We start from the raw sequence: 56,473 nt of genomic DNA on the forward strand, positions 1-56,473 counted from the left end.
CACCAGCGCAGGCCTTTGATCTTCAGTGCCATGATGGTTGTCTCTCTCCGTGGTTTTTTTGTTGCGAGTGCATGGCTCGCATGGAGAGGCATCCTACGTGAGACGATGTACGATGACAATGCCTGTTTATGGCGTATACGGATAATCCCTAGTGTTTCGACGACGTCCGCATCGACGCGCCATACGCCTTACCAGTATTGAAGTTTGCACATATTGGGAAGGATTTCCCACATGTTGCCGAGTCGCAAAGATGTTTTGTTGTATGACGTCTTATATTTAGCGATTTACTGAATTTTCCGGCAGTGCGGGCATGGCACCCGACAGCACTCTCGCAAGACGAATAGGCAAGAAAAAACCGCCCGGACGTTGCCGTCCGGACGGTTTCTCCACAGCGACGCAGCTGCCTACGGCTGCGCCCCCTCCTCTCAAACCCAACTACACAACTACACACCCCGTATTTGTGGTTTTGGCAGGCATAACTCGCTTAGCGCGGCAGTTCCGAATGTCCCATCAGGAACTCGTCGACTGCGCGAGCACACTGACGGCCTTCGCGAATCGCCCAGACCACCAGCGACTGACCGCGACGCACGTCACCGGCGGCGAACACCTTCGGCAGATTCGTCGTGTAAGCACGCTCGCCTTCGGTCGAGGCACGCACGTTGCTGCGCGCATCCTTGTCCACGCCGAACGCGTCGAGCACGGTCTGCACCGGCGAGACGAAGCCCATCGCCAACAGCACCAGATCGGCCTTCAGCTCGAACTCCGAACCGGCGATTTCCTGCATCTTGCCGTCCTTCCATTCGAGACGCACGGCGATCAGCTTTTCGACCTTGCCGTTCTTGCCTTCGAAGCGCTTCGTCGCCACCGACCAGTCACGCTCGCAACCTTCGTCATGGCTCGACGACGTGCGCAGCTTGGTCGGCCAGTACGGCCACACCATCGGCTTGTTTTCTTGCTCGGGCGGTTGCGGCAGCAGCTCGAACTGCATCACGCTCTTCGCGCCATGACGGTTCGACGTGCCCACGCAATCCGAACCCGTGTCGCCGCCGCCAATCACGATCACGTTCTTGCCCGTAGCCAGCATCTGGTTCGCCAGCTTGTCGCCCGCGTTGACCTTGTTCTGCTGCGGCAGGAACTCCATCGCGTAATGCACGCCTTCGAGCTCGCGGCCCGGCACCGGCAAATCGCGCGGCTGTTCTGCACCACCGGCGATGACCACGGCGTCGAACTGCGCTTGCAGTTGATCCGGCGAAATCGTCTCTTTCGAGAAGTTGTTGATCGTCGCGTCCGGCGCGTCCTTGCCGATGTACACGCCCGTGCGGAAGGTCACGCCCTCGGCTTCCATCTGACGCATGCGGCGATCGATCAGCCACTTCTCCAGCTTGAAGTCGGGAATGCCATAACGCAGCAAACCACCGACGCGATCGTTCTTTTCGAACACGGTCACATCGTGACCGGCGCGCGCCAGTTGTTGCGCCACGGCCAAACCCGCCGGGCCCGAACCGACCACAGCGACCGTCTTACCGGTCTTGTGCTTCGCCGGTTGCGGCTCGACCCAGCCTTCGCTCCATGCCTTGTCGATAATCGCGTGCTCGATCGACTTGATGCCCACAGCGTCGCTGTTGATGTTCAGCGTGCAAGCCGCTTCACACGGCGCCGGACAAATACGACCCGTGAATTCCGGGAAGTTGTTCGTCGAGTGCAACACGGCAATCGCCGACTTCCAATCCTGGCGATACACCAGATCGTTGAAGTCAGGAATGATGTTGTTGACCGGGCAACCGTTGTTGCAGAACGGGATGCCGCAATCCATGCAGCGTGCGCCCTGAACTTTTGCCTGATCGTCGGAGAGCGCGAGCACGAACTCCTTGTAATGCTTAACCCGTGCCAGCGGTGCTTCGTACGACTCGCTCTGGCGCTCGAATTCGAGAAAACCTGTGACCTTGCCCATGTTTCTTCAGTCGGAAAGTTTTGTGGTTACCGTGCCTCACCCGCGCGCGGCCCGCCGACAGGGCCCTCACCCTGTGACGTGACCGCGCAAACGGTGTTAGGCCGCCAGTGCTTGTTTGTCGTTTGCCTTGGCCATCTCGCCAAGGGCACGCTTGTATTCGCTCGGGAACACCTTCACGAACTTGCGGCGGGCGCTGTCCCAGTCTTCGAGCAACGCCTTCGCACGCGTCGAACCGGTGTACTGGAAGTGACGCTCGATCAGTTCGCGCAGCAACGCTTCGTCGGTCTGGCCGCGATGCCAGAGACCCTGACTCACCGTACGCTCCTGCTCACCGTGCGGCAGCACCGGATCGAGCGCGACCATCGCCGTGTTGCACTTGGCCGCGAAGGTGTTGTCGGCGTCATAGATGTACGCCACGCCACCCGACATCCCTGCCGCGAAGTTGCGGCCGGTCTCGCCCAGCACGACCACCGTGCCACCCGTCATGTATTCGCAACCGTGATCGCCCGTGCCTTCGACAACCGCCGTCGCGCCCGAGTTACGCACACAGAAACGCTCGCCGGCCACGCCGTTGAAGAACGCTTCGCCTTCGATTGCGCCGATCATCACGGTGTTACCCACGATGATGTTGTCCTCGGCATTGCTGCGGAAGTCGTTGGTCGGACGCACGATGATGCGGCCACCCGACAGGCCCTTACCCACGTAGTCGTTACCGTCGCCCACGAGATCGAGCGTGATACCGCGCGCCAGGAAGGCACCGAAGCTTTGACCCGCCGTGCCCTTGAGTTGCACGTGGATGGTGTCGTCCGGCAAACCTTCGTGACCGTAACGCTTGGCGACTTCGCCCGAGAGCATCGCGCCGACCGTACGGTTACGGTTACGCACCGGCTGGATGAACGAGACGTGCTCGCCCTTGTCCAGCGCCGGCAGTGCCTTTTCGATCAGTGCGTGATCGAGGGCGTGCGCCAGGCCGTGATCTTGCGACTCGACATGCAGACGCGACACCGTGTCTTCGACTTCCGGCAGGTAGAAGATGCGCGAGAAATCGAGACCCTTCGCCTTCCAGTGCTCGACGCCAGCCTTGGTGTTGAGCAGATCGGCACGGCCAATCAGGTCGTCGAACTTCGAGATGCCCAGTTGCGCCATGATTTCGCGCACTTCTTCGGCCACGAAGAAGAAGTAATTGACGACGTGTTCCGGCTTGCCCTGGAATTTCTTGCGCAGCACCGGATCTTGCGTTGCCACACCGACCGGGCACGTGTTCAGGTGGCACTTGCGCATCATGATGCAGCCCTCGACGACGAGCGGTGCCGTCGCGAAGCCGAATTCGTCGGCGCCGAGCAGCGCACCGATCACCACGTCGCGACCGGTCTTCATCTGACCGTCGGCCTGCACGCGGATACGACCACGCAGACGGTTGAGCACCAGCGTTTGCTGCGTCTCAGCCAGACCCAGTTCCCACGGCGAGCCGGCGTACTTCACCGACGACAGCGGCGAAGCCCCCGTGCCGCCATCGTGACCGGCGATCACGACGTGATCGGCCTTGGCCTTGGCAACACCGGCAGCCACCGTGCCCACGCCCACTTCGGACACGAGCTTCACCGAGATCGACGACGAGGCGTTCACGTTCTTCAAATCGTGAATCAGTTGTGCCAGATCTTCAATCGAGTAGATGTCATGGTGCGGCGGCGGCGAGATCAGCCCCACGCCCGGCACCGAGTAACGCAGCTTGCCGATGTACTCGGTCACCTTGTGACCCGGCAATTGACCGCCTTCACCCGGCTTCGCGCCCTGCGCCATCTTGATCTGAATCTGATCGGCAGAGACGAGGTAGTCGGCCGTCACACCGAAGCGGCCCGAGGCCACTTGCTTGATGCGCGAGCGCAGCGAGTCGCCGTCTTGCAGTTCGATGTCGGCTTCGATGACGTCGTGACCGACGATCGAGGCGAGCGACTCGCCCTTCTTGATCGGAATGCCCTTGAGCTCGTTGCGATAACGGCGCGGATCTTCACCGCCCTCACCCGTGTTCGACTTGCCGCCGATACGGTTCATCGCGACGGCCAGCGTGGCGTGCGCTTCGGTCGAGATCGAGCCGAGCGACATGGCACCCGTGGCGAAACGCTTCACGATGTCCTTGGCCGATTCCACTTGATCGAGCGGAATGGCGCGCTGCGGATCGACGCGGAATTCGAACAGACCGCGCAGCGTCATGTGGCGCTTGCTTTGGTCGTTGATGAGGTTCGCGTATTCCTTGTACGTCTGGTACGAGTTCGAACGGGTCGAGTGTTGCAGCTTCGCGATCGCGTCCGGCGTCCACATGTGGTCTTCGCCACGAATGCGGAACGCGTACTCGCCACCGGCGTCGAGCATGTTCGAGAGCACCGGGTTGTCGCCGAACGCTTCACGATGCAGACGCACCGCTTCCTCGGCCACTTCGAAGATGCCGATACCGCCGACGTTCGACGCCGTGCCTTGGAAGTACTTCTTGACCAGTTCTTGCGACAGGCCGATGGCTTCGAAGATTTGTGCACCCGTGTACGACATGTACGTCGAGATGCCCATCTTCGACATGACCTTGTGCAGGCCCTTGCCCACGGCTTTGACGAAATGCTTGACGGCCTTCTCGGGCGTCAGGTCGCCGCCTTGCTTGCGGGCGATCTGCGCGAGCGTTTCCATCGCGAGGTACGGGTGAACGGCTTCGGCGCCGTAGCCGGCGAGCAGCGCGAAGTGATGCACTTCACGGGCCGAACCGGTTTCCACCACCAGACCCGTGCTCGTGCGCAGACCTTGTGCAACTAGGTGCTGATGCACAGCCGACGTCGCGAGCAGTGCCGGAATGGCAACTTGTTCGCGGTTCGTCAGACGGTCGGAGACGATCAGGATGTTGTAGCCCGACTTCACCGCATCGACGGCTTCGGCGCACAGCGAGGCGAGGCGAGCTTCGATGCCTTCCTTGCCCCAGGCGACCGGGTAGCAAATGTTCAACTCGTACGAGCGGAATTTGCCGCCGGTGTACTTGTCGATGTGGCGGATCTTCGAGATTTCCTTGAAGTCCAGCACCGGCTGCGACACTTCGAGACGCATCGGCGGGTTAATGTTGTTCGTGTCGAGCAGGTTCGGCTTCGGACCGATGAACGACACCAGCGACATCACCATGTTTTCGCGGATCGGGTCGATCGGCGGGTTCGTCACCTGAGCGAACAACTGACGGAAGTAGTGATAGAGCGTCTTGTTCTTGTTGCTCATGACCGCGAGCGGGCTGTCGTTGCCCATCGAGCCCACAGCTTCTTCACCGTTGATCGCCATCGGCGTCATCAACAGCTTCACTTCTTCCTGCGTGTAACCGAATGCCTGCTGCAAATCGATGAGCGGCGTGGCGGTGTCGTGATGCACACCGGCCTCTTCCACCTTCGGCTCGATCTCGTCGAGCTTGATGCGCACGGCATCGATCCAGCTCTTGTACGGCTTCGCGTTAGCGAGGTTGTCCTTGAGTTCCTTGTCGTCGATGATGCGGCCTTGTTCCATGTCGATCAGGAACATCTTGCCCGGTTGCAGGCGCCACTTCTTGACGATCTTCGACTCGGGAATCGGCAGCACGCCCGACTCGGAAGCCAGAATGACCATGTCGTCGTCGGTGATGACATAGCGCGCCGGACGCAGACCGTTACGGTCGAGCGTCGCGCCGATCTGACGGCCGTCGGTGAACGCGATGGCAGCGGGGCCGTCCCACGGCTCCATCATCGCGGCGTGGTATTCGTAGAAGGCGCGGCGGTTCTCGTCCATCAACGTGTGCTGTTCCCAGGCTTCCGGAATCATCATCATCATCGCGTGGGCGAGCGGGTAGCCGGCCATCGTGAGCATTTCGAGGCAGTTGTCGAACGATGCGGTGTCCGACTGGCCCGGATAGATCAGCGGCCACAGCTTTTGCAGATCGCTGCCGAGCACGGCCGACGAAATCGCGCCGGTGCGGGCGTTGATCCAGTTCACGTTGCCCTTCACGGTGTTGATTTCACCGTTGTGCGCCACCATGCGGTACGGGTGCGCCAGCTCCCAGGCCGGGAACGTGTTGGTCGAGAAACGCTGGTGGACGAGCGCGAGGGCGGACACGGTGCGCGGATCGGCCAGGTCGCGGTAGTAGCGGCCGACCTGATCGCACAGCAGCAGGCCCTTGTAGACGATGGTGCGCGCCGACATCGACGGCACAAAGTATTCCTTGCCGTGCTTGAGCTTGAGCGCCTGAATGCGGTGGCTCGCGGTCTTGCGGATGACATACAGCTTACGTTCGAGCGCGTCGGTCACCATGATGTCCTGACCGCGCCCGATGAAGATCTGACGGATCACCGGCTCGGTGGCCTTCACGTTCGGCGACATCGGCATATCGCGATCGATCGCGACATCGCGCCAGCCCAGCACGACCTGGCCTTCGGCCTTCACGGTGCGCTCGAGCTCTTGTTCGCATGCCAGACGCGAGGCGTGTTCCTTCGGCAGGAAGATCATGCCCACGCCGTACTCGCCAGCGGGCGGCAGCGTGACACCCTGACGGGCCATCTCTTCACGGTAAAACTGATCGGGAATCTGGAGCAGGATGCCGGCACCGTCGCCCATGAGCGGGTCGGCGCCCACGGCGCCCCGGTGATCGAGGTTCTCGAGGATCTTCAGACCCTGCTCGACGATGGCGTGGCTCTTCACGCCCTTGATGTGGGCCACGAAGCCGACGCCGCAAGCATCGTGCTCATTGGCCGGGTCGTACATGCCCTGTGCGGCCGGCGCCACGTACGCCTCACCCGGCAGCGCTGCTGCCGTCGCAATCGGTTGCTGTTTCTTTTCCACGAGTTACACCGTCTCTTGGCGAGGCCGCCGCGCGCATGCTCGTCACGGTCGGCCGGGTTAAGTGGGGGTTGGCCGGGCAGGCCAGGGCTGCGGTTTCGCACTCGTCGAAGGTCATTCTCGGGTGTCGCCACAGATACCGACTCAGTGCGCACGGTTTTGCGCATCGCACCAATCGGCCGAAGTTGGAATATACGCTATGAAATTCACAATGACAAAATATTTTAATAGGGTCAGATTCGCATTAAAAACCGCACCAAAAGTAGGCTCGCCTTAATCGGGGTCAGATTATTTTCGCGTGAATGCTGGTCCACATAATTTTGTTGAATTTCAAGCGGTTGAGGGCGATTGACGGACCCGGACGGGTCCGTCGAAGTGAAGACTCAGCGGGACTTCAGAGGGTGTCGGACACCGATTTACGCGGACGCCCTCGCGTGAGTGGACTCACTCGGCGATTCGCCGCAAGCGACATACGCGCCTGATATTCGGGACCGCCCAACAGCCAGCCCTTCTGCGTTGCTGTACGCAATGCGTCCACTTCATATGGCGGCAACGGAATCGAGAACCCCTCCGCGTAGGCGCGTTGCCGTTCGAACGGCGTATTCCCCAGCGCCCAGTACAACGCGTGGTCGGTGACCAGGCTGTCGACCGTCAGGCCCACGTGATGGTTGTAACTCGACCACACATAGTTACCTGGCGCGTCGGCCAGCCCGGCACGTACCGGGTTGAGTTCGACATAGCGGCTGGCGAGCAGCAGATAGTGCTCGGCTTCGATCACCGTGGCACGGTAGCGACCCTCCCAAAGGGTGCCAGTGCGCTGGTGCCGTCGATTGAAATACAGCACGTAGTAGCGCCCCACCGCCTGAAGCGTGGCGGGCAGGCTGCGCTCGTCGGCAGGCGTCGCGACCAGATGCAGGTGATTCGGCATCATGCACCACGCATGAATCGCCAATCCGTGCGCTCGCGCGGCGTCGCGCAGACGGTCATGAAATACGCGCCGGTCTTCGTCATCGACGAAGATGGCTTGCCGGTTGTTGCCGCGCAGAATCACATGCTGCGGCTGACGGGGAATAAAGAGTCTTGGTAATCGGGCCATGCGAATTCAAATGTAAAGCTTTAAAGCTCGATATCACGATTCGCGAGGAAGTTTCGACACCGAAAACCTCTTTAAATACTGATATCTAGCCAATTCCCTTTGATTCGTACAAAAACTCTAGATTCGACGATTGCGCCGAGAGACCGCTAGCGCATAATGCATCGAAAAATAAATAAATAATCTTGGGAGGATAGACAAATGACAACTCGGACCTACCGGTCCGCAGCGTGCTTATGCGCGCTCGGCATCGGCATATCTCTGGCGTCCACCAGCGCCACAGCACAACAAGCCGGCGACAACGTCGTCAACCTCGGGTGGTTTCACATCGCGCCGCAAGACTCAAGCAAGCCGATGACCACCAGCACTAATCAGGAGGGTCTCACACCGACCCTCGTACCGGCGAGTTTCACTTCGCCCGGCTCCGGCGCGAAGGTCAGCAATGCCGACACGCTCGGGCTGGTGTTCACCCACTTCGTCACCGACAACATTGCCGTCCAAACCGTTGCCGGCGTCCCTGCCAAATTCAAACTCACGGGCGAGGGCGTGATTGCACCCCCGGGTCTCGCTGGCGCGCTCACGAGTATCGACCTCGGCGCGGCGCAAAACAACCCGATTGTGCAAAGCGTTCGACAATGGAGTCCGGCGCTGGTGTTTCAGTATTACTTCGGTCAGGCTAATTCGACCTGGCGCCCTTTTCTCGGTGTCGGCGTGAGCTATACATTCTTTACGAATGTCAGCCTCAATCCGAATTTCGAATCGGCGCTGAATCAAAACTTCGGCAGCGTGCTCGCTTTTACTTCCGGACATAACGGTCCGACGAGTGTAGAAGCGAAGTCGTCGGCATCGTGGCAACCGGTACTCAACGCAGGCTTCTCCTACGCTTTCACCAAGCACTGGGTCGCCAGCGCATCGGTTTCCTACATTCCGCTCAAGACCACCGCCAACATCAAGATCAAAGCACAAGACGGTACGGTGCTTGCGTCGTCCGATGCGGAAATCAAACTGAATCCGATTGTGACCTTCGTCTCGCTCGGCTACAAGTTCTAAACCCAACCTACGGGACGCTAATTGCGTCCGTAATATCGGACTCCGCAGGTTTTTTCCTAAAGCGTGCCTGACGTATAAAGGCACGCTTTTCTTTCGTCCAGCGCTTTTTTCTAAGGGCATTCCATGAGTCGATGCGTGGAAACAACACCTTTAGAGCGACACCTCCAGTCTCCTGCTACCCGTGAATTTCCACGGTCGGCATAATGGCCCTGAATTTCATTTACCGAAATTCTCGACAATAAAGAATCTTGAGCAGGAGACGAATCAAATGAAGTTGAAGCATTTGACCATTGCTGCCGTGGCCATGCTGACGGCGTCGGGGGCCGCATTCGCACAGAAGGCGGGTGATAACGTTGTCAGCCTTGGCTGGTTCCATCTCTCGCCGCAAGTCTCAAGCGATCCGTTGAATGTGACGGGTTCGAGCGTGCCGGGATTGGCCGCTGGCCTTAACGCCGCGCTGGGCGGCAACACGGGCGCCCAAGTGTCCGACGCCGATACGCTCGGCCTCACGTTCGCGCATTTCTTCACGGATAACATCGCAGTCGAAGGTGTGTTCGGCGTTCCGCCGAAATTCCATCTCTACGGCACCGGCCGCCTGCAACTGCCCGGCAACGGCGCACTGGCCTCGGCCAAGCAGTGGAGCCCGGCGCTGTTGTTGAAGTACTACTTCGGCCAGGCCGACGACAAGTGGCGTCCGTTCGTGGGTATCGGTGCGAGCTACTTCTGGTACTCGAACATCGATCTGACGGATGGCTTCCAGCAGCTTGCCAGTAACTCGCTGGCACTGGGCCCGGGCGGCAACACGACGGCGAAGCTGACCAACTCGTGGGCGCCGGTGTTCAACGCGGGTATCAACTACAACATGGACCAGCACTGGACGCTGTCCTTCTCCGTGTCGTACATCCCGGTGAGCACGACGGCCAAGTTGACGACGACGCGCGGCCCGATCACGACGACCAGCGAGGCCAAGGTCAAGCTGAATCCGGTGGTCACGTTCCTGTCGCTGGCCTATCGCTTCTAAGTCACACCGACCTCGTAGCGAGGCGCCTCAGGGCGTCGCAACATGCTTAAGATGTTCTAGAAAACGCCGCTTCTTGCGGCGTTTTCGCATTTCAAAGTCATATATTGCTGCATCAATTCGTTGCTGGGAAATTCCTGCAACTTTCCCTTTTCCCCCGCTGTCTCTCATGGTGTACGCCCGCGAACGGCCACGCCATAATGGCCGCTCGCACAAGGTTTCCATCGGCGTGACGCTAGCGGTCCCGAGGGACGTGGCACACGCCGCATTTCAATACCACCATCAGGGAGTCAGAAATGGGAATTGCCTCGAAAGCGGAATCAGCACTGAACAATGGTCTGGACGACGCTCGCTACGCGGGACGCCGAACGGCCCGCGCAGCACGTCTGGCAAGTGGCGACGTTTCGGCACGCGTGCGCGACTTGCTCGACGATCTCGATCACGCCCTCTCCAACGCGAAATCAGCCTCCGATATTGAAGCGCTGCGCGCCGAAATCGGCGACAAGCTCCGTGAAGCACGTAGCGACTTCGGTGACGCTCGCGCCCATCTGCGCCGCCGCGCCAATGAAGTCTGGGAAGAAGCCGATGGCTACGTGCATGAACGGCCGTGGCAAACCCTAGGCACTGTCGCCGCTGTAGCGCTCGTGCTTGGCTTTATCGCCGGTCGTAGTTAAGGTCGGCAGCACGAGCACGAATAGCGGCATTTAGCTGGCATTTAGTTCGCGTTTCGCTGACATAAGGCTCGCCAATAGCAACAGCCGGTTAAGCGAACTGCCCCCGACTTCGGCGGGCAGTCCTGCTTAACCGGCTGTATTGTTTGTGCTGCGGTAATGGGCGATTACAGCGTCGGCTCGATGGTGAAGAGCCGACGGTATTCCTTGATGGCGTAGCGGTCCGTCATGCCCGCCACGTAGTGCGCAATCCAGCGAGGCTGGTCTGCCTCGTTTTCCGGGCGGTAGTTCGGCGGCAGCAGCCGAGGATCGGACAGAAACGCCGCGAACAATTCCTGCACGATGCGCTGCGCCTTGGCGGCCATTCGCATCACGAGATAGTGTCGATACAGGTTTTCGAACAGAAAACGTTTGAGCTGCCCCGCCTGCTCCCGCATCTCGTCGCTGAACGCGACTAACGGCCCGGCACCGCGGACATCCTCCATCGACGCGGGAGACGCGTCGGCCACCCGGCGGCGCGTGGTGGCGATCAGATCGACGATCAACGCATTGATGATTCGTCGCGTCGTCTCGTGGACAAGTCGGCGCCCCGTGATTTCGGGCCATTCGCGCAATGCCTCGGCGCAATAGCGCTTCCAGAGCGGCACGGCGTCGAGTTGCTCCAGCGATAGCAGTCCTGAGCGCACGCCGTCGTCGATATCGTGATTGTTGTAAGCGATTTCGTCGGCCAGATTCGCGATCTGCGCTTCGATACCCGGCTGCCGCCCCTTCAGAAACCGCTCGCCAAGTTCACTGAGGTCTCGCGCGTTGGCGCGAGAGCAATGCTTGAGGATGCCCTCACGCGTCTCGAAGCACAGGTTCAGGCCGTTAAATCCCCCGTAGTGCTCTTCAAGTTCGTCAACGACGATGAGGCTTTGCAGGTTGTGCTCGAAGCCGCCGTAGTCGCGCATGCAGGCGTTGAGCGCATCCTGCCCGGCGTGGCCGAACGGCGTATGCCCAAGGTCGTGCGCGAGCGAAATAGCCTCGACCAAGTCTTCGTTGACGCGGAGGTTACGGGCAATCGAGCGCCCGATCTGGGCAACTTCGAGGCTGTGCGTGAGGCGAGTGCGGAAGAGATCGCCTTCGTGATTCACGAAGACTTGCGTTTTGTACTCGAGCCGACGAAACGCCGTTGAGTGGATGATGCGGTCGCGATCGCGCTGAAATTCGCTGCGTGTCGTCGATGCCGTCTCGGCAATCCGACGCCCGCGTGAGTTCGACGAACGGGCCGCGTATGGGGCAAGCGACGCTTCGTAATCGATCATCGCCAGCCCCTCACTTAAACGTTGGCGCGCAACGTCGCGCGCAATTCGGCGTCGGGCACACGCGTCATGAACGCTTCGCCCAATCGGTTAAGTAGCACAAAGCGGATATCGCCGCCTTCTGCCTTCTTGTCGACACGCATCAAGTCGATATAGCGATCGTCCCCGAGATCCGGGCCCACGACGGGCAGCTTTGCCGCCGCCACGAGCGCCTTGATGCGGGGCACCAGCGCTTCATCGATGTAGCCCAGCCGTGCCGAGAGATCGGCCCCCATCACCATGCCGCAGCCCACCGCTTCACCGTGCAACCACTCGCCGTATCCCAACCCGGCTTCGATGGCATGCCCGAACGTATGTCCGAAGTTCAGCGTGGCGCGCAGCCCTTGCTCGCGCTCGTCGCTGGCCACGACTGCTGCCTTGATCTCGCACGAGCGTTGCACCGCATACGTCAGCGCCGCCGTGTCCCGCGCATTGAGCGCGTCGATATTGGCTTCGATCCAGTCGAAATAAGCTTCGTCCGCGATGGCGCCATGCTTGATGACTTCAGCCATGCCTGCCGCAAGCTCACGCTCGGGCAGCGTCGACAAGGTGTCAATATCGGCCAGCACGGCGCTCGGTTGCCAGAAGGCACCGATCATGTTCTTGCCCAACGGGTGATTAATGCCCGTTTTGCCACCGACAGACGAATCGACTTGCGCGAGCAGCGTCGTCGGCACCTGTACGAATGGCACGCCCCGCATGTAGCAGGCGGCGGCAAATCCCGTCATATCCCCCACCACACCACCGCCCAGCGCGATAAGCGTCGCCTTGCGGTCGGCCTGCGCACCCAGCAGGCCGTCGAAGATCAGGTTCAGCGTCTGCCAGTTCTTATGGGCCTCACCATCCGGCAGCACGACCGTAACGACCGTCTTGCCCAATCGCTGGAGCGTCGCGACGACCTTCTCCGCGTACAGCGGTGCCACAGTCGTGTTCGTCACGATAATCGCGTGCGTGCCGCGCACGTGCGGCGCGAACAACGCCTCCTGCGAGAGCAGATCGGTGCCGATGTGGATGGGGTAGGCGCGCTCGCCGAGTTCGAGTTTGAGGGTGATCATGCCGCGGGTTGGCTAGTTATCGTATTCGGCAACATCAGCGTGAAGCTGCGTCACGTGTCGGTGACGTAGCAACTTGCGCTGCATCGCTAGGTAAGGTTTCGTTGACTTGCAAAGCACCTGTCGGGTCGGGCTCAACATCCGGTGCTGCGTCCGACGCTGCATCCGGCGCCGAATCGGCGGCCACATCACCGGCAGCGCAGACGTCATCGTCATGCCCATGAACATCCCCGTCGCCGTCGTGCTCATCGGGCAGTCCGCTCGGCACAATACCCGCGACTTCCAGTTGCATGAGCACCATGTTGACCAGCGCATTGACGCTCGGCCGACCGGTCTCGATGACGAACGTTGCGCATTCGCGGTACAGCGCGTCGCGCTCCTGAAACAATTGCTCAAGGCGGGCGCGCGGGTCGGCGGTTTGCAGCAACGGGCGGTTCTTGTCACGACGAGTGCGCAGCCATAGATCGTGCGGATTGGCCCGCAGATAGACGACCGTGCCGCGCGACTTAATGCGCTCGCGGTTTTCCGCGCGCAGCACTGCGCCCCCGCCGGTGGCGAGAACGATGCCGCTGCGTTGTGTGAGTTCGTCGATGGTATGCGCTTCGCGCTGGCGAAAGCCGTCTTCGCCTTCGTGCTCGAAGATAACCGGGATGCGCACGCCCGTGCGCGCTTCGATCTCGTGGTCGGAGTCATAGAACTGCCGTCCGAGACGTCGCGCGACAGCGCGTCCGACCGTGGTCTTGCCCGCCCCCATCAATCCGACAAGTATTACGTTTTCCAGCATGAATCGCTGATATTTGGGTTCCAATCCCTGATGATACCGGGATATGCGTCGGGCGTGCGGAACGCGTCACCTCCAAGGACGTGGCTGTCAGCCGCGGATGCCCCTCCAGTGCATCGTTGACCGGCGCTCCGGGACGCAGCGCCGGGCGCCCCAAATCCCCCCGAAATCCTGCGTCCGCCGGGGCAACGTCGCCGTCGCCCTTTGGCAGCATGGGGGCGACGGGTACCGCTGAGGCATCCACCCCACCCGTCTCGGGCACGACGCTTGGCGTAATGAACACCAGTAGCTCGGTGCGGCGGTCCTCCCCGGATCGGTTCCGGAAAAGCGTGCCGATCAGCGGCACGTCACCTAGCCACGGCACCTGAGCGCGCGAATTACGGCGCTCCTCCTGATAGATCCCCCCAATCGCCACCGTCCCCCCGTTCTCGACCTGCACCTGCGTCTTGACGTGCCGAGTATCCACCGCGAAGCCGTCCGCGACGGCATGACCTACGCTGTCCTTACGCACGTCCACATCGAGAATGACCTGTCCGTCGGGGGTAATCAGCGGGGTCACCTCCAAACGCAGCGTGGCCTTGCGAAACTGCACGGTCGACGTACTACGGCGGCTGCTACGCGCCTGATAGGGCAATTCGGTCCCCTGTTCGATCACCGCCTCGACCTTGTCCGCCGTCACCACCCTCGGACGCGACACCACCCGTCCTCTACCACTGGTTTCCAGTGCCGATAACTCCAGTTGCAGAAAGCGCGTTGCAGACCGCCCGAAAAGCGTAATGGCCAGACTGGGTGGTGCCACGCCGGCGAGCACAGCCGCAGGCAAAGCGCTCTCGAGGGCGTCCGCGGCCCCTCTCCCTGATGCGTTGGCCGCGAGGGCATTCGAGTTTTCACCCGGCGTACCGCGTCGTGACTCGGCGCCGCCCTCGCGCGAGGACGCCGCGTTTGTCGCCCGCCCGCCATTGGCACGCGCGTAATGGCCAGCCAGACTGACGCCTAGCGACTCGCTGAATCTGTCATCCGCTTCGACGATCCGGGCCTCGATCAGTACCTGCCTGACTGGCACATCGATTCGGGCAATGAAGGCGCTAAGTGCCTCCAGCCGTTCCGGCAAATCGGTCACGAACAGTTGATTCGTGCGGGGATCGGCGATCAAACTACCTCGCGACGACAGAAGTCGCTGCGTTTTTCGATCCTTTTCGCCAATGATGATCTCGCGCAATTCGAGCGCACGTGGGTAATTCAGCGCGAAGCGACGACTGACCAGCGGTTGCATCGTCTCGCGCTTAGACGCCGCCTCCAACTGCGTCTGCTCGTCGGCCAGCAATTCGGTTCTCGGTGCCACCCAATCCACACCGCCGACGGCCCGCACACCGAGCCCGGCAGCCCGAATCAACACCTCGAACGCCGTCGCTGGCGAGACGTAGGCCATTTCCACCTCAAGCCGACCGGCAACGCGCTCTCCCACCACCAAACTTCGCCCCGTGAGACGAGCGAACGCCCTCAGTGCCGCGACCGTTTCCACGCCATGCAGCGACACGCTGACGGACGTTTGTCCGCGTTCCTCGGGCGGACTGGCAGCCCCCTCCCAATCCACTGTCGCGCCGTTAGCCGTACGTCTGAACGTAGCGCGCTGACGGCCGGCGCGCATCGTGCCGATAGGCTCCGCCGGATCGACTGGCGATACCGGCTGATCCGGTGCCATCAACGCAACCGCCTGCTGCCCAGGACGGCCCGTCAACGACGCCCGAAACACGTCGATCATGGTCGACGGCAGCTGCCACGGGGTCGGCACCTCAGGTAATCGTGGCAAAGATGCCGCCTCGCCCACCAATGCCGGGACCGCTGTGCGACGCCAGCGATACGCCGCAACCGTTGCCGTGAGCGTTGCCTGCGCGCCACCGGCTGTCACCACGCCTATGTCAGGCGCCTGCAAGTGCAAGCGCTCAATCGCAAGATGACGCGGCGCCCGGTCGATCGCCGCCAGAAAGTTGAGCAGTGCCGCCACGGTCCCCTTGACTTGCAGTTCCGCTCGCTCGGTATCAATACCCGACTTGGAACCTACTGCGCCTGGGCGAGCCATCTCCAGCACCAGCCCCGCGCGCGCCACCATCGACTCGAGATCGCCCCGCCATTTCTCTTCGGGGTTGCCCTCCGCGACCACGGGCAAAAGACGCTCCCACGCCACCGTCTCGGCTTCAGCGCTTTGCAACATGGCGCTCAGTTGCGGAAATCGCCTCGCCTGCGCTTGCGCAAGGTCCAGCGCCGCCTTTGCCGCCGCAATGTCGTGCTTCAGCGCTGTGCTGGCCGGCAGCCCGACAAGCCACCACATTGCCAAGGTCAACATGAAGGCGCTCAGTAACGCACCGCCCCCGAGCGCCCATCGCACAGAACGCGGCCATTCCAATGGCGATACCGAAGTCCAACTGTCCAAACGTGTCCGGCAACGATCGACAAGATCGGCCAACAGGTCGCGGACATCGGCGGATGAACGACGCTCATTGGTCATCGAGTCGCGCCTCCTGATCCCAGATCTCGTCAGCAGCCATTGGAGGGGCGGCAACGGGTCGATACTCAATGCGCAAGGCGAAGCGCCGCACGGTCGGTAGCGTCGCTGGCGAATTTGGCCCCATGAGTTGGCGAGCCACGCCTTCCGGGATCACACTCGATTCGACTTCCGAGACCTTTCTGACCCACGGCAGACTGCGTAGTCGCTTCTGCATTTCCCGCACACGAGATTGCGTCGTTGCGTAGCCATCGATGTGAATCTGGCGATCGTCGAGTTTGACGCTTCCCAAACGTACGCCGTCTGCGCAAGCTCGCATTACGTCGAGCATGAGAGCCGCCACGTCTTGCCGGCTGGCTGTCAGCGCGAGCACCGCTACGCGGTGCGCCCGGATACCCGCGAGGGCACGCTGCGCGGCGTTGAACGAATCGGTCTGCGCGGCCAGCCGTTGTTGTGCCTCGCGCGATGCCGACAACTGCGTTCGTGCCTCACGACGCAGATGCACGCCCCAAAGGATCGGGAGCAGCGCAAGCGATGCACCGAGCAGCGCGAGCACGGTCCACCCTTGCCACTGGCGGCGAAAATCCCGTTGTCGACGTTGTGCGAGCGTGGGCAAGAAGTCCAGCGGGAGAAGGTGTGGCTTTACTGCCATGCGTCCCCCTGCATGGACATGGCGCGCAACGCCAGACCGCAAGCCACGGCAAGCGACGTGCGCTCCACTGGCGACGACTGTAGAGATGCGGGCGCGTCAGCGGTGTCGAAGCGCCTAAGCGGATCGAACGGCCTCACTGGAATGCTGCACGCCAGTGCGAGGGCGTCGCATATTGCCGCCAACACACCCGGCGTTACGCCTTGCGTCGCGACATGCAGCGAACCGGCGACCACCGGCAGCCTGCCGAGCCATTCGCGCACGACACTCGCCAGCGCATCAGGACTGCCGTTTACGCCATCAAAACGCTCGCGCACGTCTGCCACGCAGCGGTGCGCGTCGAACACCGACAGATCCAGATCGTGGTCGCTGACCTGTAACAATGCGATCGGCGACACGGGGGTCGTGTCTAGCGCATCAAGCGAATCGTGCGAACTCCCCCCGGCAGGCGCCTCGACCGGCGTCGCCCCCGCCCATCGAAAGGCTCGCCGTCCGGCAGCATGCGCCACGTCGACCGCATGCACGCGCAAACCCGCCATTTCCATCGCGGCGAGACGATCGTCCACGAGCTCCGCTTCGCAGGCATACAGCCGCAAGCGTTGGCTCCCCGGTTCGGCCCATGTCACGCCAACGCGGGTGCGCGGGCCGGATCGGCTGCCCCCGGGCAATAACAGCGCAGCGTGGCGCTCGCACCAGGCATGCAGGGCGCGCACCGGCATATCCGGCGGGTAGTCGATGACATGCGTTTTGAGCAGATGCGCGGGCAAAGCCAGCACAACCGTGTCGTCGCGCAGCCCCGCAGCGCTGGTTCCGACGCGATCGAGCAGTTCGCCCAGACGGCGTGCTGCGGCCTCCGGCCTCGCCAGCAGCCCGCCACGCAGTACATCGTCTTCCAGTGCCGCCGTACCGTAAGCATCGAGCCGAAACCGTGCCGGACCTGGCACGCGAGTTAGGCGAACAAACTGTAGGCTTCCGGCGTCAAAGTGAATACCGCACCCGCCACCATCAGCGCGCGGCAGCAAAGCTGCCAAGGGGTGAGAAATGTGGCGCAAGCTGCGCAGGACCGCTTCGATCATGACGTGCCTCCCATGTGGGTCGATGTCGATGCGATCGATCCTAGTCATCGGTGATACGTCAGCCAATCGGACCAATCCGAATCGCGAGGCAATAACGGCCCTTTGTTTCGCATTCGGATTTCGTGCCGCTTTTTTCTCGTCTTTATCCGAACACTCATGCGCCCGAAATCCCATTTCGATCACTTCCGGCAGTGGTACCGGGGAGATTCGGGAAGGCACCGCTAACCGTTCGTTATAATCGGCCCATTGTTTTTTTCGGTTCCCCCATGGCAAGCACACCCCAAACAGAGACCCCACGCGACAAGCGCCCACCCAAGCCGCGCCGCTCCATCTGGCTGCGCATCGTTCTGTGGTTCGTCGGCCTGATCGCCGCGATGCTCGTGTGTGGCGCGTTGCTGGCGGGGTACATCCTGGTGGTCATGACGCCACAGTTGCCGTCGCTCGATACGATCGTCGACTACCGGCCGAAGATTCCGCTGCGCATCTACACCGCCGATGAAATTCAAATCGGCGAGTTCGGTGAGGAACGCCGCAATCTCGTGCGCTTTGCCGATATTCCGGACGTGATGAAAAAGGCCGTCCTCGCGATCGAGGACGACCGTTTCTATCAGCACGGCGGCGTCGATTTCATCGGGATTTTCCGGGCAGGTGTGGCCAACTTCGCGCGCGGAGGATCGTCACAGGGGGCGAGCACGATCACGATGCAGGTCGCACGTAATTTCTTCCTGTCGAGCGAGAAGACCTATACGCGCAAGATCTACGAAGCATTGCTGGCCTATAAGATCGAGTCACGCCTGACGAAGGATCAGATTCTGGAGCTGTATATGAATCAGATCTATCTCGGCGAGCGTGCTTACGGCTTCGCGAGCGCCGCCCGCGTGTATTTCGGCAAGGACATCAAGGATGTCACGCTCGCCGAAGCGGCGATGCTGGCCGGGCTGCCCAAGGCACCGTCGGCTTACAACCCGATCGTCAACTACAAGCGTGCGCGCGTGCGCCAGGAGTACATCCTCAAGCGCATGTACGACCTCGGTTACGTTTCGAAGGCGGAATACGACCAAGCGATTTCGCAAGAGCTGGTGGTGCGCGGCCTCGGCAGTGAGTTCAGCGTGCATGCCGGCTACGTGGCGGAAATGGTGCGTCAGTTGCTCTATGCCCAGTTCAAGGACGAGATCTACACGCGCGGATTCAACGTCTACACCACAATCAATTCGGCCGATCAGGAAGCCGCCTACGAAGCCCTGCGCGCAGGCGTCATGGCGTATGAACTGCGCCATGGTTATCGCGGCCCCGAGGCCAACATCGAACTGCCGAGCGATCAGGACGAGCGCGAGCAGTTGATCGACGACACGCTGGTCGAGCATCCGGACAGCGGCGACATGGTGGCGGCCGTCGTGCTTGCCGCGTCGCCGCAGCAAGTCAAGGCGGTGCTGCTCAACGGCGACGATGTGAGCGTGACGGGCGACGGACTGCGTTTTGCCGCGGCTGGGTTGAGCGCAAAGGCGCAACCCAAGCAGAAGATTCGCCCCGGCTCGGTGATCCGCGTGACGAAGGACGCCAAGGACAATTGGCGCATCGTGCAGATGCCCGATATCGAAGCGGCGTTCGTTTCCCTCGATCCGCAAAACGGTGCGATCCGATCGCTCGTCGGGGGCTTCGATTTCAACCGCAACAAGTTCAATCACGTCACGCAGGCGTGGCGTCAGCCAGGCTCGAGCTTCAAGCCGTTTATTTACTCGGCCGCGCTGGAAAAAGGCTTCGCGCCGGCAACGATCATCAATGACGGGCCGCTCTACTTCACGGCTGCACAGACAGGCGGTCAGCCGTGGGAACCGAAGAACTATGGCGGTGGCTTCGAAGGTCCGATGCCGATGCGCGTCGCGCTGATGCGCTCGCGCAACCTCGTGTCGATTCGGATATTGCAGAGCATCACCCCGGGCTACGCGCAGAAGTACATCGCGCGCTTCGGCTTCGAAGCCGATAAGCACCCGGCGTATCTGCCGATGGCGCTGGGCGCGGGCATGGTCACGCCGTTGCAAATGGCTAGCGCCTACTCCGTGTTCGCGAATGGCGGCTTCCGCGTGAACCCGTTCATCGTGGCGCGCATCACCGACTCGAAGGGCAACGTCATCATGGAAGAGAAGCCGGCCATGGCCGGCGACGAAGCGATTCGTGCCATTCCGGCCCGCAATGCCTTCATCATGAACTCGATGCTGCACGACGTGGCGACGCGCGGCACGGCCGCCAAGACGAACGTGCTCAAGCGTAACGATCTCGCCGGCAAGACCGGCACGACCAACGATTCGCACGATGCGTGGTTCGCGGGCTATCAATCCCAATTGGTTGGTGTCGCGTGGATCGGTTTCGATCAACCCCGAAATCTGGGCGACCGGGAGACGGGCGGTGGCCTCGCGCTGCCGATCTGGATCGACTACATGACCAAGGCGTTGCGTGGCGTGCCGGAATCGACGCGCCCGGTGCCCCCGGGGATCATTCAGGCAAACGGCGACTACTTCTACGACGACTATCCGCCGGGCAAAGCCGTCAGTACGGTGGGCCTGAGCGCCGAAACCGCGCCGGACGGTACGACGACGAGTGCGCCGACGCCCGGACCGGTCGATACGCAGGAACGGCAGCGCATTCTGGATATGTTTAACAACAAGCCCTGACGACGGCCACAACGACGTCAGCGCAAACGAAAACGGCGCAGGCATCTCTGATGAGATCCTGCGCCGTTTTTTACGAATCGCGGAACACGCGTGCCCGAGCGGCGATTGTCCATCGCCACAGGCGCTCACCCTGCACGACAACGTCAGTCAGCTTGAAGCGTTACCGTCTCGTTAGCTTGCTGCGATGCGAACCGCGAGAGTGCCTCGAACAACTCGGAATCGTCGCGCGTGTCGCGCCATTCGTCGCCCTTCAGGCGGAAGTGATAGCCGCCCGAGCGCGCTGCCACCCAGATTTCGCTCATCGGCGTTTGCAGATTGACGATGATTTTGCTGCCATCGTCGAACTCGAGCGTCAGCACATTGCCGGTACGCTCGCAATCGATGTCCACATCGCTGTCTTCGACAGCTGCCTCGACCCGCGCCAGTACGGCCTCGGCGAGCGCCAGGAATTCACTTTCCGTCATGCTAAACTCCACGGTTTGCGTCATCGATTGCATGCCGCACCACGCGGCGATACCCCCATGACAGCACCTATTCGAACCTGCGCGATTGTAGCCTCGATTGCCCTGCTAAGCGTATTAGCCGGTTGCGGTCAGGCTGGCCCTCTTTATTTGCCCGCGCGACCAGTCAAACCGACCCCGCCGCCGGGCGCGCCCGTGCCCCCGCCGCCGCTCGTACCTGAGCCGCAGCGCGGACCGTCGGTCGAAGTACCGCCGGCAGCCTCGTTGCCCGCCGCCAAACCGGAGTAAGCTTGTCGGCACCGCTATCGGTTGCCCCTGGGCTTCCGATAGCGTGCCGGAGCACCGTATTCCGCTTGTTCTTTGTTGCGCGCCCCGATGCGCGCCCTTGCCGATCACCCGAGTTTCCGCGATGTCCAACGCCTTCTTCTCCTACCGCGACGACGTACTCCATGCCGAGGGCGTGGCCCTGCCCGCGCTCGCCGAGCGTTTCGGTACGCCTTTGTATGTGTATTCGAAGGCAGCGCTGACGTCTGCCTATCAGGCTTACGCCAAGGCCTGCGAAGGCCGCAACGCCGCAGTCCATTACGCGGCCAAGGCCAACTCGAATCTTGCGGTGCTCGGCGTGTTCGCCAAGCTTGGCGCAGGGTTCGACATCGTCTCGGCCGGTGAGCTGGCACGCGTGATTGCCGCGGGCGGTGACGCGCGTCGCGTGGTTTTCTCTGGCGTGGGCAAGCATGCAGATGAAATGCGCTATGCGCTCGAGAAGGACGTGTTCTGCTTCAACGTCGAATCGCGCCCGGAAATCGACCGTCTGAACGAAGTGGCCGGTCAGGTCGGCAAGCGCGCCCGCGTATCGCTGCGCGTGAACCCGAATGTCGACGCCAAGACGCACCCCTACATTTCCACCGGTCTGCGCGGCAACAAGTTCGGTGTCGCGTACGAAGAAGCATTCGACGCTTACCGCGCCGCCGCGTCCATGCCGAACCTCGAAGTCGTTGGCATCGATTGCCATATCGGCTCGCAAATCACGGAAATCTCACCGTATCTTGACGCCATCGACAAGCTTCTCGATTTGGTCGAGAAACTCGATGACGCCGGCATCTCACTGCATCACATCGACGTGGGTGGTGGCCTCGGCATTCAGTACACGGATGAAACGCCGCCGGATATTACGGCCTTTGCGACCACGGTCATCGACCACATCGCCAAGCGCGGTCATGCGCATCGTCAGGTGTTGTTCGAGCCGGGCCGCTCACTCGTGGGCAACGCGGGCGTGCTGCTCACGCGCGTGGAGTTTCTGAAGCACGGTGAAACCAAGAACTTTGCCATCGTCGACGCGGCGATGAACGATCTTGCCCGCCCGGCGATGTACGAGGCCTATCACGCCATCGACCCGGTGGTACGCCGCTCGAATGACGTGGCAACCTACGACGTTGTCGGCCCCGTGTGTGAAAGCGGTGACTGGCTCGGTCGCGATCGCGCACTGGCAATTGCCCCCGATGACCTGCTCGCCATCCGCTCGGCCGGTGCGTATGGGTTCACGATGAGCTCGAACTACAACACGCGCCCGCGTGCCGCCGAAGTCATGGTCGATGGTGTAGACGCCTTCCTCGTGCGTGAGCGCGAAACGGTGGAATCGCTGTTTGCAGGCGAACGTCTGCTGCCCGCTTAAACGGTTAGATATCGTTTTCGCTGTCGCTCGTAGACACGAACCCGACGCCAAGCATCACCCAATAAAAAAGCCGCCAGCGCATATCGCGCTGGCGGCTTTTTTTGCATCTTTCTCATCGCCCCGAACTACCGCCTGCGGCGGACCCGTCGAGGTGCTGACCACGCGTCAGAGCTGTCCGTAGCTGTGCAGCCCCGACAGGAACATGTTCACGCCAAGGAACGCGAACGTCGTAATCAGCAGACCCGTCAGCGACCACCATGCGGCCACGACACCCCGCAGCCCCTTCATCAAGCGCATGTGCAGCCACGCGGCGTAGTTCAGCCAGACGATCAGCGCCCACGTCTCCTTCGGGTCCCAGCTCCAGTAACCACCCCAAGCGTCGGCAGCCCAGAGCGCGCCGAGAATCGTGGCGATCGTGAAGAACGCAAAACCGACGGCGATCGCCTTGTACATCACGTCGTCGAGCAGTTCGAGCGAGGGCAAACGCGACGAGAAGAAGCCGCTATCGATCGCCCGGCCTGCGGCGACGTTACGCTTTTGCTCGCCCGATTTGAGCAGGTACGCCACCGCCACCATCGCGGCCAGTGCAAACGTGCCGTAGCCGATAAAGTTCGCCGGTACGTGAATCTTCATCCACCAGCTTTGCAGCGCCGGGACCAGCGGCTGGATTTCGTACGCACTGCGCGCCACGCTGTACCAAAGATTGAAACCAACGGCAGCGCTGATGACCAACAGCACGAACGGTCCGAGTGCGCGCGTCTCGTAGTGTTGTTCGTAATACAAGTAGAACAACGACGTGATCAGGCAGAACAGAACGAACACTTCGTACAGGTTCGAGATTGGAATGTGCCCGACGTCGGCACCCACCAGATACGACTCGTACCAGCGCACCATCATGCCGGTGAAGCCGAGCAGTACCGCCGCCCAGCACAGCGCCGACCCGACGCTCGCACCGAATGGCGAGCGCGCGAGCAGACCGCCCCAATAGAACAGTGTCGCCAGGAAAAACAGCGCACTCATCCAGAGGATGGCCGACTGACTCGATAGGAAATACTTCAGGAAGAACGCTTGATCGGCGCGTGCCAAATCATGGTGATATAGCCCGATGCCCGAGAGCGCGAGAATCGCGATGCCCGCCATCAGCCAGCGCACCGAGCGCCAGTGCCAGCCGAGCACGGCAAAGGTCGGCACCGAGAGCACCAGAATCGTGTGCTCGTAGTAATCCATAAAGTGGCCGTAGCGGTTGAGCGCGAAACCCGCGCCCAGCGCCAGCGCCAGTGCGAACAGCCAGTCGCCGATACTGCGACGGCGCAGCCACGAGACGTCTGAATAGCCTTGCGATAACTCCATGTCTCTCACCTTCATCGTTTTGTGACGATCGCATCGATCTCCGCCTTCGTGCGGGCGAATTCTTTGTCGAAATCCAGCGTGCGACGCGTGGTCGACGCTGCCATCAGTACCGAACTGCCGCCCACCGGGGTGTCTTTCACCCACAGCCAGAGACGCCGCTCGCGCACATAAAACATCGAGAAGATGCCGAGTACCAGCAGCAGACTGCCAAGATACACGATCTTCTTCCCGGGCGAGCGCGTGAGCTGGAAGACGCTCGCTTGAATCTGGTCGAACGAATCGAGTTGCAGGAACACCGGCGCGTCGTACAGGAAGTTGTCCGACAGCGCGTTGGTCGCCGTGTGCACAAAGCGCTCGTTCTCCGGCGTGGACGCCACTGCGGGCTGGCCCGCCTGTTCACGCGCGACCTGCCAAAGTTGCCAGATCGTGCCGTCGAGAATACGCCGGAACATGTCGGCCGCGCTCGATTGCTGCTCCTGCGGCACCTTCTCGCTCACGAACTCGGCAATCGCTTGCAGCCCGCCAGTGGCATGGCCGTTCGCGCTCGCCGGGATCGCACCGGCGAAGAGATCCATTTCGCGCTTGGCGCTTTCCTGCAATTGACTACGCAGTTCGGCAGAGGTTTGGGCCGGCAGCGACTGCGCAGCGAATCGGCGCGCAGCTTCGGCACGGGCACCGTCATCCTGAAGTGCGGCGCGCAGTAGCATCCATTGCTTGACCGAACCGTCTTCGTCGGCGGGGATGCGCAAGTATTGGAACGGGCCGTCGGGGGTGTCGCGCACGCCCGTCATGAACACACGCTGACCGTCTTCGACGAGAATCGGCAGCATGTAGTTGCGGTATTCCTTCGCCTGCCCGCTACGATCGCGCACCTTGTATTGCACCGAGGGGCCGACGTTTCGCAAGTCCTTGCTGAGGTCGGTTTTGGCTCCCGAACCCAGTTGTGCGCTCAAGTCGTCGCGAAACGACTTGCGAGCCACGCCGCGCACGTCTTGCTGTCCGCTGCCGTTGCTGATGTTCTCGACGTTGATCGCGCGGAAATCGCTGAATTCGACCGTGTATTCGTCTTTGGCGGCAGCGCTGCCTTTCAACTGCGTGGACCCGCCAATATCGCCCGAAAATGCGAACGTCTTATCGGACGCACCACGCATGGGGTAACCGGTGAGTTTCAGCTTGCTGCCACCGTCTTCGAAGCTCGACTGATAAATCGCTACGCCCTTGAAGATAAACGGCTCGTTCACCTTCACCGTCGCGTCCATCGACTTGCCTGTCTCCGGGTCCGTCACCACGATGTCGCTGGCGAAGAGCTTCGGCATCCCCGTCGAGTAGTAGTCGACGTGGAATTTCTTTAACTCGATGGAGAAGGGCAGGTCTTGCACGACCGAGCCGTCCTGAAAGTTGAGAATGGCCGTCGTCGACTTGCCGCCCTCGGGCACGAATGCATAACCGCGGAATGCGGGGTTGCTCGACGAGAGGCGGTGTTGTTCGGGAATCTGCGCGATCACGGCGTTGCCTTGCAGCGGCGATTTGCCGAACAGGGCCATCTGCACGCGGATGAGCAGGTCGCTGTCGACCAGCCCGCCCAAACAGATGATGACGATGGCGCTGTGCGCGAAGATGTAGCCGATCTTGTTGATCGCCCCGGCCTTGGCGGCGACGAGCGTCGCACCGTCGCGATCGCGCACGACGAAGCGGTAGCCGCGGCGTCCGAGAAAGCCCGTGAGTCGCGGCAACAATTCCGCGCGCGGGGCGGGGCCCGAGAATTCACCCCGGTGACCGAAGGCGCGCAGGCTGCCTTCACGGACGTGGTCGCGCCAGCTGCGGATATCCGCGATCATCTTCGGTGCGTTGCGCACGATGCACAGCGTCGTCGACGCCATCAGGAAGAAGAGGATCAGCAGAAACCACCACGAGCTGTAGACCGTATAAAGGCCAAGCGAGCGGAAGACGTCGGCCCAGAAGGGGCCGAACTGATTGACGTAGTTGGGGTAAGGGTCGCCTTGCTTGAGCACAGTGCCGACGATGCTGGCGATCGCGAGCACGGTAAGCAGGCTGATGGCAAAACGCATCGAACTCACTAGCTCGACACCGTCGCGCACCCATCGCTGCGCGCCTTTGATCTGCATTCCCGAGGTACTGATGCTCATCCTATTTCCGGCAACAAAAAAGGGCGGGAGCGCGTTTTTCACGCGCCCGCCACCCTGTGTATGCTAAACCAGTTCGATCGCGCCACTCTGCGGTGACGGCGCTGGTTTCGTTATAAGTCAGCGAATATACCCTGACGTTCACACGATGTCAGGGCAAACGTTTCCGATCATCGCAAACCGGCGATGTAATCCGCGACTGCCTTGATTTCCTTGTCCGACAGTCGCGACGCAACGGCATGCATCGGCGCGTTGTTCTGACGCGTTTCGTCGCGGAAGGCCACGAGTTGTGCAGCGGTGTAATCGGCCCACTGGCCGCCGAGGCGCGGGTATTGCGACGGCATGCCGGCACCGGCCGGTCCGTGACAAGCGGCGCAGGCGGGCACGCCCTTCTCTGCGATACCGCCACGGAAAATCTTTTCACCCAACGGAACGGTGGCTTTGCTACGCGCCGCACCCGGTTTCTCGGTCTGCGATGCGAAGTAAGCGGACACGTTGCGCATATCTTGATCGGACAGCGCCGCGACCATGCCGGCCATGATGGCATTGTTGCGCGCGGGTGTTTTGCCCGGCTGCGCCTTGAAATCGGTCAGCTGCTTGTAGAGGTATTCGGCGTGCTGCCCGGCGATCTTCGGGTACGCACCACCGGTGCTGTTACCGTCTGCCGCGTGGCAGGATGCGCAGACCTGACTGGCAATCGCCTGTCCCCGGTTCAAGTCTGGCTTGGCAGGCGCTTGCGGCTCGGCGGCTTGTCCTGCACCGCTCAGAAGAAAGCATGCCAGCGCCAATGGTGTTGCAGCGAGAGACTTCCACACTCCTCGGTTCATTCGCACACCTTATATCTGTTTTGTCGGGAAATCGGTCGTTCGAACTCACCGTCCGGCGCCGTGTTTCTCCTCCAACCTCACGGCGTGCGAGACGTTCGGACAAGCCTCGGCAAGGCCAAGGTTAACTTTCGTATTGTACAATAAAGTCTTTCCCCGACTTTAGGGGATTTCCATGTAGAAGGCCGCAGAGCGGGGCTTCCCGGGCTTTCGCCGGCGACGTCCCTACTCACCGTTCTGCGCCCCTGCGCCCGCGTTGCCAGCCCGCTTGCCGAGGCTGCGGCGCTCCCCGGTTCCTGTCATGTCCCTACTTCATCAAGCCCGCTTCTTTACGACCGTCAATCATCTGCGCGATCTGCCGCCCACGGCAGTGCCCGAGGTCGCCTTCGCGGGTCGCTCGAACGCGGGCAAATCCAGCGCGCTGAACATCCTGTGCAACCAGAAGCGTCTGGCCTTCTCCAGTAAGACACCGGGCCGCACGCAGCACATCAATTACTTCGAGATTGCTCACCTTGAGCATCTCTACGGCTATCTCGTCGACTTGCCCGGCTACGGCTACGCCGAAGTCGGCGGCGGCGTGAAGGTGCACTGGCAACAACTGCTCGGTGATTATCTGGTGCAACGCCCGCAACTGCGCGGGCTGGTGTTGGTGATGGACTCGCGTCGCCCGTTCACGGATCTCGATTGCGAACTGATCGACTGGTTCCTGCCGACCGGACGCCCCATCCACGTCCTGCTGACGAAAGCCGACAAGCTCACGCGCCAGGAAGCCACCGTGGTGCTGCGCGACACCCAGAAGCGTCTGAATGCCATCCCGCGCACGGACGGACTCCCGTCGGACGATGCGAATACCCCTGCGCAGTTCACGGCACAACTGTTCTCGTCGCTTAAGCGCACGGGCGTCGAAGCCGCGCAACGCGTGCTCGAAGACTGGCTCGCTATCCCGCCGCGCGAATCGGCGAAGAAATGAGCGCGCCTCAGTAATTTCGACTTCTCTCGATTCGAAGCACCCCGACAAACCCGAGCGCTGCACATCGTCGTGTGCGTCTGGCTACCCCGCCAAAGGTAGTTGACGCAGCGGTTCGCCGGGCGCGACATATCGTCGCGGTCAGCCGCAGGCGAGTTCGACGCATTTCGGGGAAAGGTACTGTGGTGCGCGGTGACCTCAACCAAACGGATGAGGGCCCCGCGGAATTGTCGGAGCGTGCTGCCATGCCCGCCCGCAGACGATCGCCGGGGCATGACACGCGATAAAGCGAGCGCACATAAAAAAACCGCCGTGTAGGCACGGCGGGTTTAAATGAGCCTTATCGTAGAACGACAGGCGCCCGCTCAGGGAGGAGAAGCGGGGGACGCCACACACAGTGCGAACATCCGGTTGGTATGATATACCATGCGTCCGAAAGTTTCCCGGCAAGTGCCCCTTTTTTGCGCGCTTTCCCCCTTACGGAATCGTTGAGCCAATCACAACGGCAACACGTTTTCGGGACGTCTTCACCAGACGAATCACGGAATTTTCAGACGCGCTATTCCCCGTCCAAAGGACCGATCGCATGAGTTCCTATCCCCTGCTTCGCCCGCGCCGCATGCGACGCGATGACTTCTCGCGCCGCCTGATGCGCGAAAACCAACTGACTTGTGACGACCTGATCTATCCGGTGTTCGTGCTCGAAGGTCAGAATCGCCGCGAGGCCGTCGACTCCATGCCCGGTGTCGAGCGCGTCTCGGTCGACGAATTGCTGCGTGTGGCCGATACCTGCGTCACGCTCGGCGTACCTGTCATCGCGCTGTTCCCCAATATCGACACGTCGTTCAAGACGCCCGACGGTATCGAAGCCACGAACCCCGAAGGCTTGATCCCGCGCGCCGTGCGCGAACTGAAGCGCAACTTCCCCGATCTTGGTGTGCTCACCGACGTGGCACTCGATCCGTACACCAGCCATGGTCAGGATGGCGTGCTCGACGAGAACGGCTATGTCATTAACGACGTGACGACCGAGATTCTTGTGAAACAGGCGCTCACGCAAGCGCAAGCGGGTGTCGATATCGTGGCGCCGTCCGACATGATGGACGGTCGCATTGGTGCCATCCGTGAAGCGCTCGAAGCTGCCGGGTACATTCACACGCGCATCATGGCCTATGCCGCCAAGTACGCTTCGGCCTTCTACGGCCCGTTCCGCGACGCTGTCGGTTCGGCCTCGAATCTGGGCAAGGGCAACAAGATGACCTACCAGATGGACCCGGCCAATTCGGACGAAGCGCTGCGTGAAGTGGCGCTCGACATCGAAGAGGGCGCGGACATGGTCATGGTCAAGCCCGGCATGCCGTATCTCGATATCGTGCGACGCGTGAAGGATGAGTTCCGCTTCCCGACGTACGCCTATCAGGTCAGCGGCGAATACGCGATGTTGAAGGCCGCCGCACAGAACGGCTGGCTCGATCACGACAAGGTGATGATGGAATCGCTGCTCGCATTCAAGCGCGCCGGTGCTGACGGCATCCTGACGTACTTTGCGCTTGACGCAGCGCGGTTGATTCGCGCACAAGCTTAAGCGGCCACAGCACGCCCCATAAGGTTTCGGCGGCGTGCTTATCGCTGAAAAACAAACAGCCAGTCCGGTGCCGGACTGGCTGTTTGTTTATGACGCGCCGATAGCTGGGGGAGCTTACAAGGCACCCTTCATGCGGCACCTTTTCGGCTCACGCTGCCGGCCCGTAAGCCTTATCGAGACTGCGCAGGAACTGGTCTGCCGATTGCGCACCGATCACGCGTGACCCCGGTACCTCGGTGCCCTTGGCGTCAAAGAAAATGATGCCGGGTGGACCGAACAGCGCAAACCGCTTGAGCAGTGCTTGATCGTCCGCATTGTTCTTCGTCACGTCAGCCTGCACGAGTAGCACACGGTCCAGACGTGCCCGCACCCGCGGGTCGGTAAAGACAAACCGCTCCATCTCTTTGCAGCTGATGCACCAGTCGGCATAGAAGTCGAACATGACAGGACGACCCGCCGTGGCAACCACCTGATCGAGTTCCGCAACACTTCGCACGCGCTGGAATTTCACCTCCTCTGCGACGTGCGCCCCCGCGCTGGCACTGCCAGACGCCGCCGTCGACACGCCAGCCAGCGGTGCGAGCGGATCGCGAGCGCCTGCGGCAGCCCCGACCAACGCGACAGCGCCCAGCAGCGCAACGGCAACACCCAGCCCTTTCAATAACCGCCGCGTGCCGCTCACGCCATCCGGCAGACTGTCGAACACGCGCATGAACGTCGCCGCCACCAGCAGCAACACGCCCCAACCGAGCAGCAACACCTGCGTGGACAACAGCGGCCGCACAATCCATAGCGCCACACCCAGCAGCAGAAAGCCGAAGAACCGTTTCACCCCGTCCATCCATGCGCCAGCGCGCGGCAGCAAAGCCCCGCCACCTCCCGCAAGAATGACAAGCGGCAACCCCATTCCCAGCGACAGCGCAAAGAGCGTAGCGCCACCGAAAACGGCGTCTCCGGTCTTGGCGATAAACGCCAGGGCAGCGGCAAGCGGTGCCGTGACACACGGGCTAACGATCAACCCGGACAGGACGCCCATCATGGCCGCCCCCATCCATTGACCCGACTTTTGTTTGCGCGCCGCATCGTCGATCCGGTTACGGAGCGCCGACGGCAACTGGATCTCGTACATGCCGAACATCGACAACGACAGGATCACCATGAGTAGCGCAAACGACGCGAGCACCCAAGGGGCTTGGAGAAACGCGATCAGCCCTTGGCCAAGCAACCCAGCTGCAACGCCGATGGCCGTGTTCACAATGGCCATGCCGAGTACGTAGGCGATGGCGAGACGCACCGCCTTGCCCCGGCTTGCCTCTTGACCTGCGACGATCGACAGCAGGATAGGCACCATCGGCAAAACGCACGGCGTGAACGCCAACCCCACCCCCAGCGCGAAGAAGATACCGAGCGCCAGCAGGAAGCTGCCGCCGGAAAGAATGCGCTCGGCTTCGCTGTAATCGTCACGTGCCGAGAGCCAGCCTCCGCCCGTCGCCGCCGGTGCTATCTGATTGGCATCAGGAGAATTCGCTGCATCGGGTTTAGTCCCCAGTAACGCTTGCGTCGCGGGTCCTGCCACGGACTGCGATGACATCGACGACGCTCCCGCACCGCCACTGGCACCACTCCCAGCAGCCACCGCCGCCGAAATCTTGAACCGCTTATCCATCGGCGGATAGCACAGCCCTTTGTCCGCACAGCCCTGCATCGTGACGGTCAGCGTGAAGGGGCTCGCCGCGTCGGCAACGGGAATACGCACGTCGATAGGCTCGTGATACACCTCCATATCCTTACCGAAGGTCTCGTCGTGTTTGACTTCACCTTTTGGAAATTCTGGGGTACCGAGCTTGATCGCCGGATTGTCGGCAGCGAACGCGAAACGCTCGCGATAGAGGTAATAGCCCTTGGCGACTTCGAAATGCAGCAGCACCGCACCGGGCTGTTCCGACTTCGACACCTTGAACGCGACATCCGGATCGAGAAAATCATCTGCGGCGTGCGCCCGCCCGACGCCGAGCACCAGCATCAGCGCAACGGCGAATACCCACACGAGCGCCCAAATTCCGCGTTGCTTACCCAGATCTTTCCGGGCAACCACCGGCCAAGCCGCGATCACTGCTTCAGACATGCAACTTCCCCCGAGTCTCATCCTCAACCCAGCGTGCGTAGGCGGGGAGCGCGGCCGTCGCAGGCCACGCCACAATTTCCGGCACGTCGTAAGGATGGTGTTCCTTGATGAACTGCTCGAGCGCCGTGTAACGCGCGGCGCTCGTCTTGATCATGAGTGGCACTTCAACACTCGTCTCGCGTTTGCCTTGCCAGCGATAACTCGACCGCACAGGCGCCATTTGCTGGACACATGCCGCCAGTTGCGCATTCAACATGCCGTCGATAGCGGCTTCGGCGCTGGCTTCGTCGGGAAACGTCGTCATGACGATGAGAAGGGCATCCATAGTGTGCAGTAGACCGGTCAAACGTTGCGATTGTTCACTGTACACCGGCCGTCGGCAAGATGCGCGGACTGGCCGCTATTCCAGAGATATCCGTCCCGCGGGTCAGACAACACCGTAAATAAAAAAAGCCAGGTCGATGACCTGGCTTTTTCTTTTACGGCTGGCAGTCCTCAAAGGCCTGCTGCGCGAGTCGCTTACTCAGCAACTTCCGGCGCTTCCGTGTCGACTTCCGGACGGTCCAGCAGTTCGACGAACGCCATCGGGGCGTTATCGCCAACGCGGAAACCCATCTTCAGAATACGCAGGTAGCCACCCGGACGGTTGGCAAAGCGCGGGCCGAGCACGTTGAACAGCTTCGAGACCGAGTCACGATCACGCAGGCGGTTGAAAGCCAGGCGGCGGTTAGCCAGCGAGTCCTTCTTGCCCAGGGTGATGAGGGGCTCGACAACCTTACGCAGTTCCTTAGCCTTCGGCAGCGTGGTCTTGATCGCTTCGTGTTCGATCAGCGAGTTCGACATGTTACGCAGCATTGCCAGACGGTGGCTGCTGGTACGGTTCAGTTTACGCAAACCATGACGGTGACGCATTTCAACTTTCCTTTAAACAAAGTTTTCGACCAAGCTCTTCTATCGGTGACCATCACCGCGGGCCGGTGTCGTTACAAACGGCCGTATCGGATCGCTCCGACGCACCGCACTTTTGTTGCAACACGGCCGCCCGAAGGCGGCCATGTCTTCACAACTTACTTCTCGAGACCAGCCGGCGGCCAGTTTTCGAGCTTCATACCCAGCGTGAGACCACGCGAGGCCAGCACTTCCTTGATCTCGTTGAGCGACTTGCGACCCAGATTCGGGGTCTTGAGCAATTCGTTCTCGGTACGTTGAATCAGGTCGCCGATGTAGTAGATGTTTTCGGCCTTCAAGCAGTTGGCCGAACGCACCGTCAACTCGAGATCGTCCACCGGACGCAGCAGGATCGGATCGATCTGCGGCGCACGCGACGGCGCTTCGCTGGCGGCTTCCGTGCCTTCCAACGCAGCGAACACCGACAGTTGGTCGACGAGGATGCGAGCCGATTGACGGATCGCTTCTTCCGGCGACACCACACCGTTGGTCTCGATGTTCATCACGAGCTTGTCCAGATCGGTACGCTGTTCCACACGGGCCGATTCGACCGCATAGCTCACACGCTTGACCGGCGAGAACGACGCGTCGAGGACGATACGACCAATCACCTTGGCCGAATCATCGCCATAACGGCGCACGTTACCCGGGACATAACCACGACCCTTTTCAATCTTGATCTGGACGTCGAGCTTACCGCCCTTGGCCAGATGTGCAATCACGTGATCGGGGTTGATCAGTTCGACGTCGTGCGGCAGTTCGATATCCGAAGCACGCACCACACCTTCACCATCCTTGCGCAGCGTAACCGTGACTTCATCACGGTTATGCAGCTTGAACACCACACCCTTGAGGTTCAGCAGGAAGTTAACAACATCTTCCTGAACACCGTCGATGGTGGAGTATTCATGCACGACGCCGGCGATCGTCACTTCGGTCGGCGCGTAGCCAACCATCGACGACAACAGCACGCGGCGCAGCGCATTGCCCAAGGTGTGGCCGTAACCACGTTCGAACGGCTCCATCACAACTTTGGCGTGATGCTCACCGACTTCTTCAACCTCGATGATCTTGGGCTTCAATAAACTGTTTTGCATAGGTTTCCTTTTCAATACCCTCGGCTCGTTACACCGATAAGGCTGATGGATGACAAACCTGCACGGAACGAAAACGCGCCGTGAGGCGCGTCAGCGTTTGGATTAACGCGAATACAATTCGACGATCAGGCTTTCGTTGATGTCGCCTGCGATATCGCTGCGTTCCGGCAGTGCCTTGAAAGTGCCTTCCATCTTCTTGGCGTCAACCGAAACCCAGATCGGGAAACCGACTTGTTCTGCCAGCGTCAGCGATTCTTGAATACGCACTTGCTTCTTGGCCTTTTCGCGCACGGTGATCACGTCACCGGCCTTGACCTTGATCGACGGGATGTTGGCGACAACACCGTTCAGCACGATGGCCTTGTGGCCAACCAGCTGGCGCGCTTCAGCGCGCGTCGAACCAAAACCCATGCGGTACACGACGTTGTCCAGACGCGACTCGAGGACTTGCAGCAGGTTTTCACCCGTGTTGCCCTTCAGACGGTCGGCTTCCGCGAAATAACGGCGGAACTGACGCTCGAGCACGCCGTAAATACGCTTAACCTTCTGCTTTTCGCGCAGTTGGTTGCCGTAGTCCGACGTACGAGCACCCGAGGTGCGGCCATGCTGACCCGGCTTGCTATCCAGCTTGCACTTGTCGGCGAGCGAGCGACGTGCGCTCTTCAGGAAGAGGTCAGTACCTTCACGGCGGGAGAGTTTGGCCTTCGGGCCGATATAACGTGCCACGGTTGTTCCTTTATCTCAAAATTTGACGCAGCGGCGCCTTGTCCACTACGCAAGTCCGGTACCAATGTACCGGACGGTGGTCTTAGAAATTGCTACGCGCACGGCCGAGACCGTGCGCGAACCCGCGATTATAGCAGGATTTCCTAAAGCGTCTTAGATACGACGACGCTTCGGCGGGCGGCAACCGTTGTGCGGGACCGGCGTCACGTCCGAGATGGCCGTGATCTTGATACCCAGCGCATTCAGTGCGCGAACCGCGGATTCGCGACCCGGGCCCGGGCCCTTGATGCGAACTTCCAGGTTCTTCACGCCGTATTCCAGCGCCACGCGGCCAGCCGATTCAGCAGCAACCTGGGCAGCAAACGGGGTCGACTTACGCGAACCCTTGAAGCCCTGGCCACCCGAAGTCGCCCATGCCAGCGCATTGCCCTGACGATCGGTGATCGTGATGATGGTGTTGTTGAACGAAGCGTGGACGTGCACGACGCCTTCTGCAACGCTCTTCTTGACCTTCTTGCGAACGCGCTGCGAAGCGGCGTTGTTCTGTTGCTTAGCCATGAGTTTCCTATCCTCTGGTTACTTCTTCAGCGAGACGCCGGCCTTACGCGGGCCCTTGCGGGTACGCGCATTGGTACGGGTGCGCTGGCCGCGGACCGGCAGGCCCTTGCGGTGACGCAGACCACGATAGCAGCCCAAGTCCATCAGGCGCTTGATGCTCATGGTCACTTCACGACGCAGGTCGCCTTCGACCGTCAGCTGACCGACTTGGTCACGCAGCTTTTCGAGATCGTTGTCGTCGAGGTCCTTGACCTTCTTCGAGAACGGCACACCAGCGGCTTCGCAAATCTGGCGAGCGCGCGTGCGGCCGACACCGTAAATAGCCGTCAGGCCGATTTCGGTGTGCTGGTGGTTCGGGATGTTAACCCCTGCAATACGAGCCATTCGTAATTCCCCAACTAAATAGCGTTAAAGGCCGATTAGCCCTGACGTTGCTTGTGGCGCGGATCCGAGCTGCAGATCACGCGCAGCACGCCTTTGCGCTTCACAAACTTGCAATTGCGGCAGATGCACTTAACAGATGCCAAAACTTTCATGACAATTCCCTCTCTCTAATCACTTCGCCCGGAAGACGATCCGCGCACGCGACAGATCGTAGGGCGTCAACTCTACCGTCACCTTATCTCCGGGAAGAATGCGGATGTAATGCATCCGCATCTTGCCGGAAATATGTCCGAGTACTACATGGCCATTTTCCAGCTTTACCCGGAAGGTGGCATTGGGGAGGTTTTCAAGGACCTCACCCTGCATTTGAATAACGTCGTCTTTCGACATGATCCCGGATCAGCGAAGCGTCATGTTATTGCCGCCCTTGAAATTCGCCTTGCGGAGCAGCGACTCATACTGTTGCGACATCACATACGACTGCACTTGCGCCATGAAATCCATGGTGACCACGACAATGATCAGCAGGGACGTTCCGCCAAAGTAGAACGGGACGTTCCAGCGCAACACCAGGAACTCGGGCAGCAGACACACGAGGGTGACATAAGCTGCACCAGCCAGCGTCAGACGCGTCAAGATCTTGTCGATGTACCGTGCCGTCTGGTCGCCCGGACGGATACCCGGCACAAACGCGCCGCTCTTCTTCAGGTTCTCGGCCGTTTCTTTGCTGTTAAACACCAGTGCGGTGTAGAAGAAGCAGAAAAACACGATCGCCAAAGCGTAGAGCATCACGTAGATCGGCTGACCCGGCGACAACTTAGCCGCGATGTCCTTGAGCCAACGCGTATTGTCACCTGCGCCAAACCAGTTCGCGATCGTTGCCGGGAACAGGATGATCGACGACGCAAAGATCGGCGGAATCACGCCTGCCATATTCAGCTTAAGCGGCAGGTGCGAAGCCTGACCACCGTACACCTTATTGCCGACCTGGCGTTTAGCGTAGTTCACGAGGATCTTACGCTGACCCCGCTCCACGAAAACGACGAAGAACGTCACGAGCACCACGAGCGCACAGATCACGATCGCCGAGAACGGACCGATCGAACCGGTACTAACGAGCTCGAACAAGCCACCCACAGCATTCGGCAAACCGGCTGCGATACCACCAAAGATGATGATCGAAATACCGTTACCGAGACCGCGTTCAGTGATTTGCTCACCGAGCCACATCAGGAACATCGTGCCGGTTACGAGCGTGATCACCGTCGTCAGGCGGAACATCATGCCTGGATCGACGACGAGCCCTGGCTCGCTCTCCAACGTCACCGCAATTGCAGCTGCCTGGAAGAGCGCAAGCACCACCGTGAAATACCGGGTGTACTGCGTAATCTTGCGTTGGCCGGCTTGGCCTTCCTTACGCAAGGCTTCCAATTGTGGCGAAACCATCGCCAGCAACTGCATGATGATCGATGCCGAGATATACGGCATGATCCCCAGTGCGAAGATCGTGAAACGCGACAACGCACCGCCCGAGAACATGTTGAACATGCCCAGGATCCCGCCCGACTGGCGCTGGAACAGCTGCGCCAGCTGATCGGGGTCGATGCCCGGCACCGGGATATGCGCACCAATACGGTAGACGATCAACGCCAGCAGCAGAAAAACCAGCCGCCGGCGCAGATCCGCATACTTCGGGCCCTGCGTACCAGGCTTAGCGAGATTAGGAGACTTGGCCAATGATGGCTCCGGGGTGTCCTAACTTACTCTGCGACCGAACCGCCAGCCGCCTGAATTGCCGTGAGCGCACCCTTGGTGACGCCCAGACCCTTCACAACGACCTTGCGGGTGATCTCGCCAGCGGCGATGATCTTGGCCGACAGCGACAGCTCGCTCACCAGACCGGCCTGCTTCAGAACCAACAGATCGATCTCGTCGACCGGCAGGTTGTTCAGGTCCGACAGGCGAACTTCGCCCACGAAACGACGCGTCAGCGACTTGAAACCACGCTTCGGCAGACGACGTTGCAGCGGCATTTGACCGCCTTCGAAGCCCACCTTGTGGAAGCCGCCCGAACGCGACTTCTGACCCTTGTGACCACGGCCGGCGGTTTTACCCAGACCCGAACCGATGCCACGGCCAACGCGGCGCTTGGCGTGCTTAGCGCCTTCTGCCGGCTTAATCGAATTCAATTCCATTTTGCCCTCGCTCAGTCGACGATCTTCACAAGGTACGAGACCTTGTTGATCATGCCCCGCACAGCGGGCGTATCCTGCAACTCGCTGACCGAATTGAGGCGACGCAGGCCCAGGCCCTTCACGGTCGCGCGATGTTCTTCACGCGTGCCGATCAGGCTCTTGACCAGCTTGACTTTCACAGTTTGTTGCTGCGACATATTGATCACCCTTAGCCGAGGATCTCTTCCACCGACTTGCCACGCTTAGCGGCGATGTCAGCAGGAGTCGATTGTTTCTTCAGGCCGTCGAGCGTGGCGCGGACCAGGTTGTACGGGTTCGTCGAGCCAAGGCTCTTCGTCACCACGTTGGTCACGCCCATCACCTCGAACACCGCGCGCATCGGGCCACCGGCGATCACGCCAGTACCGTCCTTCGCCGGCGACATCAGGACGCGCGAGGCGCCATGCTGGCCGAGAACGTTATGTTGCAGGGTGCCGTTTTTCAGGGCGACCTTGAACATATTGCGGCGGGCTTGTTCCATTGCTTTTTGAACAGCAACCGGCACTTCCTTCGCCTTGCCTTTGCCCATGCCGATGCGGCCATCGCCGTCACCAACCACGGTCAACGCGGCAAAACCGAGAATACGACCACCCTTCACCACTTTCGTGACGCGGTTGACCGCAATCATCTTCTCGCGAAGGCCGTCGTCGCGTTCGTCAGCCTGAACTTTCGCTTGCATCTTTGCCATGACGGATCCTTACCTTAGAACTTGAGGCCGGCTTCACGGGCAGCGTCGGCCAAAGCCTTGACGCGACCGTGATAGCGGAAGCCCGAGCGGTCGAAAGAGACGCTTTCGATGCCGGCAGCCTTCGCCTTTTCGGCGATACGACGGCCGATCAGCGCAGCTGCAGCAGCGTTGCCGCCCTTGCCTTCCTTGTCGCCCAGTTCCTTGCGCACTTCGGCTTCCAGCGTCGAAGCGCTGGCCAGCACTTGCGTGCCGTCTTCCGAGAAAACTTGCGCGTAAATGTGCACGTTGGTGCGATGCACGGAAAGGCGATGCACCTTTTGAGCTGCCAGCTTGATACGAGTCTGGCGAGCGCGGCGCACACGTGATTGTTTCTTGTCCATGTTTCGCACCCTTACTTCTTCTTGGTTTCCTTGAGGATCACCACTTCGTCCGCATAGCGGACACCCTTACCCTTGTAGGGCTCGGGCGGACGGTAACCGCGAACTTCCGCAGCCACTTGTCCGATGCGTTGTTTATCAACGCCTTTGATGATGATCTCCGTTTGCGTCGGGGTTTCGGCCTTCACGCCTTCCGGCATGGGGTGCACAACATCGTGCGAGAAACCCAGCTCGAGCTTCAGGTTGTTACCTTCAGCCTTGGCACGGTAACCCACGCCAACGAGTTGCAGCTTCTTTTCGAAACCCTTGCTCACACCAGCAACCATATTGTTGACCAGTGCACGTTCCGTACCATACAGCGCGTTCGCTTCACGGCTTTCGTCGGCCGGGGCGAAGGTGATGGTGCCGTCTTCAATCTTGACGTTCACAAGGGAGTTGATGCCGCGGGTCAACGAACCCAGGGCGCCCTTGATCGTCAGCACATTACCGGCGAGCGTTGCTTCAACACCCTTCGGCAGTGCAATAGGACTCTTACCTACACGAGACATTTCAACTCTCCTCGGTTAGGCGACGTAGCAGATGACTTCGCCGCCCACGCCGGTGGCGCGTGCTTTGCGATCGGTCATCACGCCCTTCGGGGTCGAGACGATTGCAACGCCCAGGCCATTCATGACCTGCGGGATGTCGTTGCGGCTCTTGTACACACGCAGACCCGGACGCGACACGCGCTCGAGGCGCTCAATCACAGGACGGCCAGCGTAGTACTTCAGTGCAATGTTCAGCACCGGCTTGGTTTCTTCTGCCTCAACCGCGAAGTCTTCGATGTAGCCTTCGTCCTTCAGGACTTTGGCGATCGAGACCTTCAGCTTGGACGAGGGCATCTTCACGGATGCCTTCTCAACCATCTGAGCGTTGCGGATGCGGGTCAGCATATCGGCGATAGGATCGCTCATGCTCATGGTGCTTCTCCTATTACCAGCTTGCTTTGGTCACGCCCGGGATTTCGCCACGGAAGGCGATTTCACGGATCTTGTTACGGGCCAGGCCGAATTTGCGGAAGGTACCGCGCGGACGGCCAGTCAGTTCGCAACGATTGCGTTGACGCGTCGGGTTGGCGTTACGCGGCAGCTGTTGCAGCGCCAGACGTGCTTCATAACGCTCGTCTTCCGACTTGCTGGTGTCTTCGATGATCGCTTTGAGGTCAGCACGCTTGGTAGCGTACTTCGCCGCCAGACGGGCGCGCTTCTTTTCGCGTTCGATAAGTGCCAGTTTAGCCACGATTACCTCAGTTACGGAACGGGAATTTGAACGCCGACAGAAGAGCCTTGGCTTCTTCGTCAGTCTTCGCGGTGGTGGTGATGCTGATGTTCAGCCCACGCAGCGCGTCGATTTTGTCGTACTCGATTTCGGGGAAGATGATCTGTTCCTTCACACCGATGTTGTAGTTGCCACGACCATCGAACGCACGACCCGAAATCCCGCGGAAGTCACGCACGCGCGGCAGAGCCACGGTGATGAAACGATCCAGGAATTCGAACATACGCTCGCCACGCAGCGTCACCATCGTACCGATCGGGTAACCTTCGCGGATCTTGAAACCGGCGATAGCCTTGCGAGCCTTCGTCACCACCGGCTTTTGGCCGGCGATCTTCGTCAGGTCGCCAACGGCGTGTTCAATGATCTTCTTGTCAGCAACCGCTTGGCCAAGGCCCATGTTCAGGGTGATCTTGGTGATACGCGGCACTTCCATGACAGACTTGTAACCGAACTGAGTCGTCAGCGCGGCAACAACTTTGTCTTTGTAGAACTCTTGCAAACGGGCCATTTTCTATACTCCCTGCGACTTAGGCACCGACGACCGTAGCACCGGTCGTCTTGAGGAAGCGGACCTTCTTGCCGTCTTCGACCTTGATGCCCACGCGCGACGGCTTGCCATTGGCATCCACCAGCGCCACGTTCGAAACGTGGATCGGCATCGTCTTGTCGACCACGCCACCTTGCGTGCCCTTCATCGGGTTCGGCTTGACGTGCTTCTTAGCAACGTTCACGCCCTCGACGACCAACTTGTCGCCATCAACGGCCAGGACCGTGCCACGCTTGGCCTTGTCCTTACCCGTCAGCACGATGACCTGGTCACCCTTGCGAATCTTGTTCATGTGTCGGCTCCTTACAGCACTTCCGGGGCCAGCGACACGATCTTCATGAAGCGTTCGGTACGCAGTTCACGCGTAACCGGTCCGAAGATACGGGTGCCGATCGGCTCGAGCTTGGTGTTAAGCAGCACGGCGGCGTTGCCGTCGAATTTGACCAGCGAGCCGTCCTGGCGACGCACGCCCTTGGCGGTGCGCACGACCACTGCGTTGTAGATTTCGCCCTTCTTGACGCGACCACGCGGGGCAGCATCTTTCACGCTGACCTTGATGATGTCGCCAATGCCGGCGTAGCGACGCTTGGAGCCGCCCAGCACCTTGATGCACATCACTTCACGCGCACCGGTGTTGTCGGCTACTTCGAGCCGGGTTTCAGTTTGAATCATGGTGTTATCTTCCCAACTTAATCCGACACATACGCGTCGGTCAGTCTTGGTCCCCGTCAGCACCAAAGGGTGCCGTTTGGGTTGAGTCGTTCAAAAGTGGACAACCTTGCTACCTCAACACGACCCGTAGAGGATACGAATCAGTCTCGGAAGCCATCCACTCCCTTGCGAAACCAAAGACCGGTTTTGGCGAAAGAAGCGGAAAGTCCGGAATTATACATCGATAATTCCGGACTTGCAAGTCAGCCTTCGCTTCGGCGCGCCTTAGATGATGCGGGCGGCTTCCACGAGACGGGAAACCGTCCAGGCCTTGGTCTTCGACAGCGGACGAGTTTCTTGAATCTCGACCGTATCGCCTTCCTTGATCTGGTTGGTTTCATCGTGCGCGTGGTACTTCTTCGAACGCACGATGTACTTGCCGTAGAGCGGGTGCTTCATTTGACGCTCGACCAGCACGGTAACCGTCTTGTCCATCTTGTCGCTGACAACCTTACCCACGAGGGTACGCTTCAGCGAGGTCTTAGCGGTATCGTTCATTTCTGGCTCGCCTTCTCAGTCAACACGGTACGCACGCGCGCGATGTCCTTGCGCACCTTCTTCAGCTGGCTGGTGTTGCTCAGCTGTTGGGTGCCCGCTTGCATGCGAAGACCGAATTGGGCCTTCAGCAGATCCGACAGTTCTTTGTTCAAACCGTCGACATCCTTGGCACGAAGTTCGGATGCTTTCATTTCAATCTCTCCAATCAAGCGCCAAGGCGACGGACGAAGAACGTCGTCTGAATCGGCAGCTTAGCGGCGGCCAGGCGGAACGCCTCGCGAGCCAGCGCTTCATCAACACCGTCCATCTCGTACAGCATCTTGCCCGGTTGAATCTCGGCGACGTAGTACTCAGGGTTACCCTTACCGTTACCCATACGCACTTCGGCCGGCTTTTGCGAGATCGGCTTATCCGGGAAAATACGAATCCAGATACGGCCGCCGCGCTTGATGTGGCGGGTCATGGCACGACGAGCAGCTTCGATTTGACGAGCCGTCAGACGACCACGACCGACCGCCTTCAGGCCGAATTCGCCGAACGACACTTCGTTGCCACGGGTGGCGACGCCAGTGTTACGGCCTTTCTGCTCTTTGCGATACTTTCTGCGTTTCGGTTGCAGCATGATTATTCTCCAGTCTTGGCGTCGCCTTCAGGCTTGCCAGCCGGACGGCGTGCACCACCGCGCTTCGCGCCGGCCTTATCGCCAGCATCGTCACGACGGGGGCGACGGTCGCCCGGACGCGCGTTGCGGCGCGGACGCTTTTCTTCGGCCGGCTCTTCAGCCACCGGAGCGTCGTTGCGGCCCAGCGTGTCACCCTTGTACACCCACACCTTGATACCGATGATGCCGTACGTCGTCTTCGCTTCCGAGGTTGCGTAGTCGATGTCAGCGCGCAGCGTGTGCAGGGGCACACGGCCTTCGCGGTACCACTCGGTACGGGCGATTTCGATACCGTTCAGGCGACCAGCGCTCATGATCTTGATGCCTTGGGCACCCAGACGCATCGCGTTCTGCATCGCGCGCTTCATTGCGCGACGGAACATGATACGGCGCTCGAGCTGTTGAGCGATCGAGTCAGCGATGAGCTGCGCATCCGTTTCCGGCTTGCGAATTTCCTCGATGTTCACGTGCACGGGCACGCCCATGCGCTTTTGCAGCTCGGCCTTGAGGATTTCGATGTCCTCGCCCTTCTTACCGATCACAACACCCGGACGCGAGCTAAAAATCGTGATGCGGGCATTACGTGCCGGACGCTCGATGACCACGCGGCCAACCGAAGCGTTCTTCAGCTTCTTCTTCAGATAATCGCGAACGCCGATGTCTTCTTGCAACATCTGCGCGAAATTCTGATTGTTGGCGTACCAACGCGAAGCCCAGTTACGGCTGACAGCCAAGCGGAAGCCAGTCGGATGAATTTTCTGTCCCATCGTGACCCCTTAGTTGCCCAGCGTCACAGTGATGTGACAGGTTTGCTTCTCGATGCGATTACCACGGCCCTTAGCGCGCGCGGTGAAACGCTTGAGCGAGGTCGCCTTGTCAACGAAGATGCCCTTAACGCGCAGCTCGTCGATGTCAGCACCTTCATTGTGCTCGGCGTTGGCGATTGCCGACTCGAGCACCTTCTTGATGATGACCGCGGCCTTCTTCGGCGAGAAGGTCAGAACATTCAGTGCACGCTCGAGCGGCAGGCCACGAATCTGGTCGGCGACCAGACGCGTCTTCTGCGCCGAGATACGAGCACCTTTATGAATTGCTTTCACTTCCATGATCGGCCCCTTATTTCTTCGCCTTCTTGTCGGCCGCATGGCCCTTGAAGGTACGGGTGAGAGCGAACTCACCCAGCTTGTGGCCGACCATGTTTTCCGTCACGTACACCGGCACGTGTTGACGGCCGTTGTGCACGGCGATCGTCAAACCGATGAAATCGGGCAGAACGGTCGAACGACGCGACCAGGTCTTGATCGGCTTCTTGTCACGCGATGCAGCAGCCGCTTCCACTTTTTTCAGCAGATGAGCGTCGCAAAACGGACCTTTTTTAACAGAACGAGTCATTTGCTAGCTCCTTAACGCTTCTTGCGACGCTGAACAATCATGCTGTCGGTGCGCTTGGTCGAGCGGGTACGCTTACCCTTGGTATGCTGACCCCACGGGCTGACCGGATGACGACCAGCAGCCGTACGACCTTCACCACCACCGTGCGGGTGATCCACCGGGTTCATCGCCACACCGCGAACGGTCGGGCGAATACCGCGCCAACGCTTCGCACCGGCCTTGCCCAACTGGCGCAGGCTGTGCTCTTCGTTACCGACTTCACCGATGGTGGCACGGCACTCGATGTGGATGCGACGGATTTCACCCGAACGCAGACGCACCTGAGCGTAGACACCTTCACGTGCCAGCAGCATTGCCGAAGTACCAGCAGCACGAGCGATTTGCGCGCCCTTGCCCGGCAGAATTTCGATGCCGTGGATCGTGGTACCGACCGGAATGTTGCGGATCGGCAGCGTGTTGCCAGCCTTGATCGGCGCTTCCGAGCCGCTCACCACTTGCTGGCCGACGGTCAGACCGCGCGGAGCAATGATGTAACGACGCTCGCCGTCGGCGTAGCACAGCAGTGCGATGTTCGCGCTGCGGTTCGGGTCATATTCCAGACGCTCAACCTTCGCCGGAATGCCGTCCTTGTTACGACGGAAATCGACGATACGGTAATGTTGCTTATGACCGCCACCCATGTGACGGGTGGTGATGTGACCGTTGTTGTTACGGCCAGCGGTCTTGCTCTTGGTATCCAGCAACGGAGCAAACGGCTTGCCCTTATGCAGATCCTTGTTGACGACCTTGACCAGGGCGCGGCGGCCCGGCGATGTCGGTTTCGTTTTGACGAGTGCCATGATTACTTGGCCTCCGCTTCAAAATTGATTTCCTGACCCGGCTTCAGGCTAACGTAGGCCTTCTTCTCGTGGTCGCGACGACCCATGAAGCGGCCAAAGCGCTTTTGCTTGCCCTTGCGGTTCAGGATTTGCACCGACTCGACTTCCACTTTGAAGAGAAGCTCAACAGCAGCCTTCACTTCTTGCTTGTTCGCGTCACGTGCAACTTGGAACACCACTTGCTCGTTCTTGTCGGCCACCAGCGTCGCCTTTTCGGAGATCACCGGCGCGAGCAGGACCTGCATCAGACGATGGTCGTTTTTACGCACGTCGCTCATGACAGCATCTCCTCAATCTTGGCGATCGCGCCCTTCGTCAGCAGCACCTTCTTGAAGTAGATGAGCGACAGCGGGTCGGCGAAACGCGGCTCGGTGACGGCAACGTGAGCCAGATTGCGCGAGGCCAAGAACAGGTTCTCGTCCACGGTATCCGTGATCAGCAGCACCGACTCAAGACCCATGGCCTTGATCTTTTCAGCGAGCAGTTTGGTCTTCGGAGCATCGAGCTTGATGTCTTCGACCACCAACAGACGACCTTCACGGGCGAGCTGCGACAGAATCGAGCACACACCGGCGCGGTACATCTTCTTGTTAACTTTGTGGGTGAAGTTCTCTTCCGGCGAATTCGGGAAGATACGGCCACCGCCGCGCCACAACGGGCTCGACGACATACCGGCACGAGCGCGGCCCGTACCCTTCTGACGCCACGGCTTCTTGGTCGTGTGCTTGACCTGTTCACGGTCTTTTTGCGCACGATTGCCGCTGCGGGCGTTGGCTTGATAAGCCACAACCACTTGATGGATCAGCGCTTCGTTGTAGTCACGACCGAACACGACGTCCGACGCGTTGACCGCAGCGCCTTCCTGACCTTGCTCATTCAGGAGCTTCAGTTCCATTGTTACGCTCCCTTCGCGAGTTTGGCCTTGACTGCCGAGGTCACGAAAACCTTGCCTTCGTTGGCGCCAGGAACAGCACCCTTCACGAAGATCAGGTTACGCTCAGCGTCAATGCGCGCGATTTCGAGATTCTGCACCGTCGTCGTGACGTCACCCAGGTGACCCGTCATGCGCTTACCCGGGAAAACACGACCCGGATCTTGCGCCATACCGATCGAACCCGGAACGTTGTGCGAACGCGAGTTACCGTGCGAGGCACGGCCCGAAGCGAAGTTGTAACGCTTGATCGTACCGGCGTAGCCCTTACCGATCGACACGCCTTGCACGTCGACCTTCTGGCCTACTTGGAACAGATCAACGCCAACGACTGCGCCCGGCTGCAATTCAGCAGCTTTAGCAGCATCGACGCGGAATTCCTTGAGGATTTCACCGGCTTCGACACCCGCTTTCGCGAAGTGACCGGCGGCGGCTTTGACCACGCGCGTGGCGCGGCGCTTACCGAAAGTGACTTGAACGGCGGTGTAGCCGTCCGTTTCATCCGTCTTGATTTGCGTCACACGGTTGTTAGACACGTCGAGCACGGTAACGGGAATCGAATCGCCGTCGTCCGTGAAAATACGCGTCATGCCAACCTTGCGACCGACAAGGCCAAGGCTCATGATTTTCTCCATTCCCGACTGCGATTGGCCGGGGCTAAATGACAAAAGGATGGACCACGGATGTGGACCATCTTTTCAAAACTACACTTGAGTCCGCCATTATAGACGAGCTTTTATCGCTTGACAAGTGTTGCTAAATCGCATAACAAAAGCCCCGCCGGATCCAGCATTGGCGGGGCTTTCAAGAGCAAAGTCGCTCGCAAGCCTTACTGCAGCTTGATCTCGACATCGACACCAGCCGGCAGATCGAGCTTCATCAGCGCGTCAACCGTCTTGTCCGTCGGATCGACGATGTCCATCAGGCGTTGGTGCGTGCGGATTTCGAGCTGGTCGCGCGACGTCTTGTTGACGTGCGGCGAGCGCAGGATGTCGAAACGCTCGATGCGCGTCGGCAGGGGCACCGGGCCCTTGACGATGGCGCCGGTACGCTTGGCGGTTTCAACGATTTCGGCTGCCGATTGATCGATCAGGCGGTAGTCGAAAGCCTTCAGGCGGATACGGATTTTTTGGTTCTGCATGGAAATTCTCCAAAGAGCGTGGCAGCCCTCGTTCGGGTGCCGGGTACTTCACAAAGAGCAAACAGACGTTCGGTGGCAAGTACCGGACCAGCCGGCCCTTGCCACCTCAAAATCCGCTATTAGGCAACGATCGTAGCAACCACGCCGGCGCCGACGGTACGGCCACCTTCGCGAATTGCGAAGCGCAGACCTTCGGTCATGGCGATCGGAGCGATCAGCTTGACCGAGATCGACACGTTGTCGCCCGGCATGACCATTTCCTTACCTTCCGGCAGGCTGATCGAACCGGTCACGTCCGTCGTACGGAAGTAGAACTGCGGACGGTAGTTGTTGAAGAACGGCGTGTGACGACCACCTTCGTCCTTCGACAAGATGTACACCTCACCCGTGAACTCCGTGTGCGGCTTGATCGAGCCCGGCTTGGCCAGAACTTGACCACGCTGGACGTCTTCACGCTTCGTGCCGCGCAGCAGAATACCCACGTTGTCGCCTGCTTGACCTTGGTCGAGCAGCTTGCGGAACATTTCAACGCCCGTGCAAATCGTCTTGACCGTCGGCACGATACCCACGATTTCGATTTCTTCGCCGACCTTGATCACGCCCGACTCAACACGACCCGTCACAACCGTACCGCGACCCGAGATCGAGAACACGTCTTCGACCGGCATCAGGAATGCCTTGTCGATCGCGCGCTCCGGCGTCGGGATGTACGTGTCCAGCGCTTCGGCCAGAGCCATGATCGCGGCTTCACCCAGTTCGCCCTTGTCGCCTTCCAGCGCCAGCTTGGCCGAACCCTTGATGATCGGCAGATCGTCGCCCGGGAATTCGTACTTCGTCAGAAGTTCGCGAACTTCCATTTCCACCAGCTCGAGCAGCTCGGCGTCGTCCACCATGTCGCACTTGTTCAGGAACACGATGATGTACGGCACGCCAACTTGGCGGGCCAACAGGATGTGCTCACGCGTTTGCGGCATCGGACCGTCTGCGGCCGAGCAAACCAGAATTGCGCCGTCCATCTGCGCAGCACCGGTAATCATGTTCTTGACGTAGTCGGCGTGGCCCGGGCAGTCAACGTGTGCGTAGTGGCGGTTCGCCGTTTCGTACTCGATGTGTGCGGTGTTAATCGTAATGCCGCGTGCCTTTTCTTCCGGCGCTGCGTCGATTTCGTCGTACTTCTTAGCCTGGCCGCCGAACTTCGACGACAGAACCGTTGCGATAGCGGCCGTCAGGGTGGTCTTGCCATGGTCAACGTGACCGATGGTGCCGACGTTCACGTGCGGCTTAGTCCGCTCGAATTTTTCCTTTGCCATTTCCGAATCCTCAGATACTGAATAGACGATTTAAACAGAGAGACGGGCGCTGCATCACATGATGCAGACGCCCTTCAAAACGAATTTACTTGCTCTTGGCGCTGATGATGCCTTCGCTCACGTTCTTCGGAGCTTCAGCGTAGTGCTTGAACTCCATCGTGTACGTGGCGCGGCCTTGCGTGGCCGAACGCAGCGAGGTCGAGTAGCCGAACATTTCCGACAGCGGAACTTCAGCGCGCACGATCTTGCCGCCGCCGACCATGTCATCCATGCCCTGGATAATGCCGCGACGCGACGACAAGTCGCCCATCACGTTACCCATGTAGTCTTCCGGCGTTTCGACTTCAACAGCCATCATCGGCTCGAGAATCACCGGGCTGGCGCGACGCATAGCTTCCTTGAAAGCCATCGAACCGGCCATACGGAACGCGTTTTCGTTCGAGTCCACATCGTGGTACGAACCGAACGTCAGGCGAACCTTGACGTCGACCACCGGGAAGCCGGCCAGAACACCGTTCTTGAGGGTGTCTTGAATACCCTTGTCGACCGCCGGGATGTATTCGCGAGGAATAACACCACCCTTGATCTCGTCGAAGAACTCGTAGCCCTTGCCTTGCTCGTTCGGCTCCAGCGTGATGACCGCGTGACCGAATTGGCCGCGACCGCCCGACTGCTTGACGAACTTGCCTTCGACGTCCGCTGCCGACTTGCGAATGGTTTCGCGGTAGGCAACTTGCGGTGCGCCGATGTTGGCTTCCACGCCGAATTCGCGCTTCATACGGTCAACCAGAATTTCGAGGTGGAGCTCGCCCATACCCGAAATGATGGTCTGACCCGATTCTTCATCGGTCTGCACGCGGAACGACGGGTCTTCCTGCGCCAGGCGGTTCAGGGCGAGGCCCATCTTTTCCTGGTCGACCTTGGTCTTCGGCTCGACAGCCTGCGAAATCACCGGCTCCGGGAACACCATGCGCTCGAGCACGATCGGGGCGGTCGGGTCGCACAGCGTGTCACCCGTGGTCGCGTCCTTCAAACCGACGGCTGCGGCGATGTCGCCTGCACGCACTTCGTCGATTTCTTCGCGCTGGTTCGCGTGCATCTGCACGATACGGCCCAGACGTTCCTTCTTGCCCTTGACCGAGTTCAGCAGCGTGTCGCCCTTGTTCACAACGCCCGAGTAGACGCGGAAGAAGATCAACTGGCCAACGAACGGGTCGGTCATGATCTTGAACGCCAGCGACGAGAACTTCTCGTCGTCGGCTGCGCGGCGCTCGACCGGCTGTTCCTTGTCGTCCGTGCCCTTGACCGGCGGAATGTCGATCGGCGACGGCAGGAAGTCGATCACGGCGTCCAGCATACGCTGCACACCCTTGTTCTTGAACGCGGTACCGCACAGCATCGGCTGAATTTCGCAAGCGATGGTACGCGTGCGCAGACCGTTGATGATTTCAGCCTCGGAGAGGTCGCCCTCTTCCAGGTACTTGTTCATCAGGTCTTCGCTCGACTCGGCAGCGGCTTCCACCATGCCTTCGCGCCACTTCTTGGCTTCAGCTTCGAGCTCGGCCGGAATGTCGACGTAGTCGAACTTCATGCCTTGCGATGCTTCGTCCCAAATGATCGCCTTCATCTTGATGAGGTCGACCACGCCCTTGAAGTTTTCTTCAGCGCCGATCGGCACCACCACCGGCACCGGGTTGGCCTTCAGGCGGTTCTTCAGTTGGTCATAGACCTTGAAGAAGTTCGCGCCGGTACGGTCCATCTTGTTGACGAACGCCAGACGCGGCACGCCGTACTTGTTGGCCTGACGCCACACGGTTTCCGACTGGGGCTGCACGCCACCCACAGCGCAATACACCATGCACGCGCCATCGAGAACACGCATCGAGCGCTCGACTTCAATCGTGAAGTCGACGTGACCCGGGGTGTCGATGATGTTGATGCGGTGCTTTTGGTAATTGTTCGCCATGCCGGACCAGAAGCAGGTCGTGGCAGCCGACGTAATCGTGATGCCACGCTCTTGTTCCTGCTCCATCCAGTCCATCGTCGCGGCGCCATCGTGCACTTCACCGATTTTGTGGTTCACACCGGTGTAGAACAAAATGCGCTCGGTCGTCGTGGTTTTACCTGCGTCGATGTGAGCGCTAATACCGATGTTGCGGTAGCGCTCGATAGGGGTTGTACGAGCCACTTTAAGCCTCTTTCAATGTAGCCGCCATTTTTGAGGGGGCTACTAACACAAACGGGCGAGGCGCAATTTCTCATGCGCACCCGCCCCGGTTTCTGCTCTAGGTACTGCCTGCCAGCGTCAGAAGCGGAAGTGCGAGAAAGCCTTGTTGGCTTCGGCCATGCGGTGAACTTCGTCACGCTTCTTCATGGCGCCGCCACGGCCTTCCGAGGCTTCGATCAGCTCACCTGCCAGACGCAGAGCCATCGACTTTTCGCTACGCTTCTTCGCGGCCTCACGCAACCAACGCATCGCCAATGCCATACGACGCGACGGACGCACTTCGACCGGAACTTGATAGTTTGCACCGCCAACACGGCGGCTCTTGACTTCAACCACCGGCTTCACGTTACCGAGAGCGGTGTTGAAGACTTCCAGCGGATCCTTGCCCGCCTTGGTTTGGATCTGCTCGAAAGCACCATAAACGATGCGTTCTGCAACCGACTTCTTGCCGGCAAGCATCAACACGTTCATGAATTTAGCGACATCAACGTTGCCGAACTTCGGATCGGGCAACACTTCGCGCTTGGGGACTTCGCGGCGACGCGGCATAATTTCTTCCTTAATTGATTCAGTCGGAGCCAGGCTCCAGGCCACCTACTAGCCCTTCTTGGGCCGAGTGACCACTTACTCAGTGACGATGCACCACCATCACCGAACGTATGTCCGTATGGCCGCTTAGGCCTTCGGACGCTTCGCGCCGTACTTCGAACGGGCTTGCTTACGGTCCTTGACGCCTTGCGTGTCGAGGCTACCGCGCACCATGTGGTAACGCACACCCGGCAAGTCTTTCACACGACCGCCGCGGATCAGCACGACCGAGTGTTCCTGCAGGTTGTGGCCTTCACCGCCGATGTACGAGATGACCTCGAAACCGTTAGTCAGGCGCACCTTGGCAACCTTACGCAGAGCGGAGTTAGGCTTCTTCGGCGTCGTGGTGTACACACGGGTGCACACGCCGCGACGCTGCGGGCAGTCCTGCAGGGCCGGGCTCTTGCTCTTGATTTGAGCAGAGGTGCGCGGCTTGCGGACCAATTGGTTAATCGTTGGCATTGTGATTTCCTAAATGTGTCAAAAGCATGACAGCCAAGGCGGGCCACCATGCAGATTTACTGCGCACTCCCCGGCCAACCTTGCGGATTACCCGCACCTAACCGCTTGATGCGTAAGCATTTTGGGTTGGGCACGCGCCTACCGCCGGAAAAACCGGAGCCTGCGACTATACATGGGACCTATGCAAGTGTCAACGCAGTCGCGAGCGTTTTCCGCAGGTAAGTCGTTGATTGTTAACGGCTCGTTGGGATCGCTTCACGTCGAATCCGCCGGCATGCGAACCGTGCTGCCCGCCGACGACAGCAGAACGCAAGCATTGCGACGGACATGTATGCAGACTAGACTGCATTACGACACCGATCGGCGATAAATTTCCATACATGCTACCGACATCAACCATGGACGCCTCCCACGACACCCTGCGCGCCACCTTCTGGAAACCGGCACTGACCGCTGGCAAAGGTCCGCGCTATCTTCGTCTGGCCAGCTTCATCGAGCAGGCGGTGGCCGACGGGCGCTTGCGTCCGGGCGACCGACTGCCCGCCCAACGCGAGCTCGCGACGTGGCTCGGCATCGACTTCACCACCGTCACCCGGGCTTATAACCGGGCGCGCGAGCGTAATGCGATCGAGGGACGCGGGCCGTTGGGCACGTTCGTCAGTACACCGCGCGTGACATTCGAGCAGGTGCTCGATCTCGGCATGAACATCCCGCCCGCCCCGGCCGACCTATTTCTCGGGGAGTTGCTCCAGCAGGGCATCGACGAGGTGCTCAAGCACACCGATGCCTCAATGCTTATGGCGTATCAACTCGGCGACGGGGGCATTGCCGACCGGCAGGCGGGCGCGCTTTGGCTGGCCCCCATGCTCGGCGAATTGGATGCCTCACAAGTCTGCGTGTGCCCGGGCGCACAAGCCACACTGGCCGCGCTGATGCTCACCGAAACCTCGCGAGACGAGACGATTCTGTGCGAGCCCATCGTCTACCCGGGCATTCGCAGCGCCGCCCGCACGCTGGAACGCAAGCTCGTCGCCGTACCCACCGACAGCGACGGCATGCTGCCCGACGCCCTGTCCGTCGCCGTGCGCGAGCATGGCGCCCGCGTCGTCTACCTGAATCCCACGCTACAAAACCCAACCACGCGAACCATGCCGGAAACGCGCCGGCGCCAACTGCTCAGTGTTGCCGAGACGTTGAATCTGACGATCATCGAAGACGATCCGTACTGGCGCCTTGCGCACCGGGCACCGCCGCCGCTCGCGCGACTCGCGCCGCACCGCGTGCACTACATCGCCACGTTGTCGAAATGCCTCACGCCGGGATTGCGCACCGCTTACCTGCGACTGCCCGACATCCGGCGGCGCGACGTGTTCCTCAGTACGCTCAACGCCTTTGCGCTGATGGCCCCGCCGCTGATGACGGGGTTAGCGACGCAGTGGATTCACAACGGCATGGCCGACCGCATTCTGGCCGGTGTACGAAGCGCCGCCGCACAGCGCCAGGCGATTGCTGCCGAGGTACTGGGGGAAGTGGGTGCGACGCCCGAGCAGGGGATCCACCTGTGGCAGTCGCTGCCGGCGCCGTGGACCGCCCGAGAACTGACGATGGCAGCCCGCGCCGAAGGTCTCGCCGTCACGCCAGCCGATGCGTTCTGCCTGAGCCCCGAAGCGCCCAATGCGATCCGGATCTCGCTGGGCGGTGTGCGTGACCCGGAGCGCCTCGGCAGCGCCCTCAGGCGGCTGAAAACGCTGTTGGGCGAAGCGCCGCCGAGCATCCACACCGCTGTCGTCTGACACCACCGCGCCCTGCGGCGACGCAGGTGCGACTCGTCAAGCCACATACGCCTGTCTGGACCGGTATCGTCGACATTCACCTAAAGAAGACGATACACATCGCGATCCGCAAGCGTCGCGAACGAACTCGACAAACGCAATCTGCGCTATTGGCAACACTGCGTAGCGCCACGGGATGGGCCCGTGGCGCTCATTCAAAGTGACCGATATGCACATTGGAAAATGGCTGACGGCGGCACTGGCCGCGACAACGGGATTGCCGAACAAGGCGGCACCTGCCTACGATTTTGCCGATGCGTTTGTCAGTGGTGCTACCGCACCGGCGCCCGACCCCGAACCTTTCGCGACGCCAACGTCGTCGTCGACGGGCGGCACTACCGGATCGACCGGGTCTTCCGGCCCGCCCACTTCACACCCCACCCCCTCCACCGCCGCCCCGCCGCAATACGACTGGTCTCGTCCGCCGACCACGCGCGCCACCTACCTCAACGAACAGCTGGCAGACGTACGTCCCGTCTGCGTCGAGGGCAGCTACATGGATAGCGGCGATTGCCTGCTCGACGTGCCCCCCGGAGAACGCACCTACGTTCGTGTCAGCGAGTTGATGCGGCGCGGTTGTAAGCGTTCGGTGCCCGACGGCCTTCAGGCGGCGTTGTCGGCCAGCCAGCGTGACGGCGACGCGCTCGAAGCTGGCTTTAAGGCCCGCTTCACCAGCGAATCGCAGGGCAAATACTCGGTCGACGCCATCGGCGATCGCTTGCGCGAGCGCATTGAGCAACTGCCCCCGCGGGTGCGCGCCGCGTTGCGTGACGGGCACGTCCACATCGAAGTCCCACGTCTGACATTTCAGCGCGTCGTCCGTGGTGCTCAGGAGGCCCAACGAAATAATCTATTCCTGCGCATCCCCGACCGCGATGTGGCAGTACCGACCGGCGACGCGCTCACCAGCGACGCCACACTCGGCGCCTTCATCCGTGCGGCCGACGAAAACGGCGGTCTGCGCACACTCGTTGTCTCACTCGGCGCCCAGGCGACGATAAAACGCGTGCGACACGACCCCATCACCTATACGGGCCTGCATCTCGCCCACCTATTCGGCGAGATTCCCGAGTACTACCTCGTGAGCCGCATCCATATGCAGAAACTGCCGGCGGGCAACGATCTCGTGCACACCTTGTCGGAATGGCTCCACGAAGGTCACCAGCGCTATTGGGACTTCGCGTACGGCAAGACGCGTGAGCAAGCGGCCCGCAACTCTCACGCCGACGTCCGGCAGCCATCCTGCGAGACACCGACCCGGCGGCTATCGCGCGCCCAGGATTTGTTCCGGCGCATGCCGATGGGCTAAATCTGCGGCGTAGGCCCGGCCGATGCCGCGCAAAAGATGCATAAAAAAAGCGGCACCCGGGCCTCGCGCCCCCTTGATGCGCATCAACCTCTCAAATACCGTAGCCGAGTGTGTCGCAAACGGCGTATCCGCTGTCACCCGACGCGTTTTATTTGGTGCCGCGAATTCGTACACTCCGAGACTTCGTCTGTTATCACTTCTCCCCCCCTACTCCCATACCTTCCATGCAGGCGAGTTTCGAAAAAGACAGCATTCTGGTTCTCGACGTCGACGGCACGCTCACGGACTCGGTGCGCATTCACCAACGGGCGTTGCTGGGTGCGATGGAATCGCTGGCGTTCGAGGAATTGAATACCGACTGGGGCAGCTACCCGCATCACACCGATACCGGGATTCTGATCCACGCCCACGCCGAGAATGGCCGCGCGCTGCCGCAACCGCACGACCTCGCGCGCTTCGAGCACGAGATCGATGAGCGTTTCACCGCGCTGCTCAATGCCCATGGACTGGCGGAAATTCCGGGCGCGCGCGCCTTTGTCGAAGCGGCGCACCGCTCGCGCTGGGGCGTGGTGTTCGCCACCGGCGGCATCCGGCAGGTCAGTCATCGCAAACTGCGCTGCGTGGCGATCGATTACACCGACGCCATGCTGATCACCGCCTCCGAGTACAGTTCACGAGAACAACTCGTGAGCGAGGCCATCAAGCGGGCGCAGGCGGGTTACGGCATCGCGAAGCCGCGCGCGATCGTGTCGATCGGCGACGGCATGTGGGATCTGAAGGTGGCGCGCACGCTCGGCATCGACTTCGTGGGCATTGGCTCGAAGCGTCAACGCTCCCCGCTCTACGCCGAAGGCGTGCCGGTCTATGACGATATGTGGGAAGCCATGCACTGGCTCAATCCGGGTGCTGGTCGCGCGACAGGTACTCGCTTGGCGTCACGCCCATAAGCCGGCGGAACATGGTGGAAAAAGCGCTCGGCGTGTCGTAACCGACCTCGAGCGCCACCTGCGTAATGGGTCGCCCGGCCCCCAGCAGCGGCAGCGCGCCAAGCAAGCGCATGTGCTGCCGCCATTCCCGAAACGGCAAGCCGAATTCCGTCATGAACCGGCGCTCCAGCGTGCGGCTCGATGCGCCGACTTCGGCCGCCCAGTCCTGCAAGCTCCTCATGTCGGCCGGGGTCGCCAGATAGGCATCGAAGATTTTGCGCAGCCGCGCGTCGGTAGGCACCTGCAAGTGCAGCGGCGAGTCGCTCTTCCACTCGACCTCCTGCAAGAGCAAGGCGAAGACCAGCCCGTCCTTACCGTCGGCGGCCCAGTCCTTGGGCAGCGTCATGGTGCGCAGGATCAGCTCTCGCAATAAGGGGGAGACACGGATCGCCACCGCCGTTTCGGGTGCGCTCATTCCGCAGCGCGCTACGTCGACGTAGAGCGTGCGCATTTCGACTTTGCCCCGCATTCGTACTTCATGCGTGACATTCCCCGGAATCCACAACGCGCGTTGCGGCGGTATTACCCAGAACGACGTGTCGGTGCGCACTTCCATGATCCCGGCACGCGCGTACATCAACTGCGCGCGCCGGTGGCTGTGGGGCGTGACGACAAAGCCGTCCGGATAATCTTTCGCCAGCGCGCCGACGGGGCGGTCGTGTCCTGGGTCATCCAGGGTTACCGCACTTGAGATCGGCATCGGGCCATTGTTAGGCGTTATAGGCGATGGCGCCAGCGTAACACCGGCAACCCAAGCTCTCCAAGCCGCTTGCCTTACGGCGGCGCAGCACCCCGCACCGCCGGTTCGCTCAGAACGGCTTGACGATCACCAGCACCACGATCACCGCCATCGAGATCAGGGT

61 protein-coding genes and 1 pseudogene (2 of these 62 only partly in view) are annotated in these 56,473 nt (G+C 60.6%); 11 read left to right on the forward strand and 51 right to left on the reverse strand.

Features of this window, described 5'->3' with window-relative positions; translation table 11 throughout:
- The 4 genes from ACPWR9_RS23805 to ACPWR9_RS23820 all read right to left on the reverse strand — a co-directional run.
- Positions 1–32: the 5' end (the start) of an MFS transporter gene (locus ACPWR9_RS23805; protein WP_426301318.1), read on the reverse strand. 1,279 nt of this gene lie to the left of the window's left edge; 32 of the gene's 1,311 nt are visible here — the first part of the coding sequence; it begins with the start codon at positions 30–32; its stop codon lies beyond the left edge, outside the window.
- Between the two features lie 452 nt (positions 33–484).
- Entirely contained in the window at positions 485–1,951 is a 1,467-nt protein-coding gene (locus ACPWR9_RS23810) for a glutamate synthase subunit beta (protein ID WP_426301320.1), read from the reverse strand.
- A gap of 96 nt (positions 1,952–2,047) precedes the next feature.
- Complete coding sequence (locus tag ACPWR9_RS23815) at positions 2,048–6,781, reverse strand: glutamate synthase-related protein (protein ID WP_426301322.1); 4,734 nt, start codon at positions 6,779–6,781, stop codon at positions 2,048–2,050.
- Between the two features lie 391 nt (positions 6,782–7,172).
- Entirely contained in the window at positions 7,173–7,874 is a 702-nt protein-coding gene (locus ACPWR9_RS23820; RefSeq protein WP_426301323.1) for a transposase, read from the reverse strand.
- 198 nt (positions 7,875–8,072) lie between these two features.
- Here ACPWR9_RS23820 and ACPWR9_RS23825 point away from each other — a divergent pair, with 198 nt between their 5' ends.
- The 3 genes from ACPWR9_RS23825 (at position 8,073) to ACPWR9_RS23835 (ending at position 10,613) form a co-directional block, all read left to right on the forward strand.
- On the forward strand, positions 8,073–8,921 hold the full coding sequence (locus tag ACPWR9_RS23825) for an OmpW/AlkL family protein (RefSeq protein ID WP_426301324.1): 849 nt from the start codon (positions 8,073–8,075) through the stop codon (positions 8,919–8,921).
- A 268-nt stretch (positions 8,922–9,189) separates the two neighbouring features.
- Entirely contained in the window at positions 9,190–9,942 is a 753-nt protein-coding gene (locus ACPWR9_RS23830; protein ID WP_426301326.1) for an OmpW/AlkL family protein, read from the forward strand.
- A 293-nt stretch (positions 9,943–10,235) separates the two neighbouring features.
- Positions 10,236–10,613, forward strand: a complete 378-nt coding sequence (locus ACPWR9_RS23835; protein ID WP_150682342.1) for a DUF883 family protein — start codon at positions 10,236–10,238, stop codon at positions 10,611–10,613.
- Positions 10,614–10,777: 164 nt separating this feature from the next.
- Here ACPWR9_RS23835 and ACPWR9_RS23840 read toward each other — a convergent pair whose 3' ends face one another.
- The 6 genes and pseudogenes from ACPWR9_RS23840 to ACPWR9_RS23865 form a co-directional block, all read right to left on the reverse strand.
- Positions 10,778–11,914, reverse strand: a complete 1,137-nt coding sequence (locus ACPWR9_RS23840; RefSeq protein WP_426301328.1) for a deoxyguanosinetriphosphate triphosphohydrolase — start codon at positions 11,912–11,914, stop codon at positions 10,778–10,780.
- A gap of 14 nt (positions 11,915–11,928) precedes the next feature.
- Entirely contained in the window at positions 11,929–13,005 is a 1,077-nt protein-coding gene (gene aroB, locus ACPWR9_RS23845) for a 3-dehydroquinate synthase (RefSeq protein WP_426301330.1), read from the reverse strand.
- Positions 13,006–13,255: 250 nt separating this feature from the next.
- Positions 13,256–13,786, reverse strand: a pseudogene (locus ACPWR9_RS23850) (shikimate kinase); the annotation flags it as partial.
- Positions 13,692–16,127, reverse strand: a complete 2,436-nt coding sequence (locus ACPWR9_RS23855; RefSeq protein WP_426301332.1) for a type IV pilus secretin PilQ — start codon at positions 16,125–16,127, stop codon at positions 13,692–13,694. The gene ACPWR9_RS23855 and the pseudogene ACPWR9_RS23850, both read right to left, overlap by 95 nt.
- A gap of 151 nt (positions 16,128–16,278) precedes the next feature.
- Complete coding sequence (locus ACPWR9_RS23860) at positions 16,279–16,938, reverse strand: PilN domain-containing protein (RefSeq protein WP_426301334.1); 660 nt, start codon at positions 16,936–16,938, stop codon at positions 16,279–16,281.
- Complete coding sequence (locus tag ACPWR9_RS23865) at positions 16,929–17,879, reverse strand: hypothetical protein (RefSeq protein ID WP_426301336.1); 951 nt, start codon at positions 17,877–17,879, stop codon at positions 16,929–16,931. The genes ACPWR9_RS23860 and ACPWR9_RS23865 overlap by 10 nt, the downstream gene beginning before the upstream one ends.
- 398 nt (positions 17,880–18,277) lie before the next feature.
- Here ACPWR9_RS23865 and ACPWR9_RS23870 point away from each other — a divergent pair, with 398 nt between their 5' ends.
- On the forward strand, positions 18,278–20,680 hold the full coding sequence (locus ACPWR9_RS23870) for a penicillin-binding protein 1A (RefSeq protein WP_426301338.1): 2,403 nt from the start codon (positions 18,278–18,280) through the stop codon (positions 20,678–20,680).
- Between the two features lie 143 nt (positions 20,681–20,823).
- On the opposite strand, the gene cyaY is transcribed toward ACPWR9_RS23870, so the two are convergent.
- Positions 20,824–21,144, reverse strand: a complete 321-nt coding sequence (gene cyaY, locus ACPWR9_RS23875) for an iron donor protein CyaY (RefSeq protein ID WP_426301340.1) — start codon at positions 21,142–21,144, stop codon at positions 20,824–20,826.
- Positions 21,145–21,201: 57 nt separating this feature from the next.
- Between cyaY and lptM the strand changes: the two genes are divergently transcribed.
- Positions 21,202–21,429, forward strand: coding sequence for an LPS translocon maturation chaperone LptM (gene lptM / locus ACPWR9_RS23880; RefSeq protein WP_084663971.1), 228 nt, complete (start codon positions 21,202–21,204; stop codon positions 21,427–21,429).
- Between the two features lie 121 nt (positions 21,430–21,550).
- The gene (gene lysA / locus ACPWR9_RS23885) at positions 21,551–22,813 is read left to right on the forward strand and encodes a diaminopimelate decarboxylase (protein WP_426301342.1); all 1,263 of its coding nucleotides are present in this window, start codon (positions 21,551–21,553) and stop codon (positions 22,811–22,813) included.
- Positions 22,814–22,978: 165 nt separating this feature from the next.
- Here lysA and ccsB read toward each other — a convergent pair whose 3' ends face one another.
- The 3 genes from ccsB to ACPWR9_RS23900 form a co-directional block, all read right to left on the reverse strand.
- A complete protein-coding gene (ccsB, locus tag ACPWR9_RS23890) occupies positions 22,979–24,163 on the reverse strand; it encodes a c-type cytochrome biogenesis protein CcsB (RefSeq protein ID WP_426301344.1) in 1,185 nt (394 codons plus the stop codon).
- A gap of 11 nt (positions 24,164–24,174) precedes the next feature.
- Positions 24,175–26,310, reverse strand: a complete 2,136-nt coding sequence (locus tag ACPWR9_RS23895) for a cytochrome c biogenesis protein ResB (protein ID WP_426301346.1) — start codon at positions 26,308–26,310, stop codon at positions 24,175–24,177.
- Positions 26,311–26,477: 167 nt separating this feature from the next.
- Positions 26,478–27,134 (reverse strand): c-type cytochrome, encoded by a 657-nt coding sequence (locus tag ACPWR9_RS23900; protein ID WP_426301348.1) that lies wholly within the window; start codon positions 27,132–27,134, stop codon positions 26,478–26,480.
- Between the two features lie 298 nt (positions 27,135–27,432).
- Between ACPWR9_RS23900 and yihA the strand changes: the two genes are divergently transcribed.
- Entirely contained in the window at positions 27,433–28,101 is a 669-nt protein-coding gene (yihA, locus tag ACPWR9_RS23905; protein ID WP_426301351.1) for a ribosome biogenesis GTP-binding protein YihA/YsxC, read from the forward strand.
- Between the two features lie 583 nt (positions 28,102–28,684).
- Complete coding sequence (gene hemB / locus ACPWR9_RS23910) at positions 28,685–29,683, forward strand: porphobilinogen synthase (protein WP_426301353.1); 999 nt, start codon at positions 28,685–28,687, stop codon at positions 29,681–29,683.
- Positions 29,684–29,831: 148 nt separating this feature from the next.
- Here the strand turns inward: hemB and dsbD are convergent, their stop codons facing one another.
- From dsbD to rpsL, 35 genes are all read right to left on the reverse strand, one after another.
- Positions 29,832–31,808, reverse strand: a complete 1,977-nt coding sequence (dsbD, locus tag ACPWR9_RS23915; protein ID WP_426301355.1) for a protein-disulfide reductase DsbD — start codon at positions 31,806–31,808, stop codon at positions 29,832–29,834.
- Positions 31,801–32,133, reverse strand: a complete 333-nt coding sequence (gene cutA / locus ACPWR9_RS23920) for a divalent-cation tolerance protein CutA (protein ID WP_426301357.1) — start codon at positions 32,131–32,133, stop codon at positions 31,801–31,803. The genes dsbD and cutA overlap by 8 nt, the downstream gene beginning before the upstream one ends.
- Positions 32,134–32,327: 194 nt before the next feature.
- Positions 32,328–32,720 (reverse strand): 50S ribosomal protein L17, encoded by a 393-nt coding sequence (gene rplQ, locus ACPWR9_RS23925; RefSeq protein ID WP_150682358.1) that lies wholly within the window; start codon positions 32,718–32,720, stop codon positions 32,328–32,330.
- A gap of 155 nt (positions 32,721–32,875) precedes the next feature.
- On the reverse strand, positions 32,876–33,853 hold the full coding sequence (locus ACPWR9_RS23930; RefSeq protein ID WP_150682359.1) for a DNA-directed RNA polymerase subunit alpha: 978 nt from the start codon (positions 33,851–33,853) through the stop codon (positions 32,876–32,878).
- Between the two features lie 102 nt (positions 33,854–33,955).
- Positions 33,956–34,579, reverse strand: a complete 624-nt coding sequence (gene rpsD / locus ACPWR9_RS23935; protein WP_150682360.1) for a 30S ribosomal protein S4 — start codon at positions 34,577–34,579, stop codon at positions 33,956–33,958.
- A gap of 153 nt (positions 34,580–34,732) precedes the next feature.
- Positions 34,733–35,137 carry a 30S ribosomal protein S11 gene (gene rpsK, locus ACPWR9_RS23940; RefSeq protein ID WP_010804113.1) on the reverse strand — a complete coding sequence of 135 codons (405 nt, stop codon included), beginning with the start codon at positions 35,135–35,137 and terminating at the stop codon, positions 34,733–34,735.
- 18 nt (positions 35,138–35,155) lie between these two features.
- Complete coding sequence (rpsM, locus tag ACPWR9_RS23945; RefSeq protein ID WP_058376370.1) at positions 35,156–35,521, reverse strand: 30S ribosomal protein S13; 366 nt, start codon at positions 35,519–35,521, stop codon at positions 35,156–35,158.
- Positions 35,522–35,556: 35 nt separating this feature from the next.
- On the reverse strand, positions 35,557–35,673 hold the full coding sequence (gene rpmJ / locus ACPWR9_RS23950; RefSeq protein WP_010804115.1) for a 50S ribosomal protein L36: 117 nt from the start codon (positions 35,671–35,673) through the stop codon (positions 35,557–35,559).
- A gap of 19 nt (positions 35,674–35,692) precedes the next feature.
- Positions 35,693–35,911, reverse strand: coding sequence for a translation initiation factor IF-1 (infA, locus tag ACPWR9_RS23955; RefSeq protein ID WP_010804116.1), 219 nt, complete (start codon positions 35,909–35,911; stop codon positions 35,693–35,695).
- A 9-nt stretch (positions 35,912–35,920) separates the two neighbouring features.
- The gene (gene secY / locus ACPWR9_RS23960) at positions 35,921–37,258 is read right to left on the reverse strand and encodes a preprotein translocase subunit SecY (protein ID WP_150682361.1); all 1,338 of its coding nucleotides are present in this window, start codon (positions 37,256–37,258) and stop codon (positions 35,921–35,923) included.
- 23 nt (positions 37,259–37,281) lie between these two features.
- On the reverse strand, positions 37,282–37,716 hold the full coding sequence (gene rplO, locus ACPWR9_RS23965; RefSeq protein WP_039393709.1) for a 50S ribosomal protein L15: 435 nt from the start codon (positions 37,714–37,716) through the stop codon (positions 37,282–37,284).
- Between the two features lie 11 nt (positions 37,717–37,727).
- Positions 37,728–37,913, reverse strand: coding sequence for a 50S ribosomal protein L30 (gene rpmD / locus ACPWR9_RS23970; RefSeq protein WP_150682362.1), 186 nt, complete (start codon positions 37,911–37,913; stop codon positions 37,728–37,730).
- 11 nt (positions 37,914–37,924) lie between these two features.
- Entirely contained in the window at positions 37,925–38,443 is a 519-nt protein-coding gene (gene rpsE / locus ACPWR9_RS23975; protein WP_039393711.1) for a 30S ribosomal protein S5, read from the reverse strand.
- A 14-nt stretch (positions 38,444–38,457) separates the two neighbouring features.
- On the reverse strand, positions 38,458–38,823 hold the full coding sequence (gene rplR / locus ACPWR9_RS23980) for a 50S ribosomal protein L18 (protein WP_039393713.1): 366 nt from the start codon (positions 38,821–38,823) through the stop codon (positions 38,458–38,460).
- Positions 38,824–38,834: 11 nt separating this feature from the next.
- Positions 38,835–39,368, reverse strand: coding sequence for a 50S ribosomal protein L6 (gene rplF / locus ACPWR9_RS23985; protein WP_426301359.1), 534 nt, complete (start codon positions 39,366–39,368; stop codon positions 38,835–38,837).
- 15 nt (positions 39,369–39,383) lie between these two features.
- Positions 39,384–39,779: a 30S ribosomal protein S8 gene (gene rpsH, locus ACPWR9_RS23990; protein ID WP_010804123.1), complete on the reverse strand. Its 396-nt coding sequence runs from the start codon at positions 39,777–39,779 to the stop codon at positions 39,384–39,386.
- 13 nt (positions 39,780–39,792) lie between these two features.
- Positions 39,793–40,098: a 30S ribosomal protein S14 gene (gene rpsN / locus ACPWR9_RS23995; protein ID WP_069342363.1), complete on the reverse strand. Its 306-nt coding sequence runs from the start codon at positions 40,096–40,098 to the stop codon at positions 39,793–39,795.
- A 7-nt stretch (positions 40,099–40,105) separates the two neighbouring features.
- Positions 40,106–40,645: a 50S ribosomal protein L5 gene (gene rplE / locus ACPWR9_RS24000; RefSeq protein WP_058376375.1), complete on the reverse strand. Its 540-nt coding sequence runs from the start codon at positions 40,643–40,645 to the stop codon at positions 40,106–40,108.
- A gap of 19 nt (positions 40,646–40,664) precedes the next feature.
- The gene (gene rplX, locus ACPWR9_RS24005) at positions 40,665–40,976 is read right to left on the reverse strand and encodes a 50S ribosomal protein L24 (RefSeq protein ID WP_010804126.1); all 312 of its coding nucleotides are present in this window, start codon (positions 40,974–40,976) and stop codon (positions 40,665–40,667) included.
- Between the two features lie 11 nt (positions 40,977–40,987).
- Positions 40,988–41,356 carry a 50S ribosomal protein L14 gene (gene rplN, locus ACPWR9_RS24010; protein ID WP_010804127.1) on the reverse strand — a complete coding sequence of 123 codons (369 nt, stop codon included), beginning with the start codon at positions 41,354–41,356 and terminating at the stop codon, positions 40,988–40,990.
- Between the two features lie 264 nt (positions 41,357–41,620).
- Complete coding sequence (gene rpsQ / locus ACPWR9_RS24015) at positions 41,621–41,893, reverse strand: 30S ribosomal protein S17 (RefSeq protein WP_039374937.1); 273 nt, start codon at positions 41,891–41,893, stop codon at positions 41,621–41,623.
- Positions 41,890–42,084 (reverse strand): 50S ribosomal protein L29, encoded by a 195-nt coding sequence (rpmC, locus tag ACPWR9_RS24020; protein WP_010804129.1) that lies wholly within the window; start codon positions 42,082–42,084, stop codon positions 41,890–41,892. Before rpmC ends, rpsQ begins: the two co-directional genes overlap by 4 nt.
- Positions 42,085–42,098: 14 nt before the next feature.
- Entirely contained in the window at positions 42,099–42,515 is a 417-nt protein-coding gene (gene rplP / locus ACPWR9_RS24025; RefSeq protein WP_010804130.1) for a 50S ribosomal protein L16, read from the reverse strand.
- A 2-nt stretch (positions 42,516–42,517) separates the two neighbouring features.
- Complete coding sequence (gene rpsC, locus ACPWR9_RS24030) at positions 42,518–43,321, reverse strand: 30S ribosomal protein S3 (RefSeq protein ID WP_150682364.1); 804 nt, start codon at positions 43,319–43,321, stop codon at positions 42,518–42,520.
- Positions 43,322–43,330: 9 nt separating this feature from the next.
- Positions 43,331–43,660, reverse strand: a complete 330-nt coding sequence (rplV, locus tag ACPWR9_RS24035) for a 50S ribosomal protein L22 (protein WP_150682365.1) — start codon at positions 43,658–43,660, stop codon at positions 43,331–43,333.
- Between the two features lie 10 nt (positions 43,661–43,670).
- Positions 43,671–43,946, reverse strand: a complete 276-nt coding sequence (gene rpsS, locus ACPWR9_RS24040) for a 30S ribosomal protein S19 (protein WP_010804133.1) — start codon at positions 43,944–43,946, stop codon at positions 43,671–43,673.
- A gap of 11 nt (positions 43,947–43,957) precedes the next feature.
- The gene (gene rplB, locus ACPWR9_RS24045; RefSeq protein ID WP_150682366.1) at positions 43,958–44,785 is read right to left on the reverse strand and encodes a 50S ribosomal protein L2; all 828 of its coding nucleotides are present in this window, start codon (positions 44,783–44,785) and stop codon (positions 43,958–43,960) included.
- A gap of 2 nt (positions 44,786–44,787) precedes the next feature.
- A complete protein-coding gene (rplW, locus tag ACPWR9_RS24050) occupies positions 44,788–45,102 on the reverse strand; it encodes a 50S ribosomal protein L23 (RefSeq protein ID WP_058376381.1) in 315 nt (104 codons plus the stop codon).
- Entirely contained in the window at positions 45,099–45,719 is a 621-nt protein-coding gene (gene rplD, locus ACPWR9_RS24055) for a 50S ribosomal protein L4 (protein WP_150682367.1), read from the reverse strand. The genes rplW and rplD overlap by 4 nt, the downstream gene beginning before the upstream one ends.
- 2 nt (positions 45,720–45,721) lie before the next feature.
- Entirely contained in the window at positions 45,722–46,378 is a 657-nt protein-coding gene (gene rplC / locus ACPWR9_RS24060; protein WP_150682368.1) for a 50S ribosomal protein L3, read from the reverse strand.
- A 206-nt stretch (positions 46,379–46,584) separates the two neighbouring features.
- Complete coding sequence (rpsJ, locus tag ACPWR9_RS24065; protein ID WP_010804138.1) at positions 46,585–46,896, reverse strand: 30S ribosomal protein S10; 312 nt, start codon at positions 46,894–46,896, stop codon at positions 46,585–46,587.
- A gap of 119 nt (positions 46,897–47,015) precedes the next feature.
- Positions 47,016–48,206 (reverse strand): elongation factor Tu, encoded by a 1,191-nt coding sequence (gene tuf, locus ACPWR9_RS24070; RefSeq protein ID WP_426301361.1) that lies wholly within the window; start codon positions 48,204–48,206, stop codon positions 47,016–47,018.
- Between the two features lie 85 nt (positions 48,207–48,291).
- Positions 48,292–50,394, reverse strand: a complete 2,103-nt coding sequence (gene fusA, locus ACPWR9_RS24075; protein WP_426301363.1) for an elongation factor G — start codon at positions 50,392–50,394, stop codon at positions 48,292–48,294.
- A gap of 117 nt (positions 50,395–50,511) precedes the next feature.
- Complete coding sequence (gene rpsG, locus ACPWR9_RS24080; protein ID WP_010804141.1) at positions 50,512–50,982, reverse strand: 30S ribosomal protein S7; 471 nt, start codon at positions 50,980–50,982, stop codon at positions 50,512–50,514.
- Between the two features lie 126 nt (positions 50,983–51,108).
- Positions 51,109–51,483, reverse strand: coding sequence for a 30S ribosomal protein S12 (gene rpsL / locus ACPWR9_RS24085; protein ID WP_010804142.1), 375 nt, complete (start codon positions 51,481–51,483; stop codon positions 51,109–51,111).
- A 398-nt stretch (positions 51,484–51,881) separates the two neighbouring features.
- On the opposite strand from rpsL, the gene ACPWR9_RS24090 reads away from it, so the two are divergent.
- The 3 genes from ACPWR9_RS24090 (at position 51,882) to ACPWR9_RS24100 (ending at position 55,571) form a co-directional block, all read left to right on the forward strand.
- A complete protein-coding gene (locus ACPWR9_RS24090) occupies positions 51,882–53,276 on the forward strand; it encodes a PLP-dependent aminotransferase family protein (RefSeq protein WP_426301365.1) in 1,395 nt (464 codons plus the stop codon).
- A gap of 175 nt (positions 53,277–53,451) precedes the next feature.
- Entirely contained in the window at positions 53,452–54,624 is a 1,173-nt protein-coding gene (locus ACPWR9_RS24095) for a hypothetical protein (RefSeq protein WP_426301367.1), read from the forward strand.
- A 224-nt stretch (positions 54,625–54,848) separates the two neighbouring features.
- On the forward strand, positions 54,849–55,571 hold the full coding sequence (locus ACPWR9_RS24100; protein ID WP_426301369.1) for an HAD family hydrolase: 723 nt from the start codon (positions 54,849–54,851) through the stop codon (positions 55,569–55,571).
- Here ACPWR9_RS24100 and ACPWR9_RS24105 read toward each other — a convergent pair.
- Together ACPWR9_RS24105 and ACPWR9_RS24110 are read right to left on the reverse strand one after the other, a co-directional pair.
- Positions 55,519–56,310, reverse strand: a complete 792-nt coding sequence (locus ACPWR9_RS24105; RefSeq protein WP_426301371.1) for an AraC family transcriptional regulator — start codon at positions 56,308–56,310, stop codon at positions 55,519–55,521. The two genes, ACPWR9_RS24100 and ACPWR9_RS24105, sit on opposite strands and share 53 nt — an antisense overlap.
- A 109-nt stretch (positions 56,311–56,419) precedes the next feature.
- A protein-coding gene (locus ACPWR9_RS24110) for a CopD family protein (RefSeq protein WP_426301373.1) crosses the window boundary here: on the reverse strand, positions 56,420–56,473 show its end. It continues 348 nt past the right edge of the window; 54 of the gene's 402 nt are visible here — the last part of the coding sequence; its start codon lies off the right edge, out of view — the gene reads right to left on this strand; it ends in the stop codon at positions 56,420–56,422.

Source organism: Pandoraea pneumonica (assembly GCF_049918595.1).
Taxonomy (GTDB): domain Bacteria; phylum Pseudomonadota; class Gammaproteobacteria; order Burkholderiales; family Burkholderiaceae; genus Pandoraea; species Pandoraea pneumonica_A.

Coding starts and splice junctions, on each gene's coding strand:
- ACPWR9_RS23810 (WP_426301320.1), bottom strand. CDS start 1,951: ATGGGCAAGGTCACAGGTTTTCTCGAATTCGAGCGCCAGAGCGAGTCG.
- ACPWR9_RS23820 (WP_426301323.1), bottom strand. CDS start 7,874: ATGGCCCGATTACCAAGACTCTTTATTCCCCGTCAGCCGCAGCATGTG.
- ACPWR9_RS23825 (WP_426301324.1), top strand. CDS start 8,073: ATGACAACTCGGACCTACCGGTCCGCAGCGTGCTTATGCGCGCTCGGC.
- ACPWR9_RS23830 (WP_426301326.1), top strand. CDS start 9,190: ATGAAGTTGAAGCATTTGACCATTGCTGCCGTGGCCATGCTGACGGCG.
- ACPWR9_RS23835 (WP_150682342.1), top strand. CDS start 10,236: ATGGGAATTGCCTCGAAAGCGGAATCAGCACTGAACAATGGTCTGGAC.
- ACPWR9_RS23840 (WP_426301328.1), bottom strand. CDS start 11,914: ATGATCGATTACGAAGCGTCGCTTGCCCCATACGCGGCCCGTTCGTCG.
- aroB (WP_426301330.1), bottom strand. CDS start 13,005: ATGATCACCCTCAAACTCGAACTCGGCGAGCGCGCCTACCCCATCCAC.
- ACPWR9_RS23855 (WP_426301332.1), bottom strand. CDS start 16,127: ATGTTGACCTTGGCAATGTGGTGGCTTGTCGGGCTGCCGGCCAGCACA.
- ACPWR9_RS23860 (WP_426301334.1), bottom strand. CDS start 16,938: ATGGCAGTAAAGCCACACCTTCTCCCGCTGGACTTCTTGCCCACGCTC.
- ACPWR9_RS23870 (WP_426301338.1), top strand. CDS start 18,278: ATGGCAAGCACACCCCAAACAGAGACCCCACGCGACAAGCGCCCACCC.
- cyaY (WP_426301340.1), bottom strand. CDS start 21,144: ATGACGGAAAGTGAATTCCTGGCGCTCGCCGAGGCCGTACTGGCGCGG.
- lptM (WP_084663971.1), top strand. CDS start 21,202: ATGACAGCACCTATTCGAACCTGCGCGATTGTAGCCTCGATTGCCCTG.
- lysA (WP_426301342.1), top strand. CDS start 21,551: ATGTCCAACGCCTTCTTCTCCTACCGCGACGACGTACTCCATGCCGAG.
- ccsB (WP_426301344.1), bottom strand. CDS start 24,163: ATGGAGTTATCGCAAGGCTATTCAGACGTCTCGTGGCTGCGCCGTCGC.
- ACPWR9_RS23895 (WP_426301346.1), bottom strand. CDS start 26,310: ATGAGCATCAGTACCTCGGGAATGCAGATCAAAGGCGCGCAGCGATGG.
- ACPWR9_RS23900 (WP_426301348.1), bottom strand. CDS start 27,134: ATGAACCGAGGAGTGTGGAAGTCTCTCGCTGCAACACCATTGGCGCTG.
- yihA (WP_426301351.1), top strand. CDS start 27,433: ATGTCCCTACTTCATCAAGCCCGCTTCTTTACGACCGTCAATCATCTG.
- hemB (WP_426301353.1), top strand. CDS start 28,685: ATGAGTTCCTATCCCCTGCTTCGCCCGCGCCGCATGCGACGCGATGAC.
- dsbD (WP_426301355.1), bottom strand. CDS start 31,808: ATGTCTGAAGCAGTGATCGCGGCTTGGCCGGTGGTTGCCCGGAAAGAT.
- cutA (WP_426301357.1), bottom strand. CDS start 32,133: ATGGATGCCCTTCTCATCGTCATGACGACGTTTCCCGACGAAGCCAGC.
- rplQ (WP_150682358.1), bottom strand. CDS start 32,720: ATGCGTCACCGTCATGGTTTGCGTAAACTGAACCGTACCAGCAGCCAC.
- ACPWR9_RS23930 (WP_150682359.1), bottom strand. CDS start 33,853: ATGCAAAACAGTTTATTGAAGCCCAAGATCATCGAGGTTGAAGAAGTC.
- rpsK (WP_010804113.1), bottom strand. CDS start 35,137: ATGGCTAAGCAACAGAACAACGCCGCTTCGCAGCGCGTTCGCAAGAAG.
- rpsM (WP_058376370.1), bottom strand. CDS start 35,521: ATGGCTCGTATTGCAGGGGTTAACATCCCGAACCACCAGCACACCGAA.
- rpmJ (WP_010804115.1), bottom strand. CDS start 35,673: ATGAAAGTTTTGGCATCTGTTAAGTGCATCTGCCGCAATTGCAAGTTT.
- infA (WP_010804116.1), bottom strand. CDS start 35,911: ATGTCGAAAGACGACGTTATTCAAATGCAGGGTGAGGTCCTTGAAAAC.
- rplO (WP_039393709.1), bottom strand. CDS start 37,716: ATGGAATTGAATTCGATTAAGCCGGCAGAAGGCGCTAAGCACGCCAAG.
- rpmD (WP_150682362.1), bottom strand. CDS start 37,913: ATGTCGCAGCAACAAACTGTGAAAGTCAAGCTGGTCAAGAGCCTGATC.
- rpsE (WP_039393711.1), bottom strand. CDS start 38,443: ATGGCAAAGATGCAAGCGAAAGTTCAGGCTGACGAACGCGACGACGGC.
- rplR (WP_039393713.1), bottom strand. CDS start 38,823: ATGGACAAGAAACAATCACGTGTGCGCCGCGCTCGCCAGACTCGTATC.
- rplF (WP_426301359.1), bottom strand. CDS start 39,368: ATGTCTCGTGTAGGTAAGAGTCCTATTGCACTGCCGAAGGGTGTTGAA.
- rpsH (WP_010804123.1), bottom strand. CDS start 39,779: ATGAGCATGAGCGATCCTATCGCCGATATGCTGACCCGCATCCGCAAC.
- rplE (WP_058376375.1), bottom strand. CDS start 40,645: ATGGCCCGTTTGCAAGAGTTCTACAAAGACAAAGTTGTTGCCGCGCTG.
- rplX (WP_010804126.1), bottom strand. CDS start 40,976: ATGAACAAGATTCGCAAGGGTGACCAGGTCATCGTGCTGACGGGTAAG.
- rplN (WP_010804127.1), bottom strand. CDS start 41,356: ATGATTCAAACTGAAACCCGGCTCGAAGTAGCCGACAACACCGGTGCG.
- rpsQ (WP_039374937.1), bottom strand. CDS start 41,893: ATGAACGATACCGCTAAGACCTCGCTGAAGCGTACCCTCGTGGGTAAG.
- rpmC (WP_010804129.1), bottom strand. CDS start 42,084: ATGAAAGCATCCGAACTTCGTGCCAAGGATGTCGACGGTTTGAACAAA.
- rplP (WP_010804130.1), bottom strand. CDS start 42,515: ATGCTGCAACCGAAACGCAGAAAGTATCGCAAAGAGCAGAAAGGCCGT.
- rpsC (WP_150682364.1), bottom strand. CDS start 43,321: ATGGGACAGAAAATTCATCCGACTGGCTTCCGCTTGGCTGTCAGCCGT.
- rplV (WP_150682365.1), bottom strand. CDS start 43,660: ATGGAAGTGAAAGCAATTCATAAAGGTGCTCGTATCTCGGCGCAGAAG.
- rpsS (WP_010804133.1), bottom strand. CDS start 43,946: ATGACTCGTTCTGTTAAAAAAGGTCCGTTTTGCGACGCTCATCTGCTG.
- rplB (WP_150682366.1), bottom strand. CDS start 44,785: ATGGCACTCGTCAAAACGAAACCGACATCGCCGGGCCGCCGCGCCCTG.
- rplW (WP_058376381.1), bottom strand. CDS start 45,102: ATGAGCGACGTGCGTAAAAACGACCATCGTCTGATGCAGGTCCTGCTC.
- rplD (WP_150682367.1), bottom strand. CDS start 45,719: ATGGAACTGAAGCTCCTGAATGAGCAAGGTCAGGAAGGCGCTGCGGTC.
- rplC (WP_150682368.1), bottom strand. CDS start 46,378: ATGAGCCTTGGCCTTGTCGGTCGCAAGGTTGGCATGACGCGTATTTTC.
- rpsJ (WP_010804138.1), bottom strand. CDS start 46,896: ATGCAGAACCAAAAAATCCGTATCCGCCTGAAGGCTTTCGACTACCGC.
- tuf (WP_426301361.1), bottom strand. CDS start 48,206: ATGGCAAAGGAAAAATTCGAGCGGACTAAGCCGCACGTGAACGTCGGC.
- rpsG (WP_010804141.1), bottom strand. CDS start 50,982: ATGCCGCGTCGCCGCGAAGTCCCCAAGCGCGAAGTGTTGCCCGATCCG.
- rpsL (WP_010804142.1), bottom strand. CDS start 51,483: ATGCCAACGATTAACCAATTGGTCCGCAAGCCGCGCACCTCTGCTCAA.
- ACPWR9_RS24090 (WP_426301365.1), top strand. CDS start 51,882: ATGGACGCCTCCCACGACACCCTGCGCGCCACCTTCTGGAAACCGGCA.
- ACPWR9_RS24095 (WP_426301367.1), top strand. CDS start 53,452: ATGGGCCCGTGGCGCTCATTCAAAGTGACCGATATGCACATTGGAAAA.
- ACPWR9_RS24100 (WP_426301369.1), top strand. CDS start 54,849: ATGCAGGCGAGTTTCGAAAAAGACAGCATTCTGGTTCTCGACGTCGAC.
- ACPWR9_RS24105 (WP_426301371.1), bottom strand. CDS start 56,310: ATGCCGATCTCAAGTGCGGTAACCCTGGATGACCCAGGACACGACCGC.